The following is a 57,671-nucleotide window of genomic DNA, read 5'->3' on the forward strand; positions in this document are numbered from 1 at the left end:
GATGGAGTCTTGTCCGAGTGGCTTAAGGAGCATGATTGGAAATCATGTATACGGGTTTAATCCTGTATCGAGGGTTCAAATCCCTCAGACTCCGTTGAACTGAACGTTTTAGTTCAAGTGTTGGAGGATTAGCTCAGCTGGGAGAGCATCTGCCTTACAAGCAGGAGGTCACAGGTTCGAGCCCTGTATCCTCCATTTTTTATTTTCAATTTTGTATATTGTAGAGAAGAAGGGATTAACCCTTCTTTTTTATTATTTCGAAATTCATCTCGTGTAATAGATTAGATATTTCGGATTGAAACTTTAAGAAATCAGAAGTTCATCTTAATTTTTAGATTTAAATATTAAAAATAATTCGTTTTAAGTCTTTTCATATCAAACTTTATAAGAACTTTTAGTAAAAATAAAAAAAACGAAAAATTCACTTGCATTATCTTATTTTATCCTGTATTATAAATAACGTTGTCGGGTGAGAGATCTCGATAAAGCTTAAGAAATCAAGTTCTAAAATAATTTAAAAAAAGAGTTGACAACATCAACTTCTTAAGTTATTATAATAAACGTGCTTTGAGTTAATAAAGCAATTTGAAAGTATGACCCGTTGGTCAAGCGGTTAAGACACGGCCCTTTCACGGCCGTAACATGGGTTCAAATCCCGTACGGGTCATTATGGAGGATTAGCTCAGCTGGGAGAGCATCTGCCTTACAAGCAGGAGGTCACAGGTTCGAGCCCTGTATCCTCCATCGTTCTAAGACTACCGATTCTCGGTAGTCTTTTTTTATACCTTAGGGAGAACGAATTTTATTAATCGGTTCAGGTCCTGATAGGATCCATCGTTTTTTGATGGAGATGCCTTGTAACCGAATAGCTATTGTCTATATAGGGGGACTATTATGGAAAAACGTTTGTTTACTTCAGAATCAGTTTCTGAAGGGCATCCAGATAAGGTTGCTGACCAAATTTCTGATGCCATTTTGGACGCACTATTAGAGAAGGATCCTAATTCTCATGTAGCCTGCGAAACCATTGTTACTACAGGTATGGTTTACGTATTTGGTGAAATTTCAACTAATGCTTATGTTGATATTCAAAATGTTGTGCGTAAGACCGTTCTTAAAATTGGTTATGATCGTCCAGAATTGGGTTTTGACGGAAATAACTGTGCAGTATTGGTAGATATTGATGAACAATCTCCAGATATTGCCGGCGGTGTTGATGAATCTTTAGAAATGAGAGAAAACTCATCAAATAAAGATAAATTAGATCAAATTGGTGCTGGTGATCAAGGCTTGATGTTTGGTTTTGCTATTAAGGAAACACCAGAATTAATGCCATTGCCAATTTCACTTTCTCACCGCTTGATGAGAAGAGTGGCTTCACTTAGAAAAGATGGTACACTTGATTGGCTTCGTCCAGATGCTAAGGCGCAAGTTACTGTTGAATATGATGAAAATGACAAACCAAAACGTGTAGATACAGTCGTTATTTCTACTCAAACTGATGCGGAAGTTTCTAATGAAGAAATTCGTCGTGCAATGATTGATTTGGTCATTAAGGAAGTTATTCCTGCAAAATACTTAGATGATGAAACTAAGTATTTAATTAATCCATCTGGCCGTTTTGTTATCGGTGGTCCAAAGGGTGACTCAGGCTTAACTGGTCGTAAGATTATTGTTGATACTTACGGTGGATATGCTCGTCACGGTGGTGGTGCCTTCTCAGGCAAGGATCCTACAAAGGTTGACCGTTCAGCATCTTATGCAGCTCGTTATGTTGCTAAAAACATTGTTGCTGCAGGTTTGGCATATCGTTGTGAAGTTCAACTTGCCTACGCTATTGGTGTTGCTCATCCAGTTTCAGTTATGATTGATACTGCCGGCACTGGTAAAGTTGACGATGAGCTTTTAACTGAAGCAGTTCGTCATACCTTTGACTTGCGTCCAGCAGGTATTATTGAGATGCTTAACTTACGTCGACCAATTTATGAACAAACAGCTGCTTATGGTCACTTCGGTAGAACTGATATTGATTTGCCATGGGAAAAGACTGATAAGGTTCAAGAATTAACCGATTATGTTAATGAACACAAGTAAATAAAAAAGAAGAGGGAGTAAGTAATGAAAAAAACAAACGTGTCTATCGTCACGCTTGCAATTTTTATGACAACCTTCATGACTGCGATTGAAGGAACGATTGTGTCGACAGCGATGCCAACTATTGTTTCTGATTTAGATGGTTTGGAAATTATGAACTGGGTAGTTTCAGTTTTCTTACTAATGACTGCAGTCTCAACTCCACTCTATGGAAAACTGGCTGATAGCATTGGGCGAAAGCCAGTTTTTTTGTTTGGAATTGCACTTTTTGTAGTTGGTTCATCATTATGTGGGTTAGCTCAAAATATGATGGAATTGATTATATTCAGAGTAATTCAAGGTTTAGGGTCAGGAGCTGTTCAGCCGGTTGCCGTTACAATAATTGCAGATTTATATAAATTGCAAAAAAGAGCCAAGATGTTGGGGCTTAACTCAGGATTTTGGGGAGTAGCCTCAGTTATTGCACCACTTTTAGGTGGTTTTATTGTTCAACACCTTTCTTGGCACTGGGTATTTTATATTAATGTTCCAATTGGAATAATTGCCTTTTTATTGGTTGTATTTTTCCTCAAAGAACCGAAGCATGATTCAAAATCTAAGCTCGATTTGCAAGGTACAGTTTGGTTAATGGTTTTCTTATTATCATTAATGATCTTTTTGCAAAACTTAGATGCAAATGTCAGCTTGCTCATAATGGCTGTCTTAGGGCTTTTAATCGTTGCATCTATAATTATCTTCTTCAGAGTGGAAAAACGCGCAGAAGACCCAATTATGCCGCTCAGCATGCTAAAAAGCCGTGAGTTCTTAGCAATTAATCTAATTACACTTTTAATTTCAGGTGTTGTTATTGGGTTTGAATTCTATATTCCAACCTGGATGCAGGGAATTAATGGAACCAATGCATCTCTAGCAGGATTTGCAGTAACGCCTAGTTCATTAATGTGGATTGTTGGTTCATTCTTAATCGGTGGCATGTTAGGTCGCTGGGGAATTAAGCGAACTTATGACTATATGTTGCTGATCTTGGTATTGGCAGATCTAGCATTGATCTTAGTTCCAACTTATACGCCATTTTGGGTATTTTGTTTGATTGCTGCCTTTAACGGTACGGCCTTTGGTGCAATTACGACTGCTTCACAGGTTCGTTCGCAAGTTTTGGTAAGCAAAGATGAAATTGGTGTGGCAACGAGTTTTAATACTTTGATGAAATATCTTGGTCAAACAATGATGGTTTCGATTTATGGTATTGTGTTCAATTCAATTGTTGCTCATCATTTGTCACGGCATTCAAACCTTACCCAAGGAATGATGAATAAAATTGTTTCAGCTGAAAAGGCTAAGTCGCTTCCAGATGCTTTAATTCCACAACTTCGCCAAGTACTTCATAGCGGTTTAAAAGGAGTTTATGTTGTTTCCTTGGTAGTGATTATTATTTCAATCATCCTTAACAGAATTTATAAAGATAATCAAAAATTCTCTGATTAAGGTAAAAATAAAAGCTCAAGTTCATACGAACTTGAGCTTTTTGTTTACTATTATGATTGATGATGATTCATCATTTCTGGTTCAATGTAATAGTGATATAAGATTGAATAACCTAATAATACAAATGTAATTCCGCCTAGCCAGCCACCAACAACGTCTGATGGGTAATGAACATGTAGGAACATTCTTGTATAGCCGATAGTTAGTGGGAATAAGCACCAAATAATAACTAAGATAGTCTTCCATCCTTTGCTTTTAATTAAAAGCAAAGTTAGGATAATTAAAACGCCGAACAAAGCAGCGCTTCCGACTGAGTGACCAGAAGGAAAACTAAAACCATCTGCGTAAACTAAGTGGTGAACTGTAGGACGAGCACGTTCAACTGCATGTTTTAAAATCCAATTGTAACCATTTGCGGCTGCCATTGTACCTGCTGTGAACCAAGCATAAGCATATTGTTTAAAAACAATTAAAATAATAAATAGAATGACCGTTTCAACAACAATTGTGCTTGTGTTTCCCAAAACAGTAAAAGTTCTAGCAAAAGCAATATTAGCAGGATTGTTATTACATACAATGCCGATAATAGTTTTATCAAATGATTGAATAAACCGAGAATTGCTAGAAACGAGCATCGCCCAAACAACGTAAATTAACGTAAAGATAGCTCCAGGAAGCAGAGTATCTTTTGGCGGTCTTTTTGTATTTATCAAAAGATCTTCTCCTCTTTATCTTGTAATTTTTAGCATTTGTGATAAATTATAATCATTAACCATAAGAAAATAAAGGTCAGGAAGTAGTAGCAAAAGATATTTTTTCAGAGAGAGGCTGGTAGCTGCGAAGCCTTAAAATTAATTGCGAACTTGTCCTGCGTAGAGAAACCTATCGTTTTGCCATCCGCGTTAAGGAGCAATTAAGTGTCACATTTTATGTGGAACTTAGGTGGTACCGCGATTATTTCGTCCTATGATTTTTAGTCATAGGACTTTTTTATTTTAGAAAGAGGATTATATGTACAACCATAAAGTTGTTGAAAAGAAATGGCAAGATTATTGGGCTAAGCATGATACTTTTAAGACTGGCACAGATCCCAAGAAGAAAAATTATTATGCATTAGATATGTTCCCATTTCCATCTGGTAAAGGACTTCACGTAGGTCACCCAGAAGGTTATACAGCTACTGATATTGTTTCCAGAATGAAGCGTGCGCAAGGCTACAATGTTCTTCACCCAATGGGTTGGGATGCATTTGGTCTTCCAACTGAACAATATGCTTTGAAGACTGGTGAAGATCCAGAAGTTGTTACTAAGCAAAATATTGCTAACTTTAAAAAGCAACTTAATAAGTTGGGCTTTTCTTATGATTGGGATCGTGAAATTACAACTAGTGATCCAAATTACTACAAGTGGACTCAATGGGTATTTGAACAAATGTACAAGAAGGGCTTAGCTTATGAAGCTGAAGTTCCTGTAAACTGGTCACCAGACCTTGGTACTGTTGTCGCAAATGAAGAAATTGTTGATGGTAAGACCGAACGTGGTGGCTATCCAGTATATCGTCGTAACATGAAGCAATGGATGCTTAAAATGACTGCTTATGCTGATAGATTGCTTGAAGACTTGGATGATTTAGACTGGCCAGAACCTGTTAAGGAAATGCAACGTAACTGGATCGGTCGTTCAGAAGGTGCACAAGTTACTTTCAAAGTTAAGGATAGCGACAAGACTTTTGATGTCTTTACTACGCGCCCAGATACTTTGTTTGGCGTAAGCTACACTGTTTTAGCTCCAGAAAGCAAATTAGTTCAAGAAATTACTACTCCTGAACAAAAAGAAGCTGTTGATGCTTACATCAAGAAGATTGAATCCAAGTCTGACCTTGAAAGAACTGATCTTAACAAGGATAAGACAGGTGTATTTACTGGTGCTTACGCAATTAATCCAGTAAATGGCAAGGAAGTTCCAATTTGGATTTCTGATTACGTTTTAGCAAGTTACGGTACAGGTGCAGTTATGGCTGTTCCGGCTCATGATGATCGTGATTATGCCTTTGCTTCAAAATTTGATTTGCCAATTAATCGTGTTATCGAAGGTGGCAATCTTGAAAAAGAAGCTTTCACTGGTGATGGTAAACACGTTAACTCTGAATTCTTAGATGGGTTAGGCAATGAAGAAGCTAAGAAGCGCATGATTGAATGGCTTGAAGACCATAACTGTGGTAAGAAGAAAGTTAACTACAAACTTCGTGACTGGGACTTCAGCCGTCAACGTTACTGGGGTGAACCAATTCCAGTTATTCATTGGGAAGATGGTACCACATCATTAGTTCCTGAAGACGAACTTCCACTTCGTTTGCCACATGCAACTAACATTAAGCCTTCAGGTACTCCAGAATCACCATTAGCTAACTTGACTGATTGGGTAAATGTTGTTGACGAAAATGGCCGTAAAGGTAAGCGTGAAACTAACACTATGCCTAACTGGGCAGGTTCATCATGGTATTACCTTCGTTATGTTGATCCACACAATGATAAAGAATTAGCTGATTACGACTTGCTTAAGGAATGGCTTCCAGTTGATCTTTACATTGGTGGTGCAGAACATGCTGTTCGTCACCTTCTTTACGCTAGATTCTGGCACAAGGTTCTTTACGACTTAGGTGTTGTTCCAACTAAGGAACCATTTGAACGTTTATACAACCAAGGCTTGATCTTGAAAGACCACGAAAAGATGTCTAAGTCTAGAGGTAACGTTGTTAACCCAGATGATGTTATTGATGAATTCGGTGCAGACTCACTTAGAATGTACGAAATGTTCATGGGTCCTCTTGATGCTTCAATTGACTGGGATGACAACGGTCCAGCTTCAACTAAGAAGTTCTTAGACCGTGTATGGCGCATGATGGTTAACGATCTTGACTTAAAGGCAATTCCTCAAGAAAAGATCGTTGATGAAAATGATGGCGAACTTGATAAAGTTTATAACGAAACTGTTAAGAAGGTTACTGAAGACTTTGATGCACTTCACTTCAACACTGCAATCAGTCAAATGATGGTCTTTGCCAACGCTGCACAAAAGGCTAAATCTATTCCTCGTGAATACGCAGAAGGTTTCGTAAAACTTTTGGCACCAGTAGCTCCACATATGATGGAAGAAATTTGGTCAGTCTTTGGTCATGATGAATCAATCACATACGCTGAATGGCCTAAGTATGATCCAGCTAAGCTCGTTGAATCTACTGTAGAAATTATGGTTCAAGTTAACGGTAAGCTTCGTGGTAAATTCCAAGCTGGCAAAGATACTGATAAGGATAAATTGCAAGAACAAGCAATGGCTTTGCCTCACGTTCAAAAGTTCTTGGAAGGAAAAGACGTTAAGAAAGTTATCGTAATTCCAAATAAGATTGTTAACATTGTTGCCAAATAAGTTTAATTTTTCCTAAAATAACAAGTAGCTTCATTGTTTCTTGTTAAATAAAATATCAAAATAGATTAGTCGGTACTTTAATATGGGAAAATTGAATTAAATGGTAGAAAATGAAAATAATTTAGAAAGTAATAATACACAAGATACCTTTATAAAGGGCTCGGCGTGGATGACCTTTGGGTCGATTGCTTCTCGTATTCTAGGTGCGCTTTATATTATTCCTTGGTACGCTTGGATGGGAAATTACGGTAATATTGCGAATGCTTTAACCGCAAGAAGTTATAACATTTACAGTATTTTCATTTTAATTTCTACAGCAGGTATTCCGGGAGCAATTGCTAAGCAGGTTGCTAAATATAACGCTTTAAACGAATATGGAATAGGGCGGAAATTATTTAAGCGTGGATTGTTGCTGATGGCAATTCTAGGAATTGTTTCCGCAGCGATTATGTATTTTGCATCACCGATTCTTGCATCAAATGGTAGTCAAAGTGATCCGCGACAAGTAGCTGTAATGCGAAGTTTGTCGTTTGCGATCTTGATTATTCCAATTTTGAGTATTATTCGTGGTTATTTCCAAGGATACGCAGATATGATGCCGTCAGCTATGTCGCAATTTGTTGAACAACTTGCCAGAGTTGTTTGGATGCTTCTTACAGCTTTTGTAATTATGCAAATGCAACATGGTTCTTATGTTCATGCGGTTATTCAATCCAATTTAGCTGCGGCAGTTGGAGCAATTTTTGGGATTGGCGTCTTAGTTTGGTTTTTATTGGCTAGAAAAAGTAAATTGGATTATCTAGTTGAAAATTCTAATAATCAAATAAAAGTTTCTACTAGTAGCTTATTTGCAGAAATTATTGAACAAGCGATTCCATTTATCATTATTGATTCTGGAATTCAGTTGTTCTACTTGATTGACCAATACACATTCCATCCAATGATTGCGCAATTAGTAAATGCAAGTACAGATACAATTGAAGGTTGGTACGCATTATTTTCACTTAATGCGAATAAATTAATTATGATTATTGTTTCTCTTGCTAGTGCGATGGCAGTAACAGCAATTCCGCTTTTGTCAGCAGCACATACGCAAGGTGACTATAAGAGTATTTCTAAGCAAATCAGCAATACTCTTGATTTATTCCTTTTTATAATGGTGCCAGCATCATTTGGTATGGCTGCAATTGCTACGCCAATTTATACAGTCTTTTATAGTTATGATCCATTGGGTTCCAGCGTTTTATACTTGTCATCATTTACTGCAATCAGTTTAGGCTTGTTTACTGTTTTGATGGCAATTTTGCAAGGACTATCTGAAAACGGTCTTGCAATTAAGTATTTAATTTTGGGTTTAATAATCAAAGCTGTTTTCCAATTCCCAATGATTTATTTATTTAAAGTTTACGGACCGCTTTTATCTACCAATTTGGGAATGCTCATAATTATTTTCTTAGCGATTAAACACTTAGATACAAAATATCGCTTTAAGATTGGCCGGACAGGTCGTAGATTTGTCGGGATTACCGCTTTTTCAATTGGAATGTTCCTAGTAGTAGAGGCTGTAGAAAAAGTTTTAATGCTTTTCTTGAGCCCAGAACGTCGTTTTCCTGCTTTAACAATTGTTATTATTGCAGTCTTAGCGGGAGCAATTTTCTATGGCATCGTAAGTCTTAAAACGCAACTTGCACAAAAGATTATGGGTAATAAGGTTGAACAAATTTTAAATAAATTGCACATTAGAGTGTAAAAGAAAAAGCAGGACAATTGTCCTGCTTTTTTAATTTGTATTTTGAATAGTTAATAATAGAAGTTTAAAAATTAATTTGGATTAATGCATGCTAAGATGAATACACCGATTAATTCAATTGCCAAAAAAGTGCTGCCAATAATTGTTGCCATCATTTTAAAGCATCTCCTTCGAGATCATGTATGTTTCTTCACTTACAATATAACATGATTCCGTAAATAAAGGAAGCGCTTTCTTGAGTCGAAAAAATAAGATAGAATGAAGATCAGACTGTCTTATTCGCCCCTGCCAAGGAACTTAATTATAACATTTTCAATATAAGCATTGGTTATGGTTTGCTAGTAGAAATGAATATTTCAAAAATTATGATTGGCATTTTAAAATTAAGGTAACGAAATAAAGTAGAGAAGGAGAAATTAATTATGGCGAAGAATGAAGAAGTAGTAAAAAATAGTGTCTTTGGTTTTGGGGATGCTAATGATGCTTATGCAAAATACTTTATTGGAAAGAGTTATCTTAAAGGTTTAGCCTCAAGCGATGCAGCCAAGACCAATGTCTCAAATGTAACTTTTGAACCGGGATGCCGTAACAATTGGCATGAACATGAAAATGTTCAAATTTTAATTGCCGTTGCGGGAGAAGGTTGGTACCAAGAAGAAGGCAAACCAGCTCGTAAGCTTGAACCTGGCGATGTTGTTATTGTTGATCCAAATACTAAGCACTGGCATGGTGCAACTAAGGATTCTTGGTTTGCTCACTTAGCAATTATGTCTGGTGAAGGCAAGACTACTTGGTATGGTCCAGTTAGTGATGAAGAATATAACAAGTTGAAGTAAAAATAAATAAGTTAATAGGCTAGTTTTCTTTTATTAAGAAAACTAGCTTTTTTTAGAAATTATATATTAAATAAAAAAGGTCACTTAAGTCTTCAGCTAACCTAAGTGACCATAGAAATACAGATACAAATGTAATAATTTATTTAACATTCTATTTTTCAGCGTAATAGAATGCTACAAAATTATATAAGTTAATCAATGTAGGAAAATCCTACATTTATATAGTACCTTAAATACAGAATAATGACATATAAATATTATAAATAAAAATAAAGCAATTGCTCTTTTTGAAAAAATATTAATAATAGATGTGCAAAATGCCCTCAGTGCTATCTGTAATGGTAGTTTCACAAGTTTTGATAATGCTATTGTTTATGCTAAAGTGAAGAAATCGCTATCATATTTAAATATAAATCGCAAAAATGTTTCTCATCCTGTGGATAACTTAAAATTTAGTTATTCTCATTGATTTTTTACTTTTGAATTAAAAACTTGGATTATATCTAAAAAGTGGGTTATCATTAAACGCAGATATATAAATTAGAGTCGAATAAGGACGTGTTAGATTATGAGAAAGAATAAACTATTTACTGCTTTAGCAGCTGTCGCATTGTTAACGGGAACTGGAGTTGAAGTGTTAAGCAATGCTCCTGTAGCACAAGCTGCAACTAAGAAGACTACTAAAAAAGCTAAGAAGTCAAAGAAATCAAAGAAGACCTCTAAATATGCCACAATTAGTATTAAAGCTGGTGCTCCAGCATATAAGGTTACTATTAAGAATAACAAGGTTTCTAAAGTTTCTAGATTAACTAAGAAAGGCAAGAAACTTTCACTTAGAGGCGGTCAATCACCTGCAATTTGGTCAACTAAGTATAAAAAGGTAACATATTACTACATTGGTGGAAATTATGCTGTAAGAGCTAAGGATGCTAGATGTATCAGTAAAAAGAAGGTACCAACTCTTAACTCTATTATTAAAAAAGCACAAGCTAAACAAAAAGCTAAAATTGATGCAGCTAATGACACTCTTAAGGCAAAGGTAAATAATTGGCAAGCACAATTAGAAAATGTTAAGCCAAAGACTTACGCAGCTAAAACTAGCTCAGAAGCACAATATTGGACTATTGACGATAACGGTAAACTTAATCAAAATTCAAGTAAGTTGCCAAGCGGTACACAAGTAGCAGTTATTTTCAAAACTAATGATATTTTGACTAACAATAACGGTTCAGTTACAGCCTACTTTGCAACTATTAATAATAATCAACGTATTATTATTTCAGCTGATAATGTAACTTTAGATGATCAAGGTGCACAAATTCCTGACCAAAAAGCTTATGAAGCTAGTGTTAAGAATTTCAATGATATGAATACTCAGGCTAAGAACGATATTGAACAAACTAAAGCAGATTTAGAAAATCAATTAAAGAATAATTAGTTTGAAGTAATGAAAAATGGAGTCCCATATGGACTCTATTTTTGTATATAAACTATTCTTTTTTATCGAATTTTCCATCCATTACATTGCTAGAGCTACCAGATTCTGGCATAACAATAGCTGCGATGATGTAAAGCAAAGTTCCTGGAAAACAGCCAGTAAAAATAATTACGGCAGCCCCGATAATTCTTACCCAAGCTGGATCTAAATTAAAGTATTCCGCAATTCCGCCGAATACCCCAGCAAAAACTTTATTGCGTGATTTGGTTAATCTTTTTTGCATAATTATCACCTCATAACTTATTTAAATTATACTATTTTCATGAATGAAAAAGAAAAAACTAGCCTAATAGCTAGTTTTAATTATGCCCCGAAAAAGGTTCGAACTTTCACTCAGTTTCCTGAACAGCGACCTGAACGCTGCGCGTCTGCCAATTCCGCCATCGGGGCAGAATATTCACAATTCATGAATAATCATACCAAATATTTGGTAAAATGTAAGCATAAAAACTACTTTAATTAAAAAGCATAATAAAAATTAAAAGGATGGTTTGATGTTTTTTCATAAAAAAGTAAAAAAGGCAGCTATAGCGTTAGTTGCGGCTATGTCTCTTGCAGCATGTGGCGCAATGGCCGAACCTGCAATCGTTCATGCAGATGCAACTGATACATATCGTGACTCACAATTAAATTTGGATGTTAAGTCTGCAATTGCTATTGACAGCAAAACTGGGCAAATTTTATATGCTAAAAATGCAAATAAGACTTTGCCAATTGCTTCAATGACTAAGTTGGTAACTGTTTATTTAACTTTAGAAGCTATCAAGAAGAAGCAAATTTCTTGGAATACGAAAGTAGAGCCAACTCCTGCAATTGTAAAAGTAGCTGACAATACAGAATATTCTAACGTTCCTTTAAAATTAGGACATTCATATACTATCAAACAACTTTATCAAGCAACTTTAATTGAATCTGCTAATGGTGCCGCAATGTGTTTAGCTAAGGCTGTTGCTGGCAGTCAAAAGAGCTTTGTTGATCAAATGCGTGCTCAATTAAAGAAATGGCATATCAATAATGCGGAAATTTATACAGTATGTGGTCTTCCAAATGGAAACCTTGGTAAAGATGCATATCCTGGCGTAGATAAAAATGCTGAAAATACAATGTCAGCTAAGGATATGGCAATCATTGGCCAACATCTTCTTAGTGAATATCCAAGCGTTTTAAATACCACTAAGGTAGCTCATATGGCATTCAAAGATGGTAAAAAGACTACACAAATGGCTAACTTTAACTGGATGCTTAAAGGCTTATCACAATATGATGCTAATTTCCCTGTAGATGGCTTAAAGACAGGAACAACTGATGCTGCAGGTGCTTGCTTTATCGGAACAATTAAGCGTAGTGGCGCTCGTCTTATTACTGTTGTAATGGGTGCAAAGCATAAAGATGGTACTGATCCATCACGTTTTGTTCAAACTAAGAAGTTAATGAATTATATTTTTAAGCAATATAGTCCAATTGTTTTAGATAGCAAAGCAACTTTTAAGAATGCCGAAAGCGTTCATGTAGCGGACGGAAAAGATTTATCAACTAATGTCGGCTTAAAGAGTAAAACTGTTCTTTGGGATCCAATGGATGGCAAGCAAGTTGCAGCTAGCTTAACTAATAAATCTGCGAATGCGCCAATTTCAAAAGGTCAAGCCGTAACGTCATATACTTTTAAGTCAGGTAATGAAGAATTAGTTTCTCTTGATCAACCTAATGGGATGCGCGTAAAGGCACAAGCTTTGCAAAGTAATGGTAAGGCAAACTTCTTTGTAAGAATTTGGCGTTGGATTACTGGAGTAAAATAAGATGCCAGAAATTACCGATGATATTTTAAAAAAGGTTATTAAAGTCAGAGAAAGCGATAGTTACAAAGGTAAATACGGACGCATACTGTTAATTGGTGGCAGCGAGAATTATGGTGGCGCCATTATCATGTCAACAGAAGGTGCCATTAATTCGGGTGCAGGTCTTACGGCTGTTGCAACTCATTCAGTTAATCTAACAGCGCTTCATTCACGTGATCCAGAGGCTATGTATATTGATTGGCGGAATAAAAATTTATCTGATTTAATTAAAAAAATGGATGTCATCGTGTGTGGCCCAGGACTTGGTACAAGCGACTTTGCTAAAGGCATTGTTAAAATGCTCAGAGACAATGTAAATGAAAAGCAAACCGTAATTTTGGATGCCAGTGCGTTAGATTTAATTAGTGAAGATAAAAATTTAATGCCGTTAAATGCAGGGCATATCGTGCTAACGCCACACCAAATGGAATGGCAACGTGTTAGTCAGATTCGTATTCCTTTTCAAGATGATAAAGCAAACAAAGCGGCACTAAAGCAATTAGTTCCTAATGGCAATGCAACTTTAATTTTGAAATCAAATCGTACGCACGTATATGGCGAAGATGGCAATGTGTATGTAAATACTGCCGGCAATCCAGGTATGGCAACAGGTGGAATGGGCGATACTTTGGCCGGAATTATTGGAGGTTTTATTGCTCAATTTGGACCAAGTATTGAAACAATTTTGGCAGCCGTTTATATTCATTCTTTAGCCGGTGATATTTTATATAAAGAAAATTATGTGGTTAAACCTACAGAGATTTCTAAATTATTACCAAGACTGATGAAAAAGAATGCTATTAAAAGTGGAAAATGATAAAATCTGATTAGATATTCTTAAGAATCAGAGTGTGAGATAAATTAATGAAAAAGGGCGTTTTAAAAGGTGTTATCATTGCCATAGTTTGTTTGCTCCTTTGTGTATTGATTGCAAAAATATCAATTCCTAAGGAATCTTTTCGGAATGATCCTAAGCAAGCTAAGGTAAATAAAAAGAAAGATAAAAATAAAAGTACAGCTGAACTTGCTCGGCCTTATAAAGATCCAAAGGATTTAAGACCTGAAGGAAGTTGGAATAAAAAGAGCGAAGCTAAGAAGCATCCCAAGCTTGATAGTAAAAATGGCTTAGAATTACGAGTTTCTCTTAAAGGAAATCGCGTATATGTAATTAAAAATAAAAAAGTTATTTATACAATGCTTTCAACTGCCGGAAAATATGAAAATGGCAAGTCGGATACTCCTACAGGAACTTTCCATATTCAAGAAGGCAAAGGCGATACTTTCTTTAATCAAGAATTAAATGAAGGTGCTAATAATTGGGTTAGTTGGGACCCTAAAAATGAAAATGTTTATCTTTTCCACTCAGTACCTACTTCAGCCGATGGCAGTTATAATTTAAAAGAAGCTAAAAAATTGGGCAAAACTCAAGGCTCGCATGGCTGTATTCGTTTAAGCGTTCCTGATTCAAGATGGCTTATGGAAAACGTTCCAGTTGGCACCAAAGTTGTCATTAAAGATAAATAGTAAAGAAAATATTAGCCAAGTAAGCCAATACCTGCTATAATCATGCTAAGTAAAGGTTAGAAGTAGTAATAATTTTTCCTTTTTTAGCGAATCTGAGTTGGTGTAAGTCAGGTAGGAAAACTTATGAAGGCGTGTCTAACTGTTAAAATAGATAATTAAATAAGCGGATACTTTGTATCAATTAGAGTGGTACCGCGGGTAAGAACTCGTCTCTTTCTACGTTTTGTAGGAAGAGACTTTTTTTATGAAAAGGAGTAAGAAATGGACTTTAAACAAGAAGTTGTTAAGTTGATCGCAAGTCAAGTTGATCTTCCTGAAGAAAAAATTAATGCTTTGATTGAACGCCCTAAGAATGCGAAAATGGGTGACTATGCATTCCCATGCTTTATTTTAGCTAAGACTTTGCACAAGAATCCTGCAGAAATTGCCAAGGGTATTGCGGAAAATATTTCTAGTGATAATTTTGCTAAAATTCAAGCTGTTGGTCCTTACGTAAACTTTAGTATTGATCACGAAAAGCTTGTTTCTTCAACTTTGAAGAGTGTTTTATCAGAAAAAGAACATTACGGTGATCAAAAGATCGGTGAAGGTAATGTTCCAATCGATATGTCTTCTCCTAACATTGCTAAGCCAATGTCAATGGGCCACCTTCGTTCAACTGTTATTGGTAACTCAATTGCTAAGACAATGGAAAAAGTTGGTTACACACCAATTAAAATCAACTATCTTGGTGACTACGGCACACAGTTTGGTAAGTTGATTGCTGCTTATAAGCATTGGGGTAATGAAGAAGATGTTAAAAAAGATCCTATTATGAATCTTTTCCATTACTACGTAAGATTCCACAAGGAAGCTGAAGATAACCCTGAACTTGAAAATGAAGGTCGTGAATGGTTCAAGAAACTTGAAGATGGCGATCCAGAAGCTGTTAAGCTCTGGAAATGGTTCCGTGAAGTTTCTCTTACCGACTTTAAGCGTATTTACAAGGAACTTGGCGTAACTTTTGATTCATACAATGGTGAAGCTTTCTTTAACGATAAGATGCAACCAGTTATTGATGAATTGAAGGAAAAAGGCTTACTTCATGAATCACGCGGTGCACAAGTTGTTGACATGGGTGAAGATGAAAACCCAGCAATTATTGTTAAGTCAGATGGTACTTCAATCTACTTGACTCGTGATTTGGCTGCTGCTGAATGGCGTATGAAGGAATACAACTTCGTTAAAATGCTTTACGTTGTTGGTAATGAACAAGCTCAACACTTTGTTGAACTTAAGACTGTGCTTAAGAAGATGGGCTATGATTGGTCAGATGAAATCCACCACATTCCATTTGGTTTGATTACCCAGGGTGGAAAGAAACTTTCAACTAGAAAGGGTAACGTTGTTTTCCTTGATCAAGTTTTGAAGGATGCTGTTAGCTTAGCTAAGAAACAAATTCAAGAAAAGAACCCAGACTTGGCTGATCAAGATCAAGTTGCTCACGATGTCGGTGTTGGCGCTGTTGTCTTCCACGATTTGAAAAATGATCGTCTTGATAACTTCGACTTTGACTTGGAAGAAGTTGTTCGTTTTGAAGGTGACACTGGTCCTTACGTTCAATACACTAACGCACGTGCTCAAAGTGTTCTTAGAAAGGCTGCTGCAATGGGTAAGAAGCCTTCAGAAACTAATTTTGCTTTAGACGATGATTGGGCATTTGCAGTTGCTAAGGATTTAGCTGACTTCCCAAGAATTATTGCTAGAAGTGCTGATAAATTTGAACCTTCAATTATTGCTAAATTTGCTTTGGATTTGGCTAAGAAATTTAACAAATACTACGCAAATGTGAAGATCTTAACTGATGATGACAAGATCGGTGCAAGATTAGCATTAGTACAAGCAACTTCAATTGTTTTAACTGAAGCTCTTAGATTATTAGGCGTTAATGCACCTAAAGAAATGTAAAATAGCTTTTTAATTAATGAAAATCAATTAATAGCGCTTACATTTTACGGAAAGATTGTTCAAAACTTCATAAAAGGGTACAATGTCTTTGTAAGATTATTTAGGAGGTATTTTTTAATGGCTTATTTTGATAACGGTAATCAAATCTTTAAAGATGCTCGTAAGAACCACTACGCTGTAGGTGCTTACAACACTAACAACTTGGAATGGACTCGTGCAGAATTACGTGCTGCTGAAGAAACTAGAACTCCATTGTTGATTCAAGTATCAACTGGTGCTGCTAAGTACATGGGTGGTTACAAGTTCGTTAAGGACATGGTAGCTGACCAAATGGATTCAATGAACATCTCAGTTCCAGTTATTTTGAACTTGGACCACGGTGACTTTGAATCTGCTAAGGAATGCATTGCTCTTGGTTACTCATCAGTTATGTTCGATGGTCACGCACTTCCAACTGAAGAGAACTTAGCTAAGACTAAGGAAATCATCAAGTTGGCTCATGAACGTGGTATTTCTGTTGAAGCTGAAATTGGTAAGATCGGTGAAAACCAAGGCGGCGGTGAATTAGCTTCTGTTGAAGATGCTAAGGCATTCGTTGCAGCTGGTGTTGACAAGCTTGCTTGTGGTATTGGTAACATCCACGGTGTTTACCCAGCAGACTGGAAGGGCTTGAACTTTGACCGTCTTAAGGAAATTGCTGAAGCAGTTCCTGAAACTCCACTTGTATTGCACGGTGGTTCAGGTATTCCTCAAGACCAAATTGAAAAGGCTATTTCACTCGGTATTGCTAAGATTAACATCAACACTGAATTCCAATTGGCATTCCAAGATGCTACTCGTAAGTACATCGAAGCTGAAAAGGACCTTGACAAGGGCAACAAGGGTTACGACCCACGTAAGTTGTTATTGCCAGGTGCAGAAGCAATTACTGCCAAGATGAAAGAAATGATTTCTTGGATGGGTACTAAGACTATCGATGACGAACTTAAGGATGCATCATTCGACCGTAGCTCATTAAACGAAGAATAATTACCTATCTTACAAACCAAAAAGTCCTAGGATTTTTCCTAGGGCTTTTTTTGTACTTTTGTTTAGTATTTATTAATTTAAATATTGTTCTAACGTTCTAAGCACGCCATTATCATTATTGCTTGGTGCCTCATATTTAGCGATCTTTTTAAGTTTAGGATCTGCATTTGCCATTGCATAACTATAATTGGCTAGTTTAAGCATTTCTGCGTCATTCATGCCATCCCCAAATGCTATTAATTGATCTGGAGTTAAGTCGAAATATCGCAAAAAGTATTTTATTGCGTGTGCTTTATTGATTCTATACGGCAAAATATCCGCAAATTGATAGCCACTAGCTGAAACATGAATTTTGAAAGGTGCTTTTGCATTAAATTTTTGCTCAATTTCTTTAGCATCAACTTCACCTGTCAAGCTGATCATTTCTACACGTTCACTGGCAGGGATGTCATTTAAATTTCTTAAACGAATAACCGTATCTAAATAGTAGTAAACAACATCTTTTTTAAGTTCAACAGGTGCGTTAGTACTAATGTAAGTATGGTTGACGCCTTTAATAATCATTGAAACATTTGGAAAATTTTCTTGAATAAAATTGATTAAATAGATGCTGGAATAATAAGAAAAATAATGGCTATTAATAATATTGTTGTCACGAACTAAAATACTGCCATTATCGGCTATTAAGTCAATCTGGTCACGATAATTTTCAAAATCTTTGCGCAAGCGAACTAATGGCCGACCACTTGCGGCAATAAAGTGAATATTATTTTCTTTTAATTGCTTTAATATTTTTTGAAAATAGGCATGATCGTACTCATTTTTTGAATTAAGAAATGTGCCGTCCATATCAGTAACAACAGCTTTAAATGGAATTTTTGACATAAGAAATCCTTTCTAGAAATCATTTTTAGGTAGTTGAATAGTTATTCTTGAAAAAGTATAAGGCTTGATTAGAGACATCTCGTAAGCAGTTAATTGCAATTCTTCACTTTCTTTAAAATTAGGATTATAAAGCGGATCGCCAACGATTGGGCAACCAATAGCGGCCAAATGGACGCGAATTTGATGCGTCCGTCCTGTTTCAAGACTAATCTTTAGTAAGGCTGTCTTTTCGATATCGTCTTTTTCGATTACTTGATAATGAGTCACAGCTTTTAATCCGTCTTCTCTAACCATTCGCTTTCTTTGATCATTAGGATCTTGACCAATTGCAAAAGAGATTGTCCCGTTCTTATCTAAATCTTTATTTAAATTAACCTTTGCTAAATATTCACGATGAAAAGTTTTTGTAGTTAATTCACGGTTTAAAATAGGAACAACAGCAGGATTTTTTGCGACTAAAAGCAGGCCCCCTGTAAGCATATCTAAACGATGCACGATGTAGGGACTTTTTCCTAAATAAGTTGCACAATCATTCAAAGCAGTATCCGATTCGAATAAATTGGGATGAGTTTTTTGTCCTTTTTTCTTGTTTATTACTAATAAATCATCATCTTCATAAACAACATCTGGCAAATGCTTGCTTGCCGGATATTCTTGCTGGTGACTATCAACAAAATTAATTTTTAATTCAATTTTATCATTAGGATAAATCAATTCATTAAAGTTACGATATTTTCCGTTTACAGTAACTTGTTTGTTAATTCGCAATAAATGACGCCATTTTCTTGGAATCAATAAATCACGTAAAACATCAGTTACAGGTGTTGGTTTAAGTTTTTTTGGATAAATTAGTTTAAAATTATAAGTCATAATCTTGATATTTTTTAAAATATAGGCAAAATAAAATTTAATTCTTTTGTATATGTTAAAATACTAGTTGTTTTAAAAGGAGCATGTCTATGCCAGAATCGCGACAATCGCATTTTAATCAATCAAAAGATAGCCTTTGGCATCGAATTGACCAACGCTTTTTTATTGGCCGTTGGATCATTTTAATTATTTTGACATTGGTACTTTTTACTTGTAGTTATTATACGATCAAAGTAAAAACTTCGAATATTTCAAATTTAAAAGCATCTTTGTCAACAACTACAACAATCTACGATTATAAAGGAAATAAAGCAGGTTCGCTTTATTCGCAAAAGGGATCGTTTGTTGAATATGATAAAATTTCACCAAATATCTGCAATGCCGTAATATCAACTGAAGACCGTACTTTTTGGAAAAATCCGGGCTTTAGTGTGAAAGGCATGGCTAGAGCTGGATTAAGTTTAATTATACACCGTGGACAGATTGCGGGTGGTGGTTCGACATTAACTCAGCAATTAGCTAAGAATGCCTTGCTTACGCAACAACAGACTTTTTCTCGAAAACTTGAGGAATTATTCTTCGCAATTGAGATCAACCACGTTTATTCCAAAAAAGATATTTTAACCATGTATTTAAATAATGCTTATTTTGGCAATGGTGTTTGGGGCGTGCAAGATGCCAGTCGAAGATATTTCGGTAAAAATGCCAGTGAAGTCACGGTTGGTGAAGCCGCTACTTTAGCTGGGATTTTAAGAAATCCAGGTTTTTATAATCCTGTCGATCATATGGCTAATGCCTTATCACGTCGTAATGTCGTTTTGCAGCTCATGGCTGATAATGGCAAAATTACAAAAGAGCAAGCTAAAGAAGCTTCACAGCAAGGATTGGCTCTGCAAAATACATTTAGAAATAAAGATGGTTATCGTTATCCTTACTTCTTTGATGCTGTAGTTGATGAAGCAATTAATCGCTATGGTTTAAAAGAAGAAGATGTAATGAATAAGGGATTGAAGATATATACAACTTTGAATCAAAATTACCAGCAAAATATGCAAAATAATTTTGACCAAAGTTGGCTTTTCCCAGAAGGCGCAGCTGATGGGACGGAAGTTCAAGGTGCCAGCGTTGCTATGGATCCGCAAACTGGTGCTGTTCGTGGAATTATAGGCGGACGTGGAAAGCATGTTTTCCGTGGCTACAATAGAGCAACTCAAATGAAACGTCAGCAGGATCTTCAATGAAGCCGTTAGCTGTTTATTCACCGGCTCTTCAAGAAGGCTATCATTATGATTCTGAATTATCCAATAAATTACAGAAATTTGGTAAAAATGGCTATGAGCCACATAACGTTGACAACGGCTATTCAAACAAGATTCCAATGTATGAAGCTTTGGCCGAAAGTAAGAACGTGCCAGCAGTTTGGTTATTAGATAAAATTGGCGTTAACAAAGGTGTCCAATCTGTAGAAAACTTTGGTATTTCTGTGCCAAAACGCGACCGCAATTTAGCTTTGGCTTTAGGTGGGGTGTCTACGGGAGTTTCACCACTTCAAATGGCTCGTGCATATTCTGCTTTTGCCAATGAAGGCAATCTTCCTAATAGTTCCTACTTTATTACTAAAATTACTGATGCCAGCGGCAATGTTTTAGCTGCAAACAATAATCCAGGTACGCATCGAATTATTTCATCAAGCACGGCTAAAGAAATGACAACGATGATGCTAGGTGTCTTCAGAAATGGAACAGCACGTTCGGCTCAGCCAGCAGGCTTTGAAGTTGCCGGTAAAACTGGCTCAACGGAAGTGCCAAATTCATATGGCTTTGGTACTAAAGACCAATGGATTGTGGGTTATACGCCTGATGTTGTCGTTTCAACTTGGGTAGGCTATGATCGTACTAATGAGCAACATTTCATGCATGGCGTTTCGGAAACCGGTATTACTAGGTTGTACAAAGCGGAAATGGAAGGGATTTTGCCATATACTGCCAAGACAGAATTTAAGGAAAAGGCACCAAGTCAATTAATTAATCAGAATGGTTCAAGTTCAGATTGGACAAATGGATTTGGAGAAAAATTGCAAAAAGGCATCGGTTCTGCCGGAGAAAAGCTTAATGAATGGTATAATAGCGTTAAAGGCCTTTTTGGCAATTAATTTTAGAGAGGAAACATTATTTTTATGGTAAATGTTTATGATTCAGCTAACCAATTAGCAGAAGACTTGAAGAAGACCCCCGAATACACAGCATTGCAAGATGCAGTTAAGGCTGTTAAGGAAGACGAAAACAGTTCAGCAATGTTCAAGAAGATGGATGAAATCCAAGGTCAAATTATGGCTGCTCAACAAAGTGGTCAACCTTTGTCAAAAGAACTTCAAGAAAGTTATAAGGATTTAAGCGACAAGGTTCAACAAGATGCCAACATTGTTAAGCTTTTGACTGCTGAACAAGGTCTTTACAAGTTGATTGATGATGTGCAAAAGGCTTTCACTAGTCCTATTAACGATCTTTACACAGATCTTAGAAAATAAAGAGAATGAAATTTATTCATTTTGCTGATGCGCATTTAGATAGTCCATTCCGTGGGCTATCTTTTTTGCCATCTAAAGCATTTAATCAAATTTACCAAGCAGCAGATCAATCTTTAACTAAAATTGTTGATCTTGCTTTAAAAGAAAATGTTGATCTGGTTTTAATTGCTGGCGATACTTTTGATAGCAATCATCCTAGTCCGCGTAGCCAGTTGTTTTTTGCGAAAGAAATAAAAAGATTAACGGATGCGCAAATTCAGGTTGTAATGATTTTTGGCAATCATGATCATATGAAAATGACTGATTTACTGGTTGCACCAAGTCCATATTTCAAACTTTTAGGAAATAATGAAGAAGTAGAATCTGCACATTTTACCAGCAAAAATGGTTTTAATTACCAAGTTAATGGTTTCTCATATTTAAATAATCATATTACAGAAGACAAAATGTCTGAGTTTCCTCAAAATGGTGAAGATTATACTTTTGGTATTATGCATGCGCAGGAAAAAACTACTACTGCAAGCCAGAATGTTTACGCGCCATTTTCCGTTAGTGAAATAAAGGCATTAAATTATGATTACTTTGCTTTAGGTCATATTCACCTGCGTCAGACTTTAAGCGAAAAGCCATGGATTGTTTATCCAGGTAATATTCAAGGCCGTCATATTAATGAAATGGGGGCTAAGGGATGTTATTTAGGTGAGATTAATGAACAAACTAAGCAAACAGAACTCACATTTTATTCAACTAGCCCAATTATTTGGCAAGAAGTAAGCGTAACTTTAGATCAAAAACTAAGTAAAAATGATCTTCAGGATAAAATTGTGAAAAATCTCGATAATATCAAGCAATCAACCTACTTTAGCTTGCGCGTAATTGGTGCTCAATATTTAACAGAAGAAGAGATGGATTTAGTTCAAGATACTGATTTTTGGCGTAGTATTTCAATGCAACTTGCGTTTGATTCACAATTAGTTGATGTTCGTTTAGAAAGCAATAATCAGCTTCGGCTTAATGATAGCGATCAGGAAGCTTTTGAAAGAGCAGAAAACGAAATATTTACCTTAGATGAGTTAAAAAAAATAAGTAAAGATTGGGCAAATAAGAGTCAATTGACGGAATCCTTAGTCCAAAATCCTGATTTTTTAGCAGAAGTTAAAGAGTTAGCCAAGGTAAAGATGGCAAGTAAACTGAAGGGGATTAGCGATGAGACTGAAACAAATTAAAATTATTAACTTTGGTCAACTTTCAAATCTAACTTTTGATTTGCCTAGTGAAAAACTTAACCTTTTCTTTGGTGAAAATGAGGCAGGAAAGAGTACGACAGTTGCTTTTATCAAGCAGGTAATGTTTGGCTTTTATCTGCGTTCAAGTTCATCGCCATTTTTTGAAGATTATAAGCCACTGGCTCATGTATCACCTATGGGTGGGTCCCTTTTCTTCGAAGATGAAAATGGTAGTACTTTTGAATTAGAACGGTTGTGGGCTAAAGGAGATAAAACTAGGCGCGGAATTTTGACTGTAAAAAAGGATGGTCAGATTATTCCTGAAAATTTGTTTTTTGATCAAATTCAAAATATTGATGGCAATTTTTATGCTGATAGTTTCATTTTTAATCAGGATATGCTGGGGCAAGTTGCTAGCTTAAGCCAAGCAGATTTGCTGGAAAGAATCTATTATCTGGGTGCGGCCGATAGCAGCAAACTTTTGCAGATGCGAGATGATTTTGAAAAAGATGCTGGGCGATTATTTAAGAAAACGGGTAAAAAGCCAGAAGTAAATCAGCTTTTAAAACAAATTGATGATCAAAGTGAACAATTAGCTGATTCGGAAAAGCAATTTCAAGATTATGAAGAGATTGAACATGATTTTAATGAAAAGAATCAAGAACTAGTTCAAGAGCAACAAGCTTTGCAAAAATTGCAGGAAAAAGCGCAAGAATTGAGCAATATGCAAAAGCAATTGGAAAATTACAAGCAGTTGCAAGATCTTCGCACGCAAGTTAAAGATGTTGAATTTAATAGTACTAATTATCAAAAGGCACAAAATTTAATTGCGCAAGGTAAGAATTTACAAGAAAATATTACTAATTTAAAAACTCAACTTGAGCAAATAAGCGATAATCAGAATTTTGACTATGACCAAGCAAGAAAATTAGTACAAAAGCGTTCGGAATTGTTGCAATGGCAAAGCGAATATCAAAGTTGTATGCAAAAGGCTCAACAATTTGAAATTGAAAAACAGGAATTAATTAACCTAAATCCTGATCTGGAAAATTGTTTAGATTTGTCTGAAACTGAGTTTAAGCAGATGAAGAATGACTATAATAATTTGCCAAAAGATGATTCAACGGTAATTAGCGATGAGAATAATTCTGCTACAAATATATGGCTCATTGTTGGAGCGGTTCTGACAATTATTGGCATTATTTGGATGATTTCGAGTTTAGTAGAAGGCTTAATTGGGCTTATTTTAGGAATTGGTCTTTCTGCTTATGGAATAATGCAAAAAAAGAAAATTAGCCAAGAGCAGAAAAAGAAGCAACATGTTCAACAAAAGATTTCTGAACAATATCGTAACTTTGAGCAAAAATATAAATTTGATCCGCGCGATTTAGATCTTAAAAACTTAGCTAGCCAATTAAGTCGCTATAAATTGCAAGAAAGCTCTGAAAAAGCAAATACTGAACAAATGGCAAACTTAAATTCAAAAGTTGTCCAATTAGCCACATTGATCAAAAATGCGCTTAAAAAGCCAATTTCTGCCAATTTCGATGAAATGCTAAATGCAATTGATGATTTGGATGATCAAATTGATCAGGTTCGTCATTCAAATGACAAAAAAGCTGGTTTAGAAAATAATTTAACTACTCAAGAACAAAAGTTAAAAGAATTAAATTTGCAGTTAAAGGCGATTTTTGCTCATGATCATGTTGAGAAAATTGATCAATATGATAAACGCTATCAAGAGTCGCTTGCACAAACTCAATTGAGAACTAAAATTGAAACTCTTGAAAATAGCTTAAAAGATCAATTGCCACGGTTAGAAAAAGTTGCTACAAATCAAGAAAATTTTGTTCAAGAGCAAAATGAACTTGCCAATACAATTTCACAAGAAAATGCTAAAATTAATTCATTGCAAAGCGAAGTTGCGCAGTTGCAAGTAAAGATGAATAATCTTGCTGATTCAACAGTAGTTTTTGAAGCTAAGCAAAATTTGGCCAATACAGAAACCCAATTTGAAAATGCCAGCAAAGAGTACTTAGCAAGTTTATTGGCAGGAAAGTGGATTAGTCGAGCTTTAGATATTGCCTCCAATGAACGTTTCCCTAAAATGCTTGCTTCAGCTCGGGAATATTTTGAGCTTTTAACGGGCGGACGTTATATTGATCTGCAGCTTGATAAAAAAATTACGGTTGTACGTGCTGATGGTAAAAAACGTGAGGTTAAATACTTATCACGTGGCACGGCAGAACAACTTTATTTTGCCTTAAAGCTTGCCTTTGCTGAACAAATTAAGGATAAAATTAATTTGCCGATTTTAATTGATGACTCTTTTGTTAATTTTGATGATCATCGAATTGGCTATATTGAAAAATTATTGAATAAGATTAGTGAACACAATCAAGTTTTGATATTTACGGCTCAAAAGAATTTGGTTGAAAAGATGAAGATAGAGCCATTAACTTTTGAGAAAGGAAGCAATTAATGCTCAAGCGCTTGTTAGATTATAATGACGGTGAAGAATTAGATTTAGTTGTGATGATTAAAAGCTCACAACTGCGTCATACTAAAAATGATAAGCTTTTTTTGGTTTTGCAATTTAGTGATGGTTCTGGAGAAATACGCGGTAATTACTGGGATGCTGATGAATCAGATGCGGAAATGTTTTCTTCAGGTTCAATTGTTGAATTAAATGGTAAACGGGAAGAATATCAGGGCCGTCCGCAAATTAAAATTTATTCTTTGAGAGTAGTAGGCCCAGAAGAAGGTTACGATTTAAGCCAATTTGTTAAGTCTGCACCTGAACGAATTGATGACATGAAGGAAGAAATTAATAAATATGTTTTTGAAATTTTGAATCCGACATGGAATCGAATTGTAAGATATTTGCTTAAAAAATGGGATAAGCGTTTCTTTGATTATCCAGCAGGAAAAAGCAATCACCATGCTGTTCGTGGCGGACTTGCTTTTCATACTTTATCAATGCTTAGGGATGCTAAAGGCTTGGCGGATAATTATGCGCAGGTTAATCGTTCGCTTTTATATGCAGGCTGCATTCTGCATGATATGGGAAAAGTTCTTGAATTAAGTGGTTCGGTTGCTACTCAATATACTTCTGAAGGTAATTTAGTTGGACATTTGGTTTTAATCGATGAACAAATTATGATGGCTGCACAAGATATGAAGTTGGATCTTGGATCAGAAGATTTGCTTTTGCTTCGCCACATGGTTTTATCACATCATGGTAAGTTTGAATATGGTTCACCAAAATTACCACAACTTCTTGAAGCAGAGTTGCTTCACCGAATTGATGATTTGGATGCGGCTGTATATGCAATTACTAATTCTTTGCAACATACTAAGCCGGGAACATTTACTGAGCCGCTTCTTAGTCAAGATGGTAGAAGATATTATCGTCCTAAAGATGATAAGCCATTAGATAATGCCAAACATTTGGAATGAAAAATCAGATACAAAAAAGAGTTCGAAATGAAAATTCGAACTCTTTTTATTATTAAACGATTAGTTTAATTACTTGTTTAAATTGTTAGTTGATACGTATGAAGATAATACGTTCTTAAGGTCGCTATCCTTGATAGAAACGTCAGCCTTCTTCAATACAGTAGCAATAACGCTTCTCATAGTTTCTTGATCTTGAGCCATTGAAGCGTAAATTTGATCATCAATTGCCTTCTTGTGTGAAGCAAATGAACCCTTAGCTGGGTGGTTGATCATCTTGATTACGTGGTAACCAGATTGTGACTTAACTGGAGTTTCAGTAACTTCGCCAGTCTTAAGCTTGAAGGCAGAAGTCTTGAATGTTGAATCTAAAGTAGTGTCAGTTGAGTCAAATGCTGGCAACTTACCGGCTTTGTTCTTAGTTGCAGTATCAAGTGAGTACTTCTTAGCTAAACTTGAGAAGCTCTTACCATCCTTTAATTGCTTGATAATATCTTCAGCAGTTGACTTCTTAGCAACCAAGATATGTTGAACAGTAACCTTAGGTTGGTAACTCTTCCAAGCTTCTTGTTCTTGCTTCTTAGAAACTTTCTTGATGTTCTTTAAAGCAGCTTCAGAAAGTAAGTTAGTCTTCAAGTTTTGCTTGAAGCTTGATTGAGTCATACCGTTTTGTTGCAATACAGCACTAAATTGTGAACCGTATTGCTTCTTGTAGTTATTGAATTGCTTGTCAATTTGCTTCTTAGAAACCTTACTACCGTATTGTTCTTCCAAAGCACGGTTGATGATCATGTTAGCCAAAGTTGATTGACCAGCTTGTGACTTCTTCATTTCATCATAGTATTGTTGTTGGGTAATTTTACCACCCTTGTAAGAAGCAACAGTTTGGTTGCTACCATTTGAACAAGCAGTTGCAGTTAATGCGATACCTGCTACAGCAAGAACTGCAGTAGCCTTTTTCATATAACTCTTCATAAAAATAAATTCTCCACATCCTTAATAAATAAGTAACTGACAACTAATATAACATAATTTGAGTTAAAACGTTTTTAAATCTTAAGATTTCACAGAAAAATCAAACTTTCTTTAATTTTTCTTAGAATCACTGTCAGCTTCACTAATTTTTTTAGCTTGATATTCAATATTTTCCATAATATTCGCTGTGTGAGTTTGATAATTAGCAACATCATCAGAAATATCATTGATAGCTCTTTGAGCAGCGGGCATAGCTAGTTGTAAATCTTGACTGGCTTTTTTAGCCTTATTGATGCCATCGGCCAAACTGCCTGCTGCATCTTCCATGCCTTGAACGTCTTCTTTAAGTTGCTTGCCGAAGCGATTGCCATTCTCATCTTTAAGTAAAGAAAGAACAAAACCAGCAGTAGCACCAAGAAATAATCCTAAACCAAATTTATTCATAGAAACTCCTTAAAATTGTTCCTTAATCTTTTCAGCAACTTCCTTGTACTTAGCGTCGTCATATTCGTCAGCGTTGTTACGAGTCATAAGCTTGAGGCCATCACCTTCGAAACGAGGAATGAAGTGAATGTGTGAGTGCATAACAACTTGGTTAGCATCTTTACCGTTGTTGGTTGTGATGTTCATAGCTGTTACATTTGGAAAGGCCTTTTTAATAGCGTTGGCAATTTCAGGGATATATTGCAAGTATTGTTGAGCATCTTCTTTAGTGTAATCAAACAAGTTAACGATATGCTTTTTAGGAATCATTAAAGTATGACCGGGATTTACTTGAGAAATATCAAGAAAAGCCTTAACGTCATCATTTTCAAAAACAGTGTAGCTTGGAACTTCACCACGAATGATTTTACAGAATAAGCAGTCATCTACTAAATTTTTATTTTCCATAATTAAAACCTCACGTTCTGTTACTTTAGTTTATTATAGTCTTCATGCTATCATATTAATGATAAATACAGTTAAAAAAGGTAGGAAAAATGAGTTTAAAAATTGAACATTTAACGGGAGGTTATACAGGCGTCCCGGTAATCAAAGATATTAATTTAGAAATCAAGCCAGGCGAGGCCTTGGGGTTAATCGGTCTTAATGGTGCTGGTAAATCAACGACAATTAAACATATTTTAGGCTTGCTTCGTCCGCAAAAAGGCAGTATTACGCTAAATGATATTAACCTAATGCAGCAACCTACTAAATTTAAACGTGAAGTTGCCTACATCCCTGAAACGCCGGTTTTATATCCCGAATTAACTTTAAAAGAGCATCTTGAATTAACTATGCTTAGCTATAACTTAGATGAAAAAAAGGCTTGGGATAGAGCCCATGAACTTTTAAAGATGTTCAGATTGGATGATAAGCTTGATTGGCTTCCTATTCACTTTTCAAAAGGGATGCGTCAAAAGGTGATGATTGTTTCCGCATTTTTAGCTGATACAAGCCTGCTTGTGATCGATGAACCATTTACCGGCCTTGATCCGTTGGCTGTGGCTAACTTGATTGATTTGATCAGAAAAGCTATTGCGGACGGAAAGATGGTTCTTATGACTACTCACGTCTTAGCCGATGCTCAACAAGCTATTTCCAATTATGCCGTTCTTAACAATGGAACAATCGAAATTGTTGGTAGCTTAAAAGAAATTCGTGAACATTATGGTCTTAAGCCTGATGATCCATTTGATAAGTTGTATCTTACTTTGAATAAGGTGGATCATCATGAATAATTTAGCTAAGAAGAGACTAAACGAAAATTTTAAACAGTCAGTTAAATATTTAACTTTGGTTTTCAATGACTTCTTTATTTTGGCTTTGATTTTCTTATTTGGCGCTTTAATGTTTTGGTATGCGCAGAGCATGAAAGCAATGCCGGCAAATTTATGGTTTTATAAACCATTAGTTGGGTTTGTTATGTGGCTACCTTTACTTACAGGAAAGTTAGTCACGCTAATTAAAGAAGCAGACATGCAATTTTTGTTCACGCAAGATAAGCATATGGATGAATATCTAAAGCCAATGTTTAGGTATAGTTTGATCCTGCCTTATATTTTGATTGTTTTGCTAGCGGGAATTTTATTTCCATTTGCTAGCATTAAAGCTGGAATCAAACCAAGCGACTATTTTATATTCGTTTTAACCATTCTAATATTTAAAATCTGTCAATTGCTGATTGAAGAAAATAATCTTTATTTTGAAAAAAGAATAGATATTAGCTTAGTAAATATTATTTTGCTGATTTTAACAATTGTCGGTGCATATTGGTATTGGCTTGCTTTGATAGTGGCATTAATTTCTGAAATTTATTTATTCTACAATCAAAAAAATCATCAGAAAAAGCTTTTTGACTGGCGGTATGCTGTTGAAAATGAAAAAGCGAGAAAAGATCGTGTCTATTCAATCTTTAGCATGTTTACCGATGTTGAAGAAAAGCAAGTTTCTATCAAGCGGAGAAAGTATTTAGACTTTCTTTTGCCTAAATCAATCGCTAAAGAAAATCCAAATCGTTTTTTATACAGAAGATCGCTTCTCAGAAATCCAGAATATTTGAATTTATTAGTCAGAATGACTGTGTTTGCAGTTTTGATTTCTTGGCTTGTGCAAGATTGGCGTTGGGCTTTAGGATTATCAGCTTTAGTTGTATTTTTAACTGTCTACCAATTAATGCCACTTGCCACGGAATTTGATACTAATATTATGTATCGCGTTTATCCGATTAAGCGCGAAGATCGCGGACGTGATTTAATTAAAGTATTAAATATTGCTCTTTTGATTCAGTGGCTGATCATTAGTGCTTGCTGGTTGCTAGTTTTGCCAATCGATATTCATTTATTTGAATCAATGGCTGTATTGCTAGTTTTTGCAATTTTATTAATAATTGTTTATTTACCAAATAAAGTTAAAAATTTAAATAGAAAAAGATAGGGAATAGTAAAAATGAGATTAAGAAATAAACCATGGGCTGTAAAGCTTGTTAACGATCATCCGGAAAGTGTTCTTCAAAATCCTGATCCAGAAAAGAAGATTGATTGGGCAGCACGCTTTGGCAACGATCATCCAATCGAAATTGAAGTTGGTTCTGGTAAAGGACATTTCATCACTACTTTGGCTGAAATGCATCCCGAAAAGAATTTTGTTGCTTTAGAACTTCAAACTACGGCTGCCGGAATTATTCTTAGAACCAAGCTTGAAAAGGGATTGGATAATTTACAAATCTTGCGTGGGGATGCAGCTGACATCGATTGCTTCTTTGACGAAAATACCACTGATGTCATTTATTTAAACTTTAGTGATCCATGGCCAAAGACTCGTCATGAAAAGCGCCGTTTGACCTATAAATCATTTTTGTCTAAATACAAGCAAGTTTTAAAGGCAGATGGTCATATTGAATTTAAGACTGATAATTCAGGACTTTTTGCTTATTCTGTTCAAAGCATGAACAATTACGGCATGCATTTTGACTTTGTCAGTGTTGATTTACATCATGAAAAGCCTGAAATTGTAGAAAAGAATATTGAAACCGAATATGAGCATAAATTTGCGGCCAAGGGTAATCCAATTTATGCTTTGCATGCAGATTTTAATTAAGCATATAGCTTGTAAATTTCTTATTTACTAATTACAATACTTATAAATAGTAAGTATGAGGTAAGACAAATGGAAAAAATTAAAGAATTAACCCAAGATAAATTAAAAGAAATTACTAAAGATGGTCGCGTAGTATTGGAATTTTCCGCAGATTGGTGCCCAGATTGCCGCTTTTTAGATCCATTTATGCTTGAAATTGAAAAAGACTTTTCAAGCGCAAAGTTCTATAATATTGATCGAGATGGTTCAATTGATCTCGCAAAAGAATTAAATATTATGGGAATTCCTTCATTTGTTGTCTACCAAGATGGTCAAGAAATTGGTAGACTAGTAAATAAGGACCGTAAAACTAAACAACAAGTCGAGGACTTCTTGCGGTCACTTGACTAATAGAGGAGATATAAAGTAAATGATCACTAGCATTAATAAAGAAGCTTATCCAAACACTTTGATCGTTATTTTGGCTCAAACTAACGGCAGAAGCGAATTTGAAGAAAAAGATGATGTAACTCGTGTTACTGATGAAGACGGTAATGTAACTGGCTTTAACTTTTTCAATGTAGATAAGATTATTGATTATGATAAGTTGCCTAACGGTAAGGTAAAGCTTACTGATGACCAACTTGAAGCACTTAACAAGAAGCTTGCAGAAGCTGGTTTTGATGATAAGCTTGCATATGGCAAGCCAACTTTGGTATATGGCTATGTTAAGACTTGTGAAGCTCATCCAGATTCAGATCACCTTCATGTAACTACTATTGATGTTGGTGGTGAAGAACACCAAATCGTTTGTGGTGCTCCTAACATTGCTCAAGGCCAAAAGGTTGTTGTTGCTCTTCCAGGTACTTTGATGCCAAATGGTGCACAAATTTGGCCAGGAGAACTTCGTGGTGTTGATTCATACGGTATGATTTGTTCAGCTCGTGAATTAGGTTTGCCACACGCACCTCAAAAACGTGGTATCATGGTTGTTCCAGACAGCTTTGAAGTTGGTGCAGAATTTGAACCAACTAAGTGTGACGAATTAATCGCAAGTGGTGAAATCACTTTATAATTTTGAAAAAAGAGTCTCATAGTGAGGCTCTTTTTTGTATTTTAATGGTAAAATTAAAAGCGAATATTTTGAACAATTGATTTTGGAGAAAATAATATGTTAGATAAAACAAAACAAATTTGGTTCATTGGTATTAAGGGTACAGGTATGGCATCCCTTGCTTTGCTTTTACATGACTTAGGCTACAACGTAGCAGGCAGCGATATTGAAAAATACACCTTCACTCAAGTGCCCCTTGAAAAAGCCGGCATTGAAGTTAAAAACTTCGATCCAGCTAATATCAAGAGTAATGCGGAACAAGTAATCGTTAAGGGTAATGCTTTCAAGGAAGATAACCCAGAAGTTAAGTCCTGCATTGATAAAAATGTTAAATGGCAATCATATCCAGATACTGTTGAAGAAATTGTTCAAATGCATACTTCAATTGGTATTTCTGGTACTCACGGCAAGACTTCAACTACCAGCCTTTTATCACACGTTTTAGGTGAAGTTGCTCCAACTTCATACTTAATTGGTGATGGTCGTGGTAAGGGTGTTGAAGATTCACGCTTCTTTGTTTATGAAGCTGATGAATATCGTCGTCACTTCTTGGCATATCATCCAGATTATCAAATTATGACTAACATTGACTTTGATCACCCGGATTACTTCAAGGATCAAGACGACTATACAAGCGCCTTCCAATCTGCTGCTGATCAAACTAAGAAGGCATTATTTGTATGGGGCGATGACAAGCGTCTTCAAAGCTTGAAGACAGATATTCCAAAATACACTTATGGTTTCAATGATTCTGATGATTTCCAAGCTGTTAATATTGAAAAGAGTACAACTGGCTCAAGCTTTAATGTTTTAGCTCATGGTGAAGATCTTGGTCGTTTTGAAATTCATTTGTTTGGTGATCACAGTATTTTAAACGCAACCGCAGTTATCGCTGTTGCTTATACTGAAAAGGTTCCAATGGAAGATATCAAGAAGGGCTTGTTAACATTCAAGGGTGCTAAGAGAAGATTTAGCGAAAAGGACTTCGATGATATTGCTGTAATCGATGACTACGCTCACCACCCAACTGAAATGCGTGCAACTATTCAAGCTGCTCGCCAAAAGTTCCCAGACAAGAAATTGGTAGTTGTTTTCCAACCACATACTTTCTCAAGAACTAAGAAGTATCAAAAGGACTTTGAAGAAATTTTGCGTGATGTTGACAAGCTTACGTAACGCCAATTTATGCTTCAGCTCGTGAAAAAGATGGTAATATTTCAAGTGAAGATTTGGTAGCTAATATTCCTGGTTCAGAAGTTATTGATTTAGCTAATATCGCTGATTTGACCAAGAACAGAAATTCAGTAATTGTCTTCATGGGCGCAGGTGACATTCCTAAGTATGAAGATGCTTTTGAAAAGTTGCTTTAATTAGATCTAATCAATAAAAGAAACGGCTAAAAACTGTTAAAATGGTAATTGAACATTTTAACAGTTTTTTTATTTACAGAGGAGAAATTATGGCACAAAAGAAATTACTTTTAATTGACGGTAACTCTGTGGCCTTTCGTGCCTTTTATGCTTTATATCGTCAACTTGATCGTTTTACTAGTCCTGACGGTTTGCACACAAATGCAATTTATACTTTTAAAAATATGTTGGATGCTATTTTAAAGCAAGTGGATCCAACTAATATTCTTGTGGCTTTTGATGCTGGCAAGGTAACTTTTAGAACTAAGATGTATAAAGACTATAAAGGTGGTCGCCAAAAGACACCAAGTGAATTGCTTGAACAGATGCCAGTGATTCGTGAAATGCTTGCAGATCTTGGTATTAAAAGCTATGAACTTAAAAATTATGAAGCTGACGACATTATTGGTACTTTATCAAAAATGGGTGAAGATGCTGGCTACGATGTAACGATTGTTACAGGAGACCGCGATTTAACCCAGCTTGCCTCAGATAAAGTTACAGTTTTGATTACTAAAAATGGCGTCGGTGACACGGAAGCTTATACGCCAGAACATATGAAAGAAGTTAATGGGGTTACGCCAACTGAGTTTATCGATATGAAAGCACTCATGGGTGATAATTCAGATAATTATCCTGGCGTTACCAAAGTTGGTCCAAAGACGGCTTCTAAGCTGATTCAAAAGTATGGCTCAATTGAAAATCTTTATGAACACGTTGATGAAATGAAGAAATCCAAGATGAAGGAAAATTTGATCAACGATAAAGATAAGGCATTTTTAGCTAAAAAATTGGCTACTATTGATCGTGAATCTCCTGTTGAAGTAACTTTAGACGATACTGAAATCAAAGATACCGATTTTGAAAAATTGCGCGGACTTTATGAAAAATTGGGCTTTAGAAAGTTTTTGGCTCAACTTGATCAAAATACGGATGCGCAAAGTGCTGATACTGGCGCTGAAAGTTACGAATATGTTGAATTAAGTCAGGACAATATTCATGACTTAGACGATTTTTCTGAAAAAGAAATTAGTTTCTATTTAGGGATGCTAGGTGAAAACTATCATTTGGCTCCATTTGTTGGTTTTGCTTTAAAGGCTAGTGATAAAGTTTATGTTTCTAAAGATATTGCTCTTTTGCAAGAAATGCCTTTAAAGGGAATTTTAGAAAACAAGACTATTAAGAAAAATGTCTTTGATTTAAAGCGCACTTATGTTGGTATGCATCGTTTAGATGTTGTTACTGGCGGAATAGATTATGATATGCTTCTTGCATCATATTTGGTTAACAATGAAAACAACTCTAATGATTTAGGCGAAATTGCCCATCTTTATGATGAATATTCAGTAAAGACTGATTTAGAAGTTTATGGCAAAGGCAAAAAGCAGGCTATTCCTGAAGATGATGACTTATACAAACATTTAGCTGCTAAGGTTTGTGTGATTGATAAATTAAAGCCTGAACTTCTTAAACGTTTAAAGGATCATGAACAAGATGATCTTTATGATGAAATTGAAATCCCAGTTGCTTTTGTTTTAGCAAAAATGGAATTAAGCGGTATGAAGGTTTTGCCAAGCACTTTGATTCAACTTCAAAATGATTTTGCAACTAGATTAAAAGAGTTGGAAGATAAAATTTATAAGCAAGCTGGCGAGCGCTTTAACTTAAATTCACCTAAGCAATTAGGTCATATTTTATTTGAAAAGCTTGGCTTGCCGCCTTTGAAGAAAACAAAGACGGGATATTCAACTTCTGTTGAAGTTTTAAATCAATTAAAGACGCAAAGCCCGATTGTTAGTGAGATCTTGGATTATCGTCAAATTGCTAAGATTCAATCTACTTATGTTAAAGGTCTTCTTGATGTAATTCAGCCAGATGGCCGTGTTCATACTAGATATTTACAAACATTAACAGCAACTGGTCGTCTTTCATCAGTTGATCCTAATTTGCAAAATATTCCAACTAGAACTGAAGAAGGTAAGCAAATTAGAAAAGCCTTTGTTCCATCTACTTCTGATGGTTATATCTTTTCTTGTGATTATTCTCAGGTTGAGCTTCGCGTGCTTTCACACGTTTCTGGTGATGAACATATGCAGGAAGCCTTTAAGACGGGATATGATATTCACTCACATACTGCTATGAAGATTTTCCATTTGGATTCTCCAGATGAAGTTACTTCGCTTATGCGTCGTCACGCTAAGGCTGTTAACTTTGGGATTGTTTATGGTATTTCAGATTATGGTTTATCAAAGAACTTAGGTATTTCAAGAAAACGGGCCAAGGAATTTATTGATAATTACTTTGAACAATATCCAGAAATTAAGGATTACATGGACAAGGCTGTTAAAGAAGCTCGTGAAAAAGGCTATGCAGAAACAATTATGCATAGAAGACGCTATTTGCCAGATATTCATGCTAAGAACTTTAATGTAAGAAGTTTTGCAGAAAGAACAGCCATTAATTCACCAATTCAAGGTTCGGCAGCTGATATTATCAAGATTGCAATGATTAATATGCAAAAGAAACTTGAAGAGATGCATTTGAAGACCAAGATGGTTTTGCAGGTTCATGACGAATTGATCTTTGACGTACCTAAGGACGAACTTGAAACTATTAAAAAGATTGTCCCAGAAGTGATGCAATCAGCAGTTAAGCTTGATGTACCATTGATTGCTGACTCAGGTTGGGGTCATAATTGGTATGATGCAAAGTAGGTGATTTTATGCCAGAAATGCCAGAAGTTGAGACGGTTCGTAGATCTTTAGTCCCTTTAATAAAAGGTAAAACGATTGAAAAAGTCACTTTGTGGTATCCAAAAATTGTTTCCACTGATCATCAAAAATTTGTGAATGAACTTCCAGGTAAAAAAATAATTGGAATTGATCGCTATGCAAAATATCTATTAATTAGATTGAGTGATAATTTAACAATCGTTTCGCATTTACGCATGGAAGGAAAATATCACTTAACTAGTTGGGATGATCCTAAAGATAAGCATGATCATGTGCAATTTGCATTCACTGATGGAACTGCGCTTCGCTATAATGATGTGAGAAAATTTGGCAGAATGCAGTTGGTTTTGACAGGAACGGAAAAGTTAACAACCGGAATTGGTAAATTAGGTTTTGAACCTAATTCTCCAGAATTTACCGATGAATATTTTATTGATGCCTTAAGAAAGCACAAGAAAAATATTAAAACTACTTTGCTTGATCAGACGATTGTTGCTGGTTTGGGAAATATTTATGTAGATGAAGTCCTTTGGCAGAGTAAAATTCATCCTTTGAGTGAAGCAAATAAAATTCCGCGTGAAAAAGTAGTTGCCCTTAGAAAGAACATTAATCATGAAATTGCACGTGCAATTGAAAAGCACGGAACAACCGTGCATACTTATCTAGATGCAAATGGTGAAACCGGTGGATTTCAAGAATTTTTACAAGTTTATGGTCATGCTGGCGATCCGTGTGCAAGATGTGGAACTAAACTTGAAAAAATAAAGGTAAATGGCCGTGGCACAACTTTTTGTCCGAAATGTCAGGTGGTTTATAAATGACTCTCGTTTTAGGACTAACAGGTGGGATTGCCACAGGAAAAAGTACAGCCGATGAATTTTTTGAAAAGAAAAAAATTCCAGTTATAGATGCTGACAAAATTGCTCATGGAATTTATGATATTGGTAAGCCGGCATGGAAGAAAATTAGGGATGAATTCGGCGAAGAATACTTGAATTCTGATCAGACTGTTAATCGCAAAAAGCTTGGACAACTTGTTTTTACAAATAAAAGCAAATTAATGCTTTTAAACGAAATAACGCATCCTCTTATTTTAGAAGAAATTCAAGCTCAGATTAATATTTATAAAATTAAGGCTGCATCACTTATTATTGTTGATATGCCGGTCTTGTTCGAATCTGGTGCGCAAAAATATTGTGATCAAACTTTAGTCATTACTATTCCGCAAAATGTGCAGATAGAAAGATTAATGGCAAGAAATAGTTTGACTAAGCAAGAAGCAATCGATAGAATTCATAGTCAAATGCCCCTTTCAGAAAAAGAGGCTAAAGCTACTTATGTAGTTTCTAATATTGGTACAAAAAAAGATTTAGAGAATAAATTAGAGAAATTATTATTAGAAATTGAAGCTGAGGTTTAATTATGGAATGTCCAAATTGTCATCAAAATGCTTCACGGGTAATTGATTCACGTCCAAGTGATGAAAACCGTGCAATTAGACGTCGTAGAGAATGTGAAAACTGTGGTTTTCGTTTTACAACTTTTGAAAGAGTAGAAACGGCGCGTTATTGGTTATTAAAAATGATGGAACAAGAGAACCATTTAGTCGAAAAAAAATCTTGCATGGCGTTATGGCTGCTGGTCAAAAGAGACCTATTACCAGTGAACAATTTGAACGCTTAGTTGATGATGTTGAAAATAAAGTTAGAAAACAAGGCGTTAGCGAAATTTCATCTAAAAAGATCGGACAATTTGTTATGGATGATTTGGCTAACATTGATGATGTTGCATACATTCGTTTTGCATCAATCTATCGTGAATTTAAAGACATGTCTAGCTTTATGAAGACAATGGAAGATATGATGGCTAAAAGAGAGAAGGGCAACAATTAATGTTTGAGACTGCTGATCCCAAACAGCCTTTTTATGTTTCCAATCAGATTGATCTTTATCCTAAAGATGTAAAAATTTTAATTAAGTTATATCAGCCTTTAGTCGGTGCAACAGCCGTGGCACTTTATCAAACATTAATTCAAGATTTTGATCCTTATTCGATTTTGTCTGATGCAAAGGGAATCTATACTTTGCAGGAGCAATTGGATTGTGGATTAAAAGACTTGTTTATGTCACTTCATAAATTAGAGGCTGTAGGTTTAGTACAAACTTTTTTAGTAGATAATGCCGTTAATAAGGTTCTTGTTTTTAAATTGTTAAAAGTTCCTAGTTCACAAGAATTTTTTGCGACGTCATTATTAGCCAGCTTGTTAAAGGAAAAAGTTGGGATAAGCGTTTTTCAAGAAACGAGCCATTATTTTGCTAAAGAAAATAAAAAGCGGCAAAAGCCAATAAAAAATGGCCGCGATATTTCGGCATCTTTTTTAGAAGTATTTCGTTTGCCTGGGGATGAAGCCATTAATCCATCTCAAGATGTTTTAGATGCAGAAAGCGAAAATCAAGTTCATGATATCGGCAGAGCTAAGATTAATGAGCGAGACAATATTTATTGGGATTTCATGAAGCAGCAATTTGAAATGTATCAAGTTTCGGCAGGTGAAGTTGAGCGTAAAAAGAATCAAATTCGCGGCTTAATGCAAATTTATGGCTTGAATGAGCAGGAATTTGTAGATGAAAGTTTGCCAAGTTTACATGGTAAAAATGAGCTTGATATTCATGAAATTAGCAATTTAATTGCAGAAAATTATCGAACAAGCAGTACTCGTAAGCAAATTCATCGTGAAATAAGCGAAAAGGCGCAAAATATAGCAATCCCTAAAAACTTGTCTGAAAATCAGAGAAAGCTGCTTGAAGAAGCAAATAAAAGAGCTCCAGCAGAGTTTTTGTATCGTTTAAAGGAACGCAAGGGTGGTTTTGCAAGTGCGGCAGAAAAGCAAGTGTTAAATCGCTTGCGCAATAATTATGGTTTACCAGAAGATCTAATCAATGTTTTAACGTATACTTGCTTAACCTATGATTCAATGTTGACGGCAAATTTGGCTTATCGAATTGCTAATGATTGGCTTCAACATAGCGTAACTAATTCTATTCAAGCTGTGCAATATATGGAAAAGCGTCGTCAAGGCAACTTTACTAAAAATACGCAACGGTATACTAAGCAAAAGCATGTTGAAAAGGGAACTGATTGGAGCAAGAAAAAGGCTAATACCGATAATAAGATAAATTCTGAAGAATTAAAGAATTTCTTTAAGAGCTTAGAAGATAAAAATGGAATGAAGTAGGTGAAGCAAAATGCAGCAGATTGGTGATGTAATCAATAAAATCGTGAAAAAACGTAATTTAGGAGATCAAAAGCAATTGCAGGCTGATGTTTTAAACGATCCCAAAGTACGTCAATTTTTACATGCTAATCAAAATAAAATTACTAAACAAATGGTTATTAACAGTATGACTAATTTGTTTGAATTTTATATGCAAATAAATAATGCTAACAAAGTAATGGCAGGATACCGTCCTGAGTTATTTTTGAATGGCAATGTGATAGATGTTCGCTATGCGCCTACTGAAGAAAAAATTGATCGTGAACGTGAACGAGATACTAAAAGACATTTAGAGTTGATCGATTTGCCTGCTAAATTGCACAATGTAAAGTTAAGTCAAATTGATATGACTGACGATCGTTCAGATGTGTTAGGTGAAATCCAAAGTTTTTTAACTAAATATAGTAAAGACATACATCAAAAAGGATTATATCTTTCAGGAGATTTTGGAGTAGGTAAAACTTATATTTTGGCTGGATTAGCCAATCAGGTTGCTGCAATGGGCAAGCAAGTTATTTTTTTGCATGTTCCTACCTTTATTGCCGGGTTAACAAGCCACTTTGAAGATAATAGTTTGCAAAAAGAAATTCAAAAAGTGGCTAATTGTGATTTGCTTATTCTTGATGATATTGGAGCTGAGAGTCTTAGTCAATGGTCAAGAGATGATGTATTAGGCGTAATTTTGCAAGCGAGAATGGATAATGTTTTACCAACATTCTTCTCATCTAATTTTGATATGGAAAAATTAGAGGCCCATTTTGCAGAAACCAGAAATGCAATTGATCCTGTTAAGGCTGCCAGATTGATGCAAAGAGTCCGTTTTTTGGCTAAAGAAGTAATTGTTTCTGGACCAAATCGTAGAAAAATTTAAATTCGCTCTTGCATAGAGCTTAGGAGCGCGTATAATATCAATTAATGAAAGAGACATGATCTTCTTCGTCTCAGAGAGAAAAGCCTAGTTCTGGAAGCTTTTCATTAGAAGATGACCCCGACTCTTTCTCACCGAAAATTATATTTGGTTTGGCCCCGTTATAGGTCTTATTAGAGAGGCTAGGTACGCTAGCCTGAATTTTGGGTGGAACCACGCTAATTAACGTCCCAGTGCAGTATTGCACTGGGATTTTTTATTTTGGAGGTAAACATGAGTTTTTCAATCACTTTGCCAGATGGCTCAAAGAAAGATTTTGAAGAAGCTTTAACTATTGCTGACTTAGCACATAATATTGCTACCTCACTTGGTAAAGCTGCAGTTGCAGGTAAAGTTAATGGTGAAGTTAAGCCATTAGACTTTGAACTTGATGAAGATGCCGAAGTTGCTATTCTTACTGATAAGGATGAAGAAGGTTTGGACGTTTTACGTGCAACTGCTGCATTCTTATTTGAAGCTGTAGCTAAAGAGAAGTATCCAAAGCTTCGTTTGGGTGAACATGTTGCTGATGAAGGCGGCTTTTATGTAGATACTGACAAGGAAGATCAAATTAAGATTGGTGAATTGCCAGAACTTGAAAAGGCTATGGAAAAGGCTATTAAGAACGGTGAAAAGATTGAACACGTTCGCGTAAGCAAGGCTGATCTTGAAGCTGAATACAAGGATGATCCATACAAGAGTGCGCTTCTTGCTAAAGAAGATGGTGATGTTGTTGATGCTTACAAGCTTGGCGACTTTGTTGACTTTGGTTTTGATGCTTTGCTTCCAAACACTGGCAAGATTAAGCAATTCAAGCTTTTGTCAGTTGCCGGTGCTTACTGGTTAGGTAAGTCATCAAACGCAATGCTTCAAAGAATCTTTGGTACCGCATTCTTCAAGAAGGCAGATTTAGATGCTGATTTGAAGCGTCGTCAAGAAATTAAAGAACGTGACCACAGAACTATTGGTCGTGACCTTGACCTCTTCTTTGTTGATCCTAAGGTTGGTGCAGGTCTTCCTTACTGGATGCCAAAGGGTGCTACTATTCGTCGTGCTGTTGAACGTTACATTATCGACCGTGAAGTTGCCGATGGTTACCAACACGTTTACACTCCAGTTTTGATGAACCTTGATGCTTACAAGACTTCAGGTCACTGGGCACACTACCGTGATGATATGTTCCCACCAATGGACATGGGTGACGGCGAAATGCTTGAACTTCGTCCAATGAACTGTCCTTCACATATTCAAATCTTCAAGCACCACATTCGTTCATACCGTGACTTGCCACTTCGTGTTGCTGAACTTGGTATGATGCACAGATACGAAAAATCAGGTGCCTTGTCAGGTCTTCAACGTGTTCGTGAAATGACTTTGAACGATGGTCATACCTTCGTAGCTTTGGATCAAGTTCAAACTGAATTTGCTAAGATTTTGAAGTTAATCATGGATGTTTACAAGGATTTCGATATTACTGATTACTACTTCAGACTTTCATACCGTGATCCTAAGAACACTGATAAGTACTTTGCAAATGACGAAATGTGGGAAAGAAGTCAAAAGATGCTTAAGGGTGCTATGGATGACCTTGGCCTTGACTATGTTGAAGCTGAAGGTGAAGCAGCATTCTACGGTCCTAAGCTTGATATTCAAACTAAGACTGCTTTGGGCAATGACGAAACTATGTCAACTATCCAACTTGACTTCATGCTTCCAGATCGTTTCGGTTTGACTTATGTAGGTAAAGATGGTGAAGAACACCGTCCAGTTATGATTCACCGTGGTATTGTTGGTACTATGGAAAGATTCATTGCTTACTTAACTGAAATCTACAAGGGTGCTTTCCCAACTTGGCTTGCTCCTGTTCAAGTTGAAATTATTCCTGTTAACAATGATGCTCACGGCGAATACGCTGAAAAGGTTCGTCAAGAACTTGCTAAGCGTGGCTTCAGAGCAGAAGTTGATGATAGAAATGAAAAGATGGGTTATAAGATTCGTGAATCACAAACTCAAAAGGTTCCATACACTTTGGTTCTTGGTGATGACGAAATGAAGTCAAACAGCGTTAACGTACGTCGTTACGGTACTGACGAAGAAATTTCTAAGAGTCTTGATGAATTCATCAATGAAATTGATGCAGACGTTAAGTCATACTCACGTAAAAACTAAAATATCTTGTTGACTGTTAAAGTCTAAACGAGTATACTACTACTAGTTGAGAACAAGAAGAAGCTCCCGCTTCTCGCCTAAGTTAAGTTAACCTCTAGGCTGATCGATAATTTCTGTTGATTAAAGGCGGGTGATACTTATCCCGCCTTTTTCTTGTCCTCAAATTAACACGGAGGTGAAGAGTCATACCAAGGAATTTGATTTTAAACGAAAGAATTCGTGCTCGCGAAGTTCGTTTAATCGATGCAGATGGTGAGCAAGTTGGTGTCGTTTCTAAGAGCGAAGCTTTGCATCAAGCTAGTGATGCAGGTTTAGACTTAGTTTTGATTTCACCAAATGCTAAGCCACCAGTTGCTCGAATTATGGATTACGGTAAATATAGATTCCAACAACAAAAGAAGCTTAAGGAATCCCGTAAGAAGTCTAAGACAGTTAGTGTCAAAGAAATTCGCTTAAGTCCTACTATTGAAGGCAACGACTTTGACACTAAGTTGAAGCATGTTAAGAAATTCCTTACTAAAGAAGGAGCAAAGGTTCGTGTTTCAATTCGTTTTAGAGGTAGAGCAATCACTCACAAGGAATTAGGACAACAAGTACTTGAAAAGATGGCCGAATCTACTTCTGATATTGCTAGTGTTATTAGCAGACCAAAGATGGAAGGTCGTTCAATGTTCTTGATGCTTGCTCCTAAGAGTGATAAGGACAAAAAGAATAAGTAGTTAATTGGAGGATTTTGAAAATGCCAAAAATGAAAACACACCGCGCTTCAGCAAAGCGTTTTAAGAGAACTGCTAATGGTGGTTTAAAGCGTCACCACGCATTTACTGGCCACCGTTTCCACGGTAAGACCAAGAAGCAACGTCGTCATTTGAGAAAAGCTGCTATGGTTTCACGCAGCGACATGAAGCGCATCAAACAGATGCTTTCCCAAATGCGTTAATAATTAATTTAGCAAGATAACGATATTTTAGGAGGAATTTCTGATGCCAAGAGTTAAAGGTGGAACTGTAACACGTAAACGTCGTAAGAAGGTTATGAAGCTTGCCAAGGGTTACCGTGGCGCAAAGCATATGCAATTTAAGGCAGCAAGCACTCAATTGTTTGTTTCCTACAAGTACGCATTCCGCGACCGTAGACGTCGTAAGAGCGAATTTAGAAAATTATGGATTGCTCGTATCAACGCAGCAGCAAGACAAAATGACATTTCTTACTCTAAGTTAATGCACGGCTTGAAGTTAGCTGGTGTTGAAATGAACCGTAAGATGTTAGCTGATGTTGCTTACAACGATTCAGAAACTTTTGCTAAGTTAGCAGAAACTGCTAAGAAAGCTTTAAACTAATAAAATAAAGAAAGGCGCGTGAAATACGCGTCTTTTTTTATCTCTAAATTTATCATTTTCGCTACTTTTCTGATAATATTAAATTAGTACATTAATGAAGGGAATTAGGGTATGTTATTTCGACCCAAATATACAATTGATACAATTTATCATTTAGATACAGATAAATTGCAGGAAATGGATGTAAAAGCAGTTTTTTCAGATTTAGATAATACTTTGCTTGCATGGAATAAATTTGAAACTGCAAAAGAAATGGATAAACTTAATCAACGTTTAGCTAAAGCGGGTATTAGATTAGTAGTTATTTCGAATAATAATGCAGAACGTGTAGGCAAAGTGCTGGATCCATATCATATTTCTTTTGTTGCTAAAGCAAGAAAGCCATTGCCATTTGCAATTACTGAGGAAAGAGAGCGCCTTGGCTTGAAGAAAACACAAGTGATGATGGTAGGAGATCAGCTCATTACTGATATGCAAGCTGGAAATTTAGCTGGTGTTCAAACTGTTTTGGTTAAGCCGTTAGTTGAAACTGATAAATGGAATACACGAATTAATCGTTTCTTTGAAAAGATTATTTTCTTCTTTTTAGCAATTTCACATAAGGTAACGTTTAAGGAGACTTTAAAGAATGGATGAAGATATTATTTGTATTGGTTGCGGAGCTATTTTGCAATCCGATGATCCAAAAAAGGCCGGTTACTTGCCAGCAAGTGCTTTAGAAAAGGCAAAAAATGAAGATAGTGATGACGTATATTGTAAACGTTGTTTCCGTTTGCGTCATTACAATGAAATTATGCCGGTTGACTTAAATAATGATGACTTTTTGGCTTTACTTAATTCTTTGGCCACTAAAAAAGCATTAATTGTTAATGTTGTCGACTTGTTTGATTTCTCAAATTCACTTCTTTCATCACTTAAGCGTTTTGTAGGTGATAATGAGTTTATTTTAGTTGGTAATAAATTTGATCTTTTTCCTAAAAACTCCCGTCAAAGCAAGATTAAGGATTGGATGAGACAAGAAGCAAACCGAATGGGGCTTCATCCTAAGAAGATTTTTTTAATTAGTGCTGCCCGTCAAAAAAATTTAGATGCATTAATTGAATACTTAAATAAGGCCTCTGAAGATCGTGATATTTACTTTGTAGGTATGACTAATGTCGGTAAATCAACATTGATTAATGCGATTATTGATAAAATGGGTGATATTCAAAATTTGATTACCACTTCACGTTTTCCTGGTACTACGCTTGATCGTATTGAAATTCCTCTTGAAAATGGTCACTTCTTGGTCGATACACCAGGAATTATGAGCAATAATCAATTGGCAACGCGTTTAAATCCTAAGGATTTAGAAAGTGTTTCTCCTAAAAAGCCACTAAAGCCAGCCACATTCCAATTATTGCCAGGTAATACTATTTTCTTAGGCGGTTTAGGAAGAATTGATTATCTTAAGGGTGAATCAACTAGTTTTACAGTTTATGCAGCTCGAGGCGTAACATTACATAGAACTAAAACTGCCAAAGCTGATGAATTTTACGAAAAACATGTTGGTGAATTATTAGTTCCTCCTACTGGCGAAAACTATGTCGGTGAACTTAAAGGACAAGAGTTCCATACAGACTATAAGAGCGATTTGCTTTTTGGCGGTATTGGCTTTGTAACTGTGCCAAAAGATTGCGTTGTAAAGACTTATACACCTGATAAAATTGGTTTAGGAATTCGTCGTGCTTTAATTTAGGGGTTAAAAAATGGTTAATGCAAAATGTGTTAAGAAATCTCCAATTACAAAGGTAGAACCAAAATTGCAAGAAGATCAAAAAGGACGTCAAATTGGAATTATGGGCGGAACTTTTAATCCTGTTCATATTGCTCACTTGGTTGCGGCTGAACAAGCAATGACTAAGCTACGTTTGGATGAAGTATGGTTTATTCCAGATAATATTCCGCCTCACAAGGATGCGCCACTTACATCAGCTAAGGATCGTGCGACAATGCTTGATTTGGCAACTCGTAATAATCCTAAATTTAGAGTAAAATTGTTAGAATTGTTCCGTGGCGGTGTTTCTTATACTGTCGATACGATGAGATATCTTAAAGAAAAGGCACCACAAAATAATTATTATTTAATCATGGGCAGTGATCAGGTAAACAGTTTCCACACTTGGAAAGAAGCATCTGAATTAGCTAAAATGGTAACTTTAGTAGGAATTCGCCGTCCGGGCTATCCGCAAGATCCGCAATATCCAATGATTTGGGTTGATGCGCCAGATATTCAATTAAGTTCCACTGCTATTCGTCGTTCTGTTTCAACGGGAACTTCAATTCGTTATTTGGTTCCGGAAGCAGTTAGAGAATATATTGAAGAGAAGGGGCTTTATCGTGACTAAGTTGTTTTTTAACGAAACTTATTCACCATTATCAAGTGATGAAATAATTGCTAAAGAAAAAGCTAATATGAATAATAAGAGATTCCAACATTGCGTTCGAGTTAGTGAAACATCTAGAAAGCTTGCCAAATTAAATGGTTATGATGAAGATAAAGCCGCACTGGCTGGCTTTGTTCATGATTATGCTAAGCAAGTCCCAATAGATGAATATCGTGAAGTTATTAAAACACAAGATTTTGATAAAGATCTTCTCAATTGGAACCGCGCTATTTGGCATGGTATTGTTGGTACATATTTTATTACACGTGATTTAAAGATTACTGATCCAGAAATTTTGCAAGCTGTGTGGCGTCATACTACTGCCGATACTGAAATGACAACACTTGATAAAATTGTTTTTATGGCCGATTTTATTGAACCTGGTCGTGATTTTCCTGGTGTTGATGAGGCACGTAAAATCACCTATGAAGATTTAGATGCCGGAGTTGGGTATCAACTAGCACATACTTTAGAATTTTTAATTGAAAATAGAAATAAGATCTATCCACGTACATTAGAAGCTTATAATGTATGGAGTGTTAAGAGTAAATAAAGGAGAAAAAATTTGAATAGTACAGAAGTTTTAGATTTTGCACTTAAAGCAATTAGTGACCGTCATGGTGAAGATACTGAAGCATATGATATGCGCGGTATTAGTATTTTAGCCGATTATTATGTAGTTACTAGCGCTGGCTCAAACCGTCAATTACATGCGATTGCAAATGCAATTGTTGAAGAAGCACATGAAAATAACTATACAGATTACCGTATTGAAGGTACCAGAGACTCTAACTGGCTTTTGCTTGACTTAGGGGATGTTGTTGTAAATATTTTCACGAAGGATTCTCGAGAATTTTATAATCTTGAAAAATTATGGGCTGACGGTAAGCGTGTAGAAATAAAGGAAGACTAGTTAAACATGAGCGTAGTTGGGATTATTGCGGAATACAATCCCTTTCATAGTGGACATGAGTTTTTATTAAATCAAGCACGATTACTTGCAGGCAATGATCCGATTATTGTTATTATGTCAGGCAATTATGTTCAGCGTGGCGAAATGGCAATAATGGATAAGTGGTCAAGAGCTAAAGCTGCTCTTCAATCAGGTGCTGATTTGGTTTTTGAAATGCCATTTTCTACATCTGTAGAGCCAGCTGATTTGTTTGCTTTGGGCAATATGGAATTGCTTAAAAAGCTGGGTGTAGAGACTTTAGTTTTTGGCGTCGAAGATGATAATTTGAATTTTGAGTATTTAGGTAAAAGAATTGCGGAAATTCCTCAGAAACATATGGATTTTCGTGATTATAGTCAAACTTACTCAACTCAATATAATCAAATGGTTGCTCGTGAAGTAGGGTATGAAGTTAATGCGCCTAATGCGATTTTAGGTTTAGCTTATGCTGTAGCTAATTATAATTTAGGCTCACCAATGTCGCTTTATCCAGTTAATCGAATTGGAGTTGGACATGATGATTTGTTAAAGCGCAATGGTGCAGTTCAAAGTGCAAGTGCGATTAGAAATCTTCTTTTGCATGGCGAAGATACTAGTCAATTAAAAACATGGCTTCCAAAATTAGAAGCTAAAGAATTAGCTGAACAGGAAATTTATCCTAATTGGAATTTATTGTTCCCATTTTTAAAATATCGTATTGAGTCTGAATCAGTTGAAGATTTACGTAAAATCTATCAAATGAGTGAAGGGCTAGAATACAAAATGAAGCAAGAAATCCATTTAGCACGTGACTTTACGGAATTTCTTCGCCGTATCAAATCTAAACGTTACACATATTCACGTTTGCGCCGGTTATGCTTGTATACCTTATTAAATATTACATATGAAGATATGGTAAAGAGCTTTAATCATGAATCACTGATGTTACTAGGTTTTAGCAAAATTGGCCGTCAATATTTAAAACAAAATCGAAAAGATTTTACAGTTGAAATTGTGTCAAAAGTTGATAAAAGAAATGCTAAAGATGGCTCTATTCATTTACAAGTAAGAGTAGACCGTCTATTTGAACAAATAATGCATGTTGATCAGAACTTTGGTCAACGTCCAATCGAGGTATAATATGCTTTCAATTAGTTATTTAAAGATTAAAAATAGCAACGCTCCACTTACGCATATCGATCGTGATGTTGAAGTAAGACCCGAATTTTTAGAACGTGGTAAAGATTTATTGTACAAAGTAAAAAATATTCACGTTTCAGGTGATTTCTTCTATGATGAACCATATGTTACTGGTAATTTTAAGGTTACTGCGGATTTAGAAGTTCCTTCAAGCAGAAGTTTGAAGCCCGTTGATTATCATGAAGAATTTACTTTTACAGAAAATTATTCTTTAGAAAACCCAACTAAAGATGAAATTGATGAAAATCCAGATCCAATCGTAAAAGTAGAAGATGATTTGATAGATTTGCAAACAGCTGTTGAAGATAACATTTTGCTCAATATTCCAGTTACAATATTAACTGAGGATGAAAAGAAAAATGATATCTATCCAGAAGGAAAAGGCTGGGAAGTTGTTTCTGAAAAATCATTTGAAGAAGGCAAGAAGAATCAAATCAATCCCGCTTTTGCAAAATTAAAGGTTCTTTTAGATAATGATGACAAGAAATAAATAAGTATCTTAAAGTAATCAACATTTTTTCTTAATGTTGATTACTTTTTTTTCTTGTTTTTACCCCTTTTTTAAAGTATCCTTTAATTATGAAACATTTATTAATGGTTATACGTAATCAAAATTAATTTTATGGACGGGATTGAATAAAACAATGGCAAAAATTCTTATTATTGAAGATGAAAAAAATTTAGCTCGCTTTGTTCAACTTGAATTGCAACACGAGAATTATGAAACTGTAGTTGAAAATAATGGTCGTAAAGGCTTAGATGATGCATTAAATAATGACTTTGATGCTATTTTACTTGATTTGATGTTGCCAGACTTAAACGGATTAGAAATTGCTCGTCGCGTGCGTCAAGCAAAGACTACGCCAATTATTATGATGACTGCACGTGATTCAGTTATTGACCGTGTATCTGGATTAGATCATGGTGCAGATGATTATATTGTAAAACCATTTGCCATTGAAGAATTATTGGCTCGTTTACGTGCTGTTTTACGTCGTGTTAAGATTGAAAAAGATGCACAAAACGTTACTGTTTCTAAGCAACAAATCGTTAAATTTAAGGATTTAACTATCGAAACTGCTAATCGTATTGTTCACCGTGGTGACGGTAAAGCAATTGATTTAACTAAGCGTGAATATAATTTGCTTATGACATTGATTGAAAATAAAAATAATGTCGTTAGTCGTGACCAACTTTTGAATAAGATTTGGGGACCAGAATCAAATATTGAAACAAATGTTGTTGAAGTATATGTTCGTTACTTGCGCAACAAGATTGACGCTCCAGGTCAACCATCTTACATTAAGACTGTACGTGGTACAGGTTATATGGTAAGAGATGAAGATGATGACAAGTAGTAGTCAAGCTAAGAAGAAAAAGAAAGAGGCTAAACACTCATCGTTAATTGTACGATGGGTTAGTATCGTTTCATTGACGATAGTAGTCTCTTTTGTTATTTTTTCAGTAATTATTTATTCAACAGTAAGTCAGCAAACTTTAAATCAGCAAGAGGAAACTTCTAATCGGGTAATTGTTACTTTAAACAGGCAATTGAGCCCGATTTCTGAGAAACTGCAAATTTCAAATGTTGTTCCGGCACTTTCACCAAGTACTAGACGTTTATTAAAAGGCGGCCCCAATATTAAGGATGAAAATGATGCGAATAATGCCTTTAGTGATGATCTAATTTCGTCAATTTCTAACCCTGATATTAGTGTTGCTGTTTATAATAAACACGATGAGGTGGTATTCACTAACGGAAATAATACTCCTGAATATCATGCCTTTAAGGGTGACTATCATACAGAAAAATTACAAACTGATGATGGGACAGTCTTGAAAAGCTATCAAAAGATCGTATCGAGTACAACAAATAAGGTAATAGGATATATTATCGTAACTAATCGAATGACTTACTATAATCATTTGATGAGTAATTTGCTTCGTTGGATGATTATTATTTCCGTTGTAGCAATTATTATCTTTATTTTGATTGCTTTTATCGTTGTAAGAGATGTGGTAAATCCAATTAAAGAAATGTCGAAAGTTGCTCGTGAAGTTAATGATGATCCGAATAGCAACGTTAGAATTCGCGATTTTGATCGCAATGATGAATTAGGAGATTTAGCTGTTTCTTTCAATAAAATGCTGGATCGCATGCAACGTTATATTGATCAACAAAAACAATTTGTGGGGGATGTTTCTCATGAATTGCGGACACCTGTTGCAGTAATTGAAGGTCACTTGAATATGCTTGAAAGATGGGGCAAGGATGATCCTGAAATTTTGGATGAGTCGATTAAAGCATCGCTTCAAGAAGCTGATCGAATGAAGCACTTAATTCAAGAAATGCTTGATTTGACTAGAGCCGAACAAATCGATGTTCAATATCCAAATGCGATTACTAGGGCTGCAGATGTTTTAAAACGGGTAACTAGTGATATGGCAATGGTTCATAAGGACTTTAATGTTCAACTTGATATTGATGATTTGCCGGAAGATACGATGATTCAAATTTACCAAGGGCATTTGGAACAAATTTTGGTAATTCTGATTGATAACGGTATTAAATATTCTACGGATCGAAAACAGATCAATGTTTCTGCGGATGTTACCGAAGATCAAATGCATATTATTGTTCAAGACTTTGGTGAAGGAATTTCTGAAGAAGATCAAGCAAAGATTTTCAATCGTTTCTACAGAGTAGATAAAGCTAGAACGCGTGAAAAAGGTGGAAATGGCTTAGGCTTATCAATTGCCCAAAAATTAGTTGAAAGTTATCGTGGTGAAATTAGTGTTGAATCTGTTCTAGGTCAAGGAAGCCAATTTAAGGTTGTCTTCCCAGTTCTATCATCAAAAGATGTGGAACGACTAGAAGGGAAAAATGATCTTTCCGATGATAGCGATAATTTAAAGTAAAACAAAAAGGATTTGGTTAACCAAATCCTTTTTTACTGCAGAATTCTTTTATTTATTTTTTCGATTTTGCTTACCTTGATTGCGCTTGCGCAAATCTTGATGTAATTCTTTAGCTTGAGGGTTGCTGTTTTCAGAAGAACCGCCATTGAAGAGATTATCAATATCTGCCTTAGTAACAACAACCGCAGCAGGTTTTTCTTTAAGTTCTTTAGCAACACGTGCTTTTTCACGAGGCATGATGAAGAATGTAACAATAATTTGTTGAATAATCATCATGAAGTTACCGGCTGCCCAGTAAAGAGCCAAAGCACCAGAGAAGGAAAGACTGAAGAATAATGTCATAATAGGGTTCATGAACATCATTGATTGCATAGTTTTCTTTTGTTCTTCTGGAATACCGATAAGTGAAATATAACCTTGAATTACGGCAAAAACAGTAGCGACAATTGCTAAAATAACAGATTTGCTACTTAAAGAGATTCCAAAGAATGAAGCATGTTTCAAAACGCCTGAATAGGCTACGGCTTGGTAAATACCAATCATGATAGGCATTTGAATGATAAGTGGTAAACAGCCGATACCGCCTGTTAGTGAAACATTATTTTTGGAATATAGTTCACGTTGCCAAGCAGACAATTGCATTTGTTGTTCTTGAGTAATTGGCTTGCGACGCATTCCTTCTTGAATTAATTTCATTTGAGGTTGAAGGCGAGCCATCTTTTCTTGTTGAGTAACGCTCTTCTTTTGTTGAGAAAGCATTAATGGCATTAAGATAAGACGAACAACCAAAGTAATAATAACGATTGCCCAACCGGCCCCGTTAACGCCGCCAATGGCATGTGCAGTTTTAAGCATCACGTTTTGAAGTGGCAAACTAATCCATTGGAATATCCAGCCGTAGATACCACCATGAGGTGGTGTATTGATTTTAATATTTCCTGTTGAACAACCTGTAACGATTAGCGTTACTAAAAGAACTAATGCAATTAGTCCTAAATATTTACGATATTTTTTCATTAAATCACCCGATAATTTTCTATTAACTCTTAATATAATACATGAAAACCATGCATTTTATCTACCTTTGAAAGTTTTTCTACATCAATATTTTCAATATGTGCAAATGGAGAAATATTATCAGGAAGATTGTTAATAAATTCAGTGACTTGATCCTTAGTTGCCTGCAACATAATTGTTACTGTCATATCAGGGTTATTCTTAACAGTACCGCTTAATCCTAGGCTTTGAGCATAGTTTAAAACGCTCCAACGAAATCCAACACCTTGAACAGTGCCAGAAGCAGTTAATTTCCAAGTTTCCATGTAAAATCCTTTCTTGCAAGTTTTTATTCATTCCAACTTTGATTCTACCATGTTAATTTTAGTTAATCTCGTTTAAAATGGAAACAGTAGAAAGAGGAACATATTTATGCAACAAATTAGTTCAGTTAATAACAAATTAGTTAAAGAATTAGCCAAGTTAAATAAAAAGAAATATCGTGAGGATACCGGATTATATATTATTGAAGGTTTTCATTTATTTGAAGAAGCATTAAAGGCAAATCGCAGATATCAATATCTTTTAGGTACTGAAGATGCTTTGGCTAAAGCTGAAGAAGATTATGACGTTGATTTATCAGCCAAAAATGTAATTTTAATTAATAAAGCAATTGCTCGTCATTTAAGTTCAACTAAGAATTCGCAAGAAATTTTTATGGTTTTGAAGATCTCGCAGCCAAAGGAATTTCCATTTAATTATGGTAAATGGGTCTTGCTTGATAATTTAGCCGATCCTGGAAATGTTGGAACTATTATCAGAACGGCTGATGCGGCTGGTTTTGATGGAGTGATCTTATCACCTGAAAGCGTTGATTTATATAATCCTAAGACTCAACGTGCTATGCAAGGCAGTCAATTCCATATTGATTTAATTATCAGTGACTTAGTTGATGCGATTAATCAATTTGAATCAAATGGTATTCCTGTTTATGCCAGCATGTTAGATAAAACTGCCAAAAAACTTCCAGATTTTGAACCGGTCCCACAATTAGGCCTAGTTATTGGGAATGAAGCTCATGGCGTAAGTGATTTTATTGCTAAATTGAGTGATGAAAAATTGTATATTCCAATTAAAGGTCAAGCCGAATCTTTGAATGCGGCAGTTGCAGCGGGCATTATGATTTATCATTTTGCTTAAGCAGTTTTCCTTGTTTTTAGTAAGTGAATTTCATATAATAATCTTACATCTAAAAATAATATTTAATTTGTTAGTAATACATAATGTTAAAAATATAAAAGCTATGAGGGGATCTATATGACTCAAGGAGTACAATCAAAAACAGGCTGTCAAAAACCTGAAGATTATGAACTTTGTAATCACTTTATAAACGCATTCCAAATTATTGGTAAGAAGTGGAATGGTTTAATTATTAGCTCATTGTGTGATACAGAAGATATGCGCTTCAAGGATTTAGCACGTTGCATTACAGCATGTTCAGATCGTGTTTTAGTTGAAAGACTAAAAGAATTGGAAAAAGAAGATATTGTTAAACGCTCAGTTAACAAAGATACAGGTATTATTTCTTATGGTTTAACTGAAAAAGGCGCAGAACTTAAGCCTGTTTTTGACACAGTTCATAATTGGGCTGATAAATGGGCTTAAAAAGCTTGCAAGATAAAATAAAATGAATTATCCTATTAATTAATTACTAAGATCAAGACTAGTAACATGGATTGTTTTCAGAAAGAGAGCCTTTTTTATAAGCTGAAAGAAAAGGTAAAGCATGAATTGTGAATTTCATCTTGGGAGTAGGATTTAATCAGTTCCGGTATTTCACCGTTATCGAAAACTTGAGTGTGGATATATTGTATCCAAACTAGGGTGGTACCGCGAAGCTTCGTCCCTTTTTAGGGATGAGGCTTTTTTTATTGAAAGGAAAGAATTAATGGACTTATTTGATAAGTTGAAAGAGCTCCGTCAACAAGGGCTTGATGAAATCAAAAAAGCTTCTGATGAAAAGAAGTTAAATGAAGTTCGTGTTGAGCTTGTAGGACGTAAAGGTGAATTAACCAAGATTTTACACTCAATGAAGGAAATTGCCCCAGAAGACCGTCGTGAAGTTGGTCAAAAGGTTAATGAATTGCGTGATTTATTTAACACTCAATTGAATGAAGCCAAGGATTCAATTCTTGCAGCATTAGTTGCTAAGAAGATGGAAGAAGAAAGAATCGATGTAACTCTTCCAGGTCGTAAGGCTCATCTTGGTTCAAAGCACCCAATTTATGTGATTTTGGATGATTTGGAAGCTTATTTCATTGGTATGGGCTACAAAGTAGTTCAAGGCCCAGAAATTGAAACTGATCATTATTGTTTTGAAATGATGAACTTGCCAAAAGATCACCCAGCTCGTGATATGCAAGCAACTTTCTATATTGATGATGAAGACTTGCTTAGAACTCAAACTTCAGGTGACCAAGCTCGTGTTCTTGAAAAGCATGATTTCTCAAAGGGTCCTTTGAAGATGGTTGGTCCTGGTAAGGTTTACCGTCGTGACGATGACGACGCAACTCACTCTCACCAATTTATGCAAATGGAAGGTTTAGTTGTTGATAAGCACGTTACAATGAGCGATTTAAAGGGTACTTTGGAAATGATCGCTAAGCATATGTTTGGTCAAGACCGTAAGACTCGTCTTCGTCCAAGTTACTTCCCATTTACTGAACCTTCAGTTGAAATGGACGTATCATGCTTTAACTGTGATGGTAAGGGATGTCCAATTTGTAAATATACTGGCTGGATCGAAGTATTAGGTGCTGGTATGGTTCACCCTAATGTTTTGGAAAATGCTGGAATTGATTCAAATGTATATGGCGGTTTTGCCTTTGGTTTAGGTTTGGATCGTTTTGCTATTCTTAAGTATGGTATCGATGACATTCGTGATTTCTACACAAACGATGTTCGTTTCTTAGAACAATTCCGTAAGGAGGAAGATTAATGCTAGTTTCATATAATTGGTTACAAGATTTTCTTGATTTGGATGTAGATCCAAAAGATTTAGCAGAAAAAATTACAAGAACTGGCGTTGAAATCGCCTCAGTTGACCACCCACAAGAAGGCTTGAAAAAGTTAGTTGTAGGTCATGTTCTTGATTGTGATGGTGTTGAAGGTACTCACCTTCACTTAACTCATGTTGATGTTGGCGAAGATGAACCTTTGCAAATTGTCTGCGGTGCCCCTAATGTTGCAGCAGGCGAAGATGTTATTGTTGCTCTTCACGGTGCTCGTATTGCGGGTAATGAAAAGATTAAAAAGGGTAAAATCCGTGGTATGGAAAGTTACGGCATGATCTGTGGCTTGCAAGAAATTGGTTTTGCCGATAGTGTTGTTCCTGAAAAGTACGCAGATGGAATTTTTGTTTTCCCAGAAGATGCGGATGTTAAGCCTGGCGACGATGTATATCATGCTTTAGGTATGGATGATTACATTTTAGACTTTGATATCACGCCTAACCGTGCTGATACTTTATCAATGGAAGGCTCAGCTTATGAAGTTGGTGCAATTGTTGATCAAAAGCCTAAGATTGAAGACGTTGTATTAAAAGAAGATGGCCCTGACTGGACTTCAGAGCTTAATGCAGAAGTTGATGAAAAGTTAGCTCCAAAATACTACTTAAGAAAAGTTTCTGGCGTTAAAATTAGCGAGAGTCCATTATGGATGCAAAGACGTCTTTGGAATGCTGGTATTCGTCCAATTAATAATGTTGTGGATGTTACTAACTATGTAATGCTTTTGACTGGTCAACCAATGCACGCTTATGATGCAAGAACTTTTAAGGATGGCAAGCTTGTAGTTAGAAAAGCTGAAAAGGGTGAAAAGCTTACTCTTCTTAATGATAAGGAAGTTGAACTTGATCCAAACGATATTATTATTACTGATGGCAAGGAACCTGTAATGATGGCTGGTGTCATGGGTGGCAAGAATTCAGAAGTTGAAGACGATACAACTGACGTGATTTTGGAATCAGCTGTCTTTGACGGAACTTTGGTACGTAAAGCAGCTCTTCGTCACGCAAACAGAACCGAAGCTTCAAGTCGTTTTGAAAAGGGCATTAACTGGGACAATACTCAAAAAGCTCTTGATATGGCAGCACTTCTTCTTAGAAATGATGCAAACGGAACTATTAATGAAGGCGAAATTAAAGCAACAGATGCTCAAAGAAAGCCTGCTGTTGTTAAGACTACAATTTCATACATTAATAAAGTTTTAGGTACAGAATTATCAAACGATGAAATGGTTAAGATTTTTGATCGTTTGAACTTTGAAACTGAAGTTGATGGTGATGACTTAACTGTTACTGTTCCTAACAGAAGATGGGATATTGCTATTCCAGCCGACTTGGTTGAAGAAGTTGGTCGTATTTATGGTTATGATAATTTGAAGTCAACTCAACCATTAGTTGCGGAAACTCATGGAGGCTATTCAGAAGCCGAAACCAAGATGCGTCGCCTTAAGAAGATCGTTGAAGGTCAAGGCATGATGGAAGCAATTTCTTACTCATTGACTTCACCTGAAAAGGCTGTTCGTTACACTATGGATCCTAAGGCAACTGTTCAAGTTCAAATGCCACTTAACTCAAGTCGTTCAACTATGCGTGAAAACTTGATGACAGGATTGGTTGATGCAGCAAGCTACAACATGGCACGTAAGCAAAATCAATTGGCATTCTTTGAACAAGGCCGCGTTTATGATCATGATGGTGGAACTTTCAATGAACATGAACACTTAGCAACTTTATACGCAGGCAATACTTTTGAAGATAATTGGCAACACCAAACTCAAAAGATTGACTTCTACTTTGTTAAGGGTCAACTTGAAGATTTATTTGAAGCTGTTGGTATTGATGAAAGCAAGATCGAATACAAGGCTGCAGAAATTGATGGTATGCACCCAACTCGTACAGCTGCAATTTACTTAGACAAAGAATACATTGGTATGATCGGTATGATTGCTCATGCTGTAACTATGGCTGATAAGGCTCTTCGTGGTTCAGAACTCTATGGTTATGAATTAGATCTTGATAAATTAGATGCTCATATTCAGAAGGGTATGACTGCTAAGCCAGCACCTAAGTTCCCAGCTATTGAACGTGATTTGTCAATCTTAGTAAATAAAGATGACAGCAATCGTGATGTAGAAAACGTCATTCGTGCTAATGCTGGCAAATACTTGGTAAATCTTAAGGTTATCGATGTTTATGCAGGTAGCCATATTGAACCAGGCAAGAAGAGTTTGGCTTACAATTTAACCTTCTTGAATGAAAAAGATACTTT

At 35.7% G+C, this 57,671-nt stretch carries 51 protein-coding genes, 5 tRNA genes, 3 pseudogenes, 1 riboswitch and 3 other annotated features (1 of these 63 running past the window's edge); of the genes and pseudogenes, 49 read left to right on the forward strand and 10 right to left on the reverse strand.

Annotated elements, in window-relative coordinates; translation table 11 throughout:
• The first annotated feature begins 3 nt into the window (after positions 1-3).
• The 6 genes from JCM6256_RS03245 (at position 4) to JCM6256_RS03270 (ending at position 3,579) form a co-directional block, all read left to right on the forward strand.
• Positions 4-94 (forward strand) — tRNA-Ser (locus JCM6256_RS03245).
• A 28-nt stretch (positions 95-122) separates the two neighbouring features.
• A tRNA-Val gene (locus JCM6256_RS03250) sits at positions 123-195 on the forward strand.
• Positions 196-595: 400 nt separating this feature from the next.
• Positions 596-667 (forward strand) — tRNA-Glu (locus JCM6256_RS03255).
• 4 nt (positions 668-671) lie between these two features.
• Positions 672-744: transfer RNA gene (locus tag JCM6256_RS03260), tRNA-Val, on the forward strand.
• Between the two features lie 63 nt (positions 745-807).
• Positions 808-897: riboswitch (SMK box riboswitch) on the forward strand.
• Positions 895-2,094 carry a methionine adenosyltransferase gene (metK, locus tag JCM6256_RS03265; protein ID WP_025080383.1) on the forward strand — a complete coding sequence of 400 codons (1,200 nt, stop codon included), beginning with the start codon at positions 895-897 and terminating at the stop codon, positions 2,092-2,094. It overlaps the preceding riboswitch by 3 nt.
• A 24-nt stretch (positions 2,095-2,118) precedes the next feature.
• Positions 2,119-3,579: an MDR family MFS transporter gene (locus tag JCM6256_RS03270; RefSeq protein WP_025080384.1), complete on the forward strand. Its 1,461-nt coding sequence runs from the start codon at positions 2,119-2,121 to the stop codon at positions 3,577-3,579.
• 50 nt (positions 3,580-3,629) lie between these two features.
• Here JCM6256_RS03270 and JCM6256_RS03275 read toward each other — a convergent pair whose 3' ends face one another.
• Complete coding sequence (locus JCM6256_RS03275; protein WP_025080385.1) at positions 3,630-4,292, reverse strand: phosphatase PAP2 family protein; 663 nt, start codon at positions 4,290-4,292, stop codon at positions 3,630-3,632.
• Positions 4,293-4,361: 69 nt separating this feature from the next.
• Positions 4,362-4,549, forward strand: a binding site (T-box leader).
• A 41-nt stretch (positions 4,550-4,590) separates the two neighbouring features.
• On the opposite strand from JCM6256_RS03275, the gene leuS reads away from it, so the two are divergent.
• From leuS to JCM6256_RS03300, 4 genes are all read left to right on the forward strand, one after another.
• A complete protein-coding gene (gene leuS, locus JCM6256_RS03280; protein ID WP_025080386.1) occupies positions 4,591-7,005 on the forward strand; it encodes a leucine--tRNA ligase in 2,415 nt (804 codons plus the stop codon).
• A gap of 100 nt (positions 7,006-7,105) precedes the next feature.
• Positions 7,106-8,755 (forward strand): putative polysaccharide biosynthesis protein, encoded by a 1,650-nt coding sequence (locus tag JCM6256_RS03285; RefSeq protein WP_025080387.1) that lies wholly within the window; start codon positions 7,106-7,108, stop codon positions 8,753-8,755.
• Between the two features lie 422 nt (positions 8,756-9,177).
• Positions 9,178-9,591 (forward strand): cupin domain-containing protein, encoded by a 414-nt coding sequence (locus JCM6256_RS03295; protein ID WP_025080388.1) that lies wholly within the window; start codon positions 9,178-9,180, stop codon positions 9,589-9,591.
• Between the two features lie 568 nt (positions 9,592-10,159).
• Positions 10,160-11,029: a hypothetical protein gene (locus JCM6256_RS03300; RefSeq protein WP_025080389.1), complete on the forward strand. Its 870-nt coding sequence runs from the start codon at positions 10,160-10,162 to the stop codon at positions 11,027-11,029.
• A gap of 52 nt (positions 11,030-11,081) precedes the next feature.
• On the opposite strand, the gene JCM6256_RS03305 is transcribed toward JCM6256_RS03300, so the two are convergent.
• Both JCM6256_RS03305 and JCM6256_RS03310 read right to left on the reverse strand, forming a co-directional pair.
• A complete protein-coding gene (locus JCM6256_RS03305) occupies positions 11,082-11,312 on the reverse strand; it encodes a PspC domain-containing protein (RefSeq protein WP_025080390.1) in 231 nt (76 codons plus the stop codon).
• 83 nt (positions 11,313-11,395) lie between these two features.
• Positions 11,396-11,479, reverse strand: a tRNA-Leu gene (locus JCM6256_RS03310).
• A gap of 104 nt (positions 11,480-11,583) precedes the next feature.
• Between JCM6256_RS03310 and JCM6256_RS03315 the strand changes: the two genes are divergently transcribed.
• From JCM6256_RS03315 to JCM6256_RS03335, 5 genes are all read left to right on the forward strand, one after another.
• On the forward strand, positions 11,584-12,885 hold the full coding sequence (locus tag JCM6256_RS03315; protein ID WP_025080391.1) for a serine hydrolase: 1,302 nt from the start codon (positions 11,584-11,586) through the stop codon (positions 12,883-12,885).
• A gap of 1 nt (position 12,886) precedes the next feature.
• The gene (locus JCM6256_RS03320; protein WP_025080392.1) at positions 12,887-13,741 is read left to right on the forward strand and encodes an NAD(P)H-hydrate dehydratase; all 855 of its coding nucleotides are present in this window, start codon (positions 12,887-12,889) and stop codon (positions 13,739-13,741) included.
• 47 nt (positions 13,742-13,788) lie between these two features.
• On the forward strand, positions 13,789-14,448 hold the full coding sequence (locus JCM6256_RS03325; protein WP_025080393.1) for a L,D-transpeptidase: 660 nt from the start codon (positions 13,789-13,791) through the stop codon (positions 14,446-14,448).
• A 261-nt stretch (positions 14,449-14,709) separates the two neighbouring features.
• Positions 14,710-16,395 (forward strand): arginine--tRNA ligase, encoded by a 1,686-nt coding sequence (argS, locus tag JCM6256_RS03330; RefSeq protein ID WP_025080394.1) that lies wholly within the window; start codon positions 14,710-14,712, stop codon positions 16,393-16,395.
• Between the two features lie 117 nt (positions 16,396-16,512).
• Positions 16,513-17,424 carry a ketose-bisphosphate aldolase gene (locus JCM6256_RS03335; RefSeq protein WP_025080395.1) on the forward strand — a complete coding sequence of 304 codons (912 nt, stop codon included), beginning with the start codon at positions 16,513-16,515 and terminating at the stop codon, positions 17,422-17,424.
• A gap of 72 nt (positions 17,425-17,496) precedes the next feature.
• Here JCM6256_RS03335 and JCM6256_RS03340 read toward each other — a convergent pair whose 3' ends face one another.
• Together JCM6256_RS03340 and JCM6256_RS03345 are read right to left on the reverse strand one after the other, a co-directional pair.
• Positions 17,497-18,309 carry a Cof-type HAD-IIB family hydrolase gene (locus JCM6256_RS03340; RefSeq protein ID WP_025080396.1) on the reverse strand — a complete coding sequence of 271 codons (813 nt, stop codon included), beginning with the start codon at positions 18,307-18,309 and terminating at the stop codon, positions 17,497-17,499.
• Between the two features lie 12 nt (positions 18,310-18,321).
• Entirely contained in the window at positions 18,322-19,179 is an 858-nt protein-coding gene (locus JCM6256_RS03345) for an RluA family pseudouridine synthase (protein ID WP_025080397.1), read from the reverse strand.
• A gap of 89 nt (positions 19,180-19,268) precedes the next feature.
• Between JCM6256_RS03345 and JCM6256_RS09570 the strand changes: the two are divergent.
• The 5 genes and pseudogenes from JCM6256_RS09570 (at position 19,269) to JCM6256_RS03370 (ending at position 26,391) form a co-directional block, all read left to right on the forward strand.
• Positions 19,269-21,331 (forward strand): annotated as a pseudogene (locus tag JCM6256_RS09570) (PBP1A family penicillin-binding protein).
• A gap of 24 nt (positions 21,332-21,355) precedes the next feature.
• Positions 21,356-21,706: a YlbF/YmcA family competence regulator gene (locus JCM6256_RS03355; RefSeq protein WP_025080398.1), complete on the forward strand. Its 351-nt coding sequence runs from the start codon at positions 21,356-21,358 to the stop codon at positions 21,704-21,706.
• 5 nt (positions 21,707-21,711) lie between these two features.
• Complete coding sequence (locus JCM6256_RS03360; protein WP_025080399.1) at positions 21,712-22,932, forward strand: metallophosphoesterase family protein; 1,221 nt, start codon at positions 21,712-21,714, stop codon at positions 22,930-22,932.
• Positions 22,913-25,414: an ATP-binding protein gene (locus JCM6256_RS03365; protein WP_025080400.1), complete on the forward strand. Its 2,502-nt coding sequence runs from the start codon at positions 22,913-22,915 to the stop codon at positions 25,412-25,414. Before JCM6256_RS03360 ends, JCM6256_RS03365 begins: the two co-directional genes overlap by 20 nt.
• Entirely contained in the window at positions 25,414-26,391 is a 978-nt protein-coding gene (locus JCM6256_RS03370; RefSeq protein ID WP_025080401.1) for a 3'-5' exoribonuclease YhaM family protein, read from the forward strand. Before JCM6256_RS03365 ends, JCM6256_RS03370 begins: the two co-directional genes overlap by 1 nt.
• A gap of 69 nt (positions 26,392-26,460) precedes the next feature.
• On the opposite strand, the gene JCM6256_RS03375 is transcribed toward JCM6256_RS03370, so the two are convergent.
• The 3 genes from JCM6256_RS03375 to JCM6256_RS03385 all read right to left on the reverse strand — a co-directional run bounded on the left by JCM6256_RS03375 (position 26,461) and on the right by JCM6256_RS03385 (position 28,254).
• Positions 26,461-27,363 carry a peptidylprolyl isomerase PrsA gene (locus JCM6256_RS03375; protein ID WP_025080402.1) on the reverse strand — a complete coding sequence of 301 codons (903 nt, stop codon included), beginning with the start codon at positions 27,361-27,363 and terminating at the stop codon, positions 26,461-26,463.
• 111 nt (positions 27,364-27,474) lie between these two features.
• Entirely contained in the window at positions 27,475-27,807 is a 333-nt protein-coding gene (locus JCM6256_RS03380) for a hypothetical protein (protein ID WP_025080403.1), read from the reverse strand.
• Positions 27,808-27,816: 9 nt separating this feature from the next.
• A complete protein-coding gene (locus JCM6256_RS03385) occupies positions 27,817-28,254 on the reverse strand; it encodes an HIT family protein (protein WP_025080404.1) in 438 nt (145 codons plus the stop codon).
• An 89-nt stretch (positions 28,255-28,343) separates the two neighbouring features.
• Between JCM6256_RS03385 and JCM6256_RS03390 the strand changes: the two genes are divergently transcribed.
• From JCM6256_RS03390 to JCM6256_RS03510, 25 genes and pseudogenes are all read left to right on the forward strand, one after another.
• On the forward strand, positions 28,344-29,084 hold the full coding sequence (locus tag JCM6256_RS03390; protein WP_025080405.1) for an ABC transporter ATP-binding protein: 741 nt from the start codon (positions 28,344-28,346) through the stop codon (positions 29,082-29,084).
• A complete protein-coding gene (locus JCM6256_RS03395; RefSeq protein WP_025080406.1) occupies positions 29,077-30,279 on the forward strand; it encodes an ABC transporter permease in 1,203 nt (400 codons plus the stop codon). The genes JCM6256_RS03390 and JCM6256_RS03395 overlap by 8 nt, the downstream gene beginning before the upstream one ends.
• Positions 30,280-30,291: 12 nt before the next feature.
• A complete protein-coding gene (trmB, locus tag JCM6256_RS03400) occupies positions 30,292-30,942 on the forward strand; it encodes a tRNA (guanosine(46)-N7)-methyltransferase TrmB (RefSeq protein WP_025080407.1) in 651 nt (216 codons plus the stop codon).
• A gap of 69 nt (positions 30,943-31,011) precedes the next feature.
• Positions 31,012-31,332, forward strand: coding sequence for a thioredoxin family protein (locus JCM6256_RS03405; RefSeq protein ID WP_025080408.1), 321 nt, complete (start codon positions 31,012-31,014; stop codon positions 31,330-31,332).
• Positions 31,333-31,351: 19 nt separating this feature from the next.
• Positions 31,352-31,996, forward strand: coding sequence for a YtpR family tRNA-binding protein (gene ytpR / locus JCM6256_RS03410; RefSeq protein WP_025080409.1), 645 nt, complete (start codon positions 31,352-31,354; stop codon positions 31,994-31,996).
• Positions 31,997-32,092: 96 nt separating this feature from the next.
• A pseudogene (murC, locus tag JCM6256_RS09575) lies at positions 32,093-33,405 on the forward strand (UDP-N-acetylmuramate--L-alanine ligase).
• Positions 33,406-33,494: 89 nt separating this feature from the next.
• Positions 33,495-36,158 carry a DNA polymerase I gene (gene polA, locus JCM6256_RS03420; protein ID WP_025080410.1) on the forward strand — a complete coding sequence of 888 codons (2,664 nt, stop codon included), beginning with the start codon at positions 33,495-33,497 and terminating at the stop codon, positions 36,156-36,158.
• Between the two features lie 8 nt (positions 36,159-36,166).
• The gene (mutM, locus tag JCM6256_RS03425) at positions 36,167-36,997 is read left to right on the forward strand and encodes a bifunctional DNA-formamidopyrimidine glycosylase/DNA-(apurinic or apyrimidinic site) lyase (protein WP_025080411.1); all 831 of its coding nucleotides are present in this window, start codon (positions 36,167-36,169) and stop codon (positions 36,995-36,997) included.
• Positions 36,994-37,596: a dephospho-CoA kinase gene (coaE, locus tag JCM6256_RS03430; RefSeq protein ID WP_025080412.1), complete on the forward strand. Its 603-nt coding sequence runs from the start codon at positions 36,994-36,996 to the stop codon at positions 37,594-37,596. Before mutM ends, coaE begins: the two co-directional genes overlap by 4 nt.
• Positions 37,597-37,598: 2 nt before the next feature.
• Positions 37,599-38,068 (forward strand): annotated as a pseudogene (gene nrdR, locus JCM6256_RS09580) (transcriptional regulator NrdR).
• Positions 38,068-39,411, forward strand: coding sequence for a DnaD domain protein (locus JCM6256_RS03440; protein WP_025080413.1), 1,344 nt, complete (start codon positions 38,068-38,070; stop codon positions 39,409-39,411). Before nrdR ends, JCM6256_RS03440 begins: the two are co-directional and overlap by 1 nt.
• A gap of 10 nt (positions 39,412-39,421) precedes the next feature.
• Positions 39,422-40,321 (forward strand): primosomal protein DnaI, encoded by a 900-nt coding sequence (dnaI, locus tag JCM6256_RS03445; RefSeq protein ID WP_025080414.1) that lies wholly within the window; start codon positions 39,422-39,424, stop codon positions 40,319-40,321.
• A 270-nt stretch (positions 40,322-40,591) separates the two neighbouring features.
• On the forward strand, positions 40,592-42,526 hold the full coding sequence (gene thrS, locus JCM6256_RS03450) for a threonine--tRNA ligase (RefSeq protein WP_025080415.1): 1,935 nt from the start codon (positions 40,592-40,594) through the stop codon (positions 42,524-42,526).
• A 48-nt stretch (positions 42,527-42,574) separates the two neighbouring features.
• Positions 42,575-42,686 (forward strand) — a sequence feature (ribosomal protein L20 leader region).
• A 37-nt stretch (positions 42,687-42,723) separates the two neighbouring features.
• Complete coding sequence (gene infC / locus JCM6256_RS03455; RefSeq protein WP_025080416.1) at positions 42,724-43,245, forward strand: translation initiation factor IF-3; 522 nt, start codon at positions 42,724-42,726, stop codon at positions 43,243-43,245.
• Between the two features lie 20 nt (positions 43,246-43,265).
• A complete protein-coding gene (rpmI, locus tag JCM6256_RS03460) occupies positions 43,266-43,466 on the forward strand; it encodes a 50S ribosomal protein L35 (RefSeq protein WP_006351599.1) in 201 nt (66 codons plus the stop codon).
• Between the two features lie 43 nt (positions 43,467-43,509).
• Entirely contained in the window at positions 43,510-43,866 is a 357-nt protein-coding gene (gene rplT, locus JCM6256_RS03465; protein ID WP_025080417.1) for a 50S ribosomal protein L20, read from the forward strand.
• A gap of 111 nt (positions 43,867-43,977) precedes the next feature.
• Entirely contained in the window at positions 43,978-44,502 is a 525-nt protein-coding gene (locus JCM6256_RS03470) for a YqeG family HAD IIIA-type phosphatase (protein WP_025080418.1), read from the forward strand.
• Positions 44,495-45,604 (forward strand): ribosome biogenesis GTPase YqeH, encoded by a 1,110-nt coding sequence (yqeH, locus tag JCM6256_RS03475; RefSeq protein ID WP_025080419.1) that lies wholly within the window; start codon positions 44,495-44,497, stop codon positions 45,602-45,604. The genes JCM6256_RS03470 and yqeH overlap by 8 nt, the downstream gene beginning before the upstream one ends.
• A gap of 10 nt (positions 45,605-45,614) precedes the next feature.
• Positions 45,615-46,253, forward strand: a complete 639-nt coding sequence (locus tag JCM6256_RS03480) for a nicotinate-nucleotide adenylyltransferase (protein WP_025080420.1) — start codon at positions 45,615-45,617, stop codon at positions 46,251-46,253.
• On the forward strand, positions 46,246-46,845 hold the full coding sequence (yqeK, locus tag JCM6256_RS03485) for a bis(5'-nucleosyl)-tetraphosphatase (symmetrical) YqeK (protein WP_025080421.1): 600 nt from the start codon (positions 46,246-46,248) through the stop codon (positions 46,843-46,845). Before JCM6256_RS03480 ends, yqeK begins: the two co-directional genes overlap by 8 nt.
• Before the next feature lie 12 nt (positions 46,846-46,857).
• A complete protein-coding gene (gene rsfS / locus JCM6256_RS03490) occupies positions 46,858-47,205 on the forward strand; it encodes a ribosome silencing factor (protein WP_025080422.1) in 348 nt (115 codons plus the stop codon).
• Positions 47,206-47,211: 6 nt separating this feature from the next.
• Positions 47,212-48,363 (forward strand): nucleotidyltransferase, encoded by a 1,152-nt coding sequence (locus tag JCM6256_RS03495; protein WP_025080423.1) that lies wholly within the window; start codon positions 47,212-47,214, stop codon positions 48,361-48,363.
• Between the two features lies 1 nt (position 48,364).
• The gene (locus JCM6256_RS03500) at positions 48,365-48,913 is read left to right on the forward strand and encodes a YceD family protein (protein ID WP_025080424.1); all 549 of its coding nucleotides are present in this window, start codon (positions 48,365-48,367) and stop codon (positions 48,911-48,913) included.
• A gap of 154 nt (positions 48,914-49,067) precedes the next feature.
• Positions 49,068-49,781: a response regulator transcription factor gene (locus tag JCM6256_RS03505; RefSeq protein WP_025080425.1), complete on the forward strand. Its 714-nt coding sequence runs from the start codon at positions 49,068-49,070 to the stop codon at positions 49,779-49,781.
• On the forward strand, positions 49,762-51,342 hold the full coding sequence (locus tag JCM6256_RS03510) for a HAMP domain-containing sensor histidine kinase (RefSeq protein ID WP_025080426.1): 1,581 nt from the start codon (positions 49,762-49,764) through the stop codon (positions 51,340-51,342). The genes JCM6256_RS03505 and JCM6256_RS03510 overlap by 20 nt, the downstream gene beginning before the upstream one ends.
• 48 nt (positions 51,343-51,390) lie before the next feature.
• Here the strand turns inward: JCM6256_RS03510 and yidC are convergent, their stop codons facing one another.
• Both yidC and JCM6256_RS03520 read right to left on the reverse strand, forming a co-directional pair.
• Positions 51,391-52,359 carry a membrane protein insertase YidC gene (gene yidC / locus JCM6256_RS03515; RefSeq protein ID WP_025080427.1) on the reverse strand — a complete coding sequence of 323 codons (969 nt, stop codon included), beginning with the start codon at positions 52,357-52,359 and terminating at the stop codon, positions 51,391-51,393.
• Between the two features lie 29 nt (positions 52,360-52,388).
• Positions 52,389-52,664 carry an acylphosphatase gene (locus JCM6256_RS03520; protein WP_025080428.1) on the reverse strand — a complete coding sequence of 92 codons (276 nt, stop codon included), beginning with the start codon at positions 52,662-52,664 and terminating at the stop codon, positions 52,389-52,391.
• 106 nt (positions 52,665-52,770) lie between these two features.
• On the opposite strand from JCM6256_RS03520, the gene JCM6256_RS03525 reads away from it, so the two are divergent.
• The 4 genes from JCM6256_RS03525 to pheT all read left to right on the forward strand — a co-directional run.
• A complete protein-coding gene (locus JCM6256_RS03525) occupies positions 52,771-53,538 on the forward strand; it encodes a TrmH family RNA methyltransferase (protein WP_025080429.1) in 768 nt (255 codons plus the stop codon).
• A 117-nt stretch (positions 53,539-53,655) separates the two neighbouring features.
• Positions 53,656-54,003 (forward strand): winged helix-turn-helix transcriptional regulator, encoded by a 348-nt coding sequence (locus JCM6256_RS03530; RefSeq protein ID WP_025080430.1) that lies wholly within the window; start codon positions 53,656-53,658, stop codon positions 54,001-54,003.
• Between the two features lie 39 nt (positions 54,004-54,042).
• Positions 54,043-54,249, forward strand: a binding site (T-box leader).
• A gap of 37 nt (positions 54,250-54,286) precedes the next feature.
• On the forward strand, positions 54,287-55,336 hold the full coding sequence (pheS, locus tag JCM6256_RS03535) for a phenylalanine--tRNA ligase subunit alpha (RefSeq protein ID WP_025080431.1): 1,050 nt from the start codon (positions 54,287-54,289) through the stop codon (positions 55,334-55,336).
• Positions 55,336-57,671 carry the 5' portion of a phenylalanine--tRNA ligase subunit beta gene (gene pheT / locus JCM6256_RS03540; RefSeq protein ID WP_025080432.1) on the forward strand. The gene runs 79 nt beyond the window's last position, so 2,336 of the gene's 2,415 nt are visible here — the first part of the coding sequence; the start codon lies at positions 55,336-55,338; the stop codon falls past the right edge of the window. Before pheS ends, pheT begins: the two co-directional genes overlap by 1 nt.

It is taken from the genome of Lactobacillus hamsteri DSM 5661 = JCM 6256 (genome assembly GCF_000615445.1).
Classification (GTDB): Bacteria; Bacillota; Bacilli; order Lactobacillales; family Lactobacillaceae; genus Lactobacillus; species Lactobacillus hamsteri.

What these genes read in the sequence shown, in the direction of transcription:
- metK (WP_025080383.1), top strand. Translation starts at nt 895, where the DNA reads ATGGAAAAACGTTTGTTTACTTCAGAATCAGTTTCTGAAGGGCATCCA.
- JCM6256_RS03270 (WP_025080384.1), top strand. Translation starts at nt 2,119, where the DNA reads ATGAAAAAAACAAACGTGTCTATCGTCACGCTTGCAATTTTTATGACA.
- leuS (WP_025080386.1), top strand. Translation starts at nt 4,591, where the DNA reads ATGTACAACCATAAAGTTGTTGAAAAGAAATGGCAAGATTATTGGGCT.
- JCM6256_RS03285 (WP_025080387.1), top strand. Translation starts at nt 7,106, where the DNA reads ATGGTAGAAAATGAAAATAATTTAGAAAGTAATAATACACAAGATACC.
- JCM6256_RS03295 (WP_025080388.1), top strand. Translation starts at nt 9,178, where the DNA reads ATGGCGAAGAATGAAGAAGTAGTAAAAAATAGTGTCTTTGGTTTTGGG.
- JCM6256_RS03300 (WP_025080389.1), top strand. Translation starts at nt 10,160, where the DNA reads ATGAGAAAGAATAAACTATTTACTGCTTTAGCAGCTGTCGCATTGTTA.
- JCM6256_RS03305 (WP_025080390.1), bottom strand. Translation starts at nt 11,312, where the DNA reads ATGCAAAAAAGATTAACCAAATCACGCAATAAAGTTTTTGCTGGGGTA.
- JCM6256_RS03315 (WP_025080391.1), top strand. Translation starts at nt 11,584, where the DNA reads ATGTTTTTTCATAAAAAAGTAAAAAAGGCAGCTATAGCGTTAGTTGCG.
- JCM6256_RS03320 (WP_025080392.1), top strand. Translation starts at nt 12,887, where the DNA reads ATGCCAGAAATTACCGATGATATTTTAAAAAAGGTTATTAAAGTCAGA.
- JCM6256_RS03325 (WP_025080393.1), top strand. Translation starts at nt 13,789, where the DNA reads ATGAAAAAGGGCGTTTTAAAAGGTGTTATCATTGCCATAGTTTGTTTG.
- argS (WP_025080394.1), top strand. Translation starts at nt 14,710, where the DNA reads ATGGACTTTAAACAAGAAGTTGTTAAGTTGATCGCAAGTCAAGTTGAT.
- JCM6256_RS03335 (WP_025080395.1), top strand. Translation starts at nt 16,513, where the DNA reads ATGGCTTATTTTGATAACGGTAATCAAATCTTTAAAGATGCTCGTAAG.
- JCM6256_RS03340 (WP_025080396.1), bottom strand. Translation starts at nt 18,309, where the DNA reads ATGTCAAAAATTCCATTTAAAGCTGTTGTTACTGATATGGACGGCACA.
- JCM6256_RS03345 (WP_025080397.1), bottom strand. Translation starts at nt 19,179, where the DNA reads ATGACTTATAATTTTAAACTAATTTATCCAAAAAAACTTAAACCAACA.
- JCM6256_RS03355 (WP_025080398.1), top strand. Translation starts at nt 21,356, where the DNA reads ATGGTAAATGTTTATGATTCAGCTAACCAATTAGCAGAAGACTTGAAG.
- JCM6256_RS03360 (WP_025080399.1), top strand. Translation starts at nt 21,712, where the DNA reads ATGAAATTTATTCATTTTGCTGATGCGCATTTAGATAGTCCATTCCGT.
- JCM6256_RS03365 (WP_025080400.1), top strand. Translation starts at nt 22,913, where the DNA reads ATGAGACTGAAACAAATTAAAATTATTAACTTTGGTCAACTTTCAAAT.
- JCM6256_RS03370 (WP_025080401.1), top strand. Translation starts at nt 25,414, where the DNA reads ATGCTCAAGCGCTTGTTAGATTATAATGACGGTGAAGAATTAGATTTA.
- JCM6256_RS03375 (WP_025080402.1), bottom strand. Translation starts at nt 27,363, where the DNA reads ATGAAGAGTTATATGAAAAAGGCTACTGCAGTTCTTGCTGTAGCAGGT.
- JCM6256_RS03380 (WP_025080403.1), bottom strand. Translation starts at nt 27,807, where the DNA reads ATGAATAAATTTGGTTTAGGATTATTTCTTGGTGCTACTGCTGGTTTT.
- JCM6256_RS03385 (WP_025080404.1), bottom strand. Translation starts at nt 28,254, where the DNA reads ATGGAAAATAAAAATTTAGTAGATGACTGCTTATTCTGTAAAATCATT.
- JCM6256_RS03390 (WP_025080405.1), top strand. Translation starts at nt 28,344, where the DNA reads ATGAGTTTAAAAATTGAACATTTAACGGGAGGTTATACAGGCGTCCCG.
- JCM6256_RS03395 (WP_025080406.1), top strand. Translation starts at nt 29,077, where the DNA reads ATGAATAATTTAGCTAAGAAGAGACTAAACGAAAATTTTAAACAGTCA.
- trmB (WP_025080407.1), top strand. Translation starts at nt 30,292, where the DNA reads ATGAGATTAAGAAATAAACCATGGGCTGTAAAGCTTGTTAACGATCAT.
- JCM6256_RS03405 (WP_025080408.1), top strand. Translation starts at nt 31,012, where the DNA reads ATGGAAAAAATTAAAGAATTAACCCAAGATAAATTAAAAGAAATTACT.
- ytpR (WP_025080409.1), top strand. Translation starts at nt 31,352, where the DNA reads ATGATCACTAGCATTAATAAAGAAGCTTATCCAAACACTTTGATCGTT.
- polA (WP_025080410.1), top strand. Translation starts at nt 33,495, where the DNA reads ATGGCACAAAAGAAATTACTTTTAATTGACGGTAACTCTGTGGCCTTT.
- mutM (WP_025080411.1), top strand. Translation starts at nt 36,167, where the DNA reads ATGCCAGAAATGCCAGAAGTTGAGACGGTTCGTAGATCTTTAGTCCCT.
- coaE (WP_025080412.1), top strand. Translation starts at nt 36,994, where the DNA reads ATGACTCTCGTTTTAGGACTAACAGGTGGGATTGCCACAGGAAAAAGT.
- JCM6256_RS03440 (WP_025080413.1), top strand. Translation starts at nt 38,068, where the DNA reads ATGTTTGAGACTGCTGATCCCAAACAGCCTTTTTATGTTTCCAATCAG.
- dnaI (WP_025080414.1), top strand. Translation starts at nt 39,422, where the DNA reads ATGCAGCAGATTGGTGATGTAATCAATAAAATCGTGAAAAAACGTAAT.
- thrS (WP_025080415.1), top strand. Translation starts at nt 40,592, where the DNA reads ATGAGTTTTTCAATCACTTTGCCAGATGGCTCAAAGAAAGATTTTGAA.
- rpmI (WP_006351599.1), top strand. Translation starts at nt 43,266, where the DNA reads ATGCCAAAAATGAAAACACACCGCGCTTCAGCAAAGCGTTTTAAGAGA.
- rplT (WP_025080417.1), top strand. Translation starts at nt 43,510, where the DNA reads ATGCCAAGAGTTAAAGGTGGAACTGTAACACGTAAACGTCGTAAGAAG.
- JCM6256_RS03470 (WP_025080418.1), top strand. Translation starts at nt 43,978, where the DNA reads ATGTTATTTCGACCCAAATATACAATTGATACAATTTATCATTTAGAT.
- yqeH (WP_025080419.1), top strand. Translation starts at nt 44,495, where the DNA reads ATGGATGAAGATATTATTTGTATTGGTTGCGGAGCTATTTTGCAATCC.
- JCM6256_RS03480 (WP_025080420.1), top strand. Translation starts at nt 45,615, where the DNA reads ATGGTTAATGCAAAATGTGTTAAGAAATCTCCAATTACAAAGGTAGAA.
- JCM6256_RS03495 (WP_025080423.1), top strand. Translation starts at nt 47,212, where the DNA reads ATGAGCGTAGTTGGGATTATTGCGGAATACAATCCCTTTCATAGTGGA.
- JCM6256_RS03500 (WP_025080424.1), top strand. Translation starts at nt 48,365, where the DNA reads ATGCTTTCAATTAGTTATTTAAAGATTAAAAATAGCAACGCTCCACTT.
- JCM6256_RS03505 (WP_025080425.1), top strand. Translation starts at nt 49,068, where the DNA reads ATGGCAAAAATTCTTATTATTGAAGATGAAAAAAATTTAGCTCGCTTT.
- JCM6256_RS03510 (WP_025080426.1), top strand. Translation starts at nt 49,762, where the DNA reads ATGAAGATGATGACAAGTAGTAGTCAAGCTAAGAAGAAAAAGAAAGAG.
- yidC (WP_025080427.1), bottom strand. Translation starts at nt 52,359, where the DNA reads ATGAAAAAATATCGTAAATATTTAGGACTAATTGCATTAGTTCTTTTA.
- JCM6256_RS03520 (WP_025080428.1), bottom strand. Translation starts at nt 52,664, where the DNA reads ATGGAAACTTGGAAATTAACTGCTTCTGGCACTGTTCAAGGTGTTGGA.
- JCM6256_RS03525 (WP_025080429.1), top strand. Translation starts at nt 52,771, where the DNA reads ATGCAACAAATTAGTTCAGTTAATAACAAATTAGTTAAAGAATTAGCC.
- JCM6256_RS03530 (WP_025080430.1), top strand. Translation starts at nt 53,656, where the DNA reads ATGACTCAAGGAGTACAATCAAAAACAGGCTGTCAAAAACCTGAAGAT.
- pheS (WP_025080431.1), top strand. Translation starts at nt 54,287, where the DNA reads ATGGACTTATTTGATAAGTTGAAAGAGCTCCGTCAACAAGGGCTTGAT.